Consider the following 57,671-nt stretch of genomic DNA (forward strand, 5'->3'; position numbering starts at 1 on the left):
GTAAGGCAAATATTGGGAAAAATCAAAACAATGTAACTACCTAATGTATAAGTGAGAAAACAGGTTGAATGTCTGTGTAATAGTTGTGCAATTGAGTACAGTAATGCACGTAGACATCAAGGTAGAAACAAACAAAGCGAGTAAACCAGATAACCTCGATGACGCAACCCAAGAAAAGGTGAAAGCGATTTTGAAACAATCACAAGCGGGTACACTCACTAAAGAGCAAGTGAAAACACAGCTTCAAGCTCTTGGTATCGATTGGGAGTTTGATTTCAATGGAGCTAAGGACATCAAAGTAGAAACAAATAAAGCGAGTAAAGCAGAATAAGAGTTAAGAAAGAATTTACTAAATAAACCCCGTGAGATTGCTATATTCAGCAACCTCACGGGGTTTATATTGTAGTCCGATAACTTAGCCTACTCCTTAATAACAACACAGTGGCAGCCCTGAACACGATAACAAAAAGATTGGTAGAACAATTAGGTGGGGAAATCCATCTTCATAGTAAACCTTTTGAAAAGACAATCTTTACCGTACAACTTCCACAAGAAACATATTGATTACTGAAGTAGTCCGAGGGCAACAGCAATCGTAAGATTTTCTTAAGAATTAAGAAATGAAAAAGAAAAGGTTATGCTCTAATCTATAGATACTCACAGTTGAAGGAGTCAAATAAGTGAGTATTATCATGAGTACGAGCCATTTAAACTATATAGTTTATCATAATAGTTTATTACGTAGGGTAAATAACAGGAAAAACCGAATAACGGAGCACGTAATCTTCTACATTCTTCCCAGAGTAGACGATAGGGTGTTTTTAGTGTGGAATAACCCTTAACTTGCAACATTTATCGAGAATATCTTGTCATATGACATTTTGGCACTAGCCGATTTTACATCACAAGCACTAGCATAAGTGGTATAGATTAAGAGATTTCTAGGAATGGGGAGAAGTACGGTCCTTACGATAGTTCTATTCAACCTAAAATGAGAGTGGGAAGAGATCATGGCAGCGTCACTTATGAAAACATCTGTACAGTCCATTTGGATGATGTGGGAGAACGTGTTTGACTTCATAACTAGATTTCGAAGCGAGTCTGTGTGGAGATACGGCATATGTAAATTGGTGGTAAGGCAGCATCATGGAAAGAGTATTACCTGTCAAGATGGGCATCAAATATTTGCCGGAGATTGGGTGGGCGAACTTCATCTGGATAATCGGCAGGTGCTGCGGCTTGCACGTACGTACGGTGCAGATCGGGCCGGGTTGAGGACTACACGCATGTTTCGCGATGCAATGAAACAAATTAGCCGGGATCTGGATAACAATCCGGAACTGGTGAAAGTCCAGGCCTTAACCGGAATCACGCTGCTTCATCGGGGGATCATCCACGGAATAGGGTTTGAACAGCACCCCATCGAGTCCAAATGGCAACAACGATTTTATGCGATGTATCTTCGTTTCCTACTTCGTGTGATGCATCCGGAAGGGAAACAAAGAGTCCAACACAGCACCCAGAAATTATCACCCATGATGCTGTTGATAAGTAAGCAGTCTCTGAAAGAACGTTTTACACGACGAAACAATGAATCCAAAACGATCACCGCTTGATAGTTACTAGGATCTGCAGGATTGAAGGAAGAAAGAGGCGGTTTTATGATACATATGTTAATTATTTTATCCATTGATGTGATGATCCTCTATATGATAGTTCCCTTTATTGTTACCCGAATATGTGGGTGGGGCATTTTCTCCAAAGGAAAAAGGGCGAAAGGAATTGCTTTTACTTTCGATGATGGTCCTGATCCACGCTATACACCTGAAGTGCTGGACTTGTTACAAGATTATGGCATAAAGGCCACTTTCTTTGTATTGGGTAGCAAGGCCGAAAAACACCCAGAGTTGATTCAGCGAATGTATCAGGAAGGGCACCAAATCGGTATTCATAACTATACTCACACGTCCAACTGGCTCTTGTCCCCATGGACGAATAGACGGGAGCAAGTAGAGCGTACGGCTGATATTATCGAGCGAATCACAGGTGAGTGGCCTCTATTTTACAGACCGCCATGGGGGCTTCTCAATATAGGCGATCTCTTCTTGATGAGAAAGTCTTATCGGATCGTATTGTGGTCTGTCATGGTGGGAGATTGGAAACCATCGGTCAATCCGGAACATTTGAAGCGTACCTTGTTGAAAAAGATTAAACAGGGTTCTATCATCGTTCTGCACGATAGCGGAGATACACTTGGGGCAGATGAAGAAGCACCACGGCACATGATAACCGGACTGAAGGAAGTTTTGAAAGAGATTCATATGAAGGGATTTGAATGTCTGCGAACGGACGAGCTACTGGATAAGGAAGCTGGGGGTATTGGAAAGGTCGTACCCAGAGCTAAACATCCAGGTCAGGTCCATTCGTAGGCTAGAACATATCTCATGAACAGATTGGAAGGAATTCATACATGAAAAAGAAAAAGACAGTTCGAACTATCGTTATGTCCGTTACTGTAGTGTACATGGTGGTTATTTTTGCAGGTCTATTTAAATTTACATTTTCTAACGTTAACGAAATTATCAGTAGTGAAGTTGAGCAAAAGCTTAACTATAAGGTGGAGCTTAGTTCCGTAAAACTAAACATGCTATTACTGAATAGCAGTGATAAGAAACAAGGACTGGAGAGTAAAGAATTCCATGAGGTTTTGGCAAAAATGAAAGAAAGCGGGGATGAGTATTATTTTATAGTAGATAAAGAAGGCCGATACGCTGTAAGTGAGAACCCTAAGTTCGTCTTAGGTAAAGCAATGATTGAGGATTCGGACACAAAGATACAAAAAGTGGGTCAAGTGATAGCAAAATCTACGGGAACGAATGGTATGTGGGACTCGGAGAACATGTACGCTTTCACCATGATTGGTGATACAGGTTATAAGTTGGTGTTGGCCATGCCTTTAAAACAGGTTCTTGACCCCATGATGGACAATTTTTATTTAATTATAGGCGGTTTTATAATCGCGATGGTTATATTTATTGTCCTGCTCTTTATCATATTAACCCGGAGTGTTGTTCGACCGCTACGCATGATAAACAAGCATGTTGCGGACCTCGTTGAACATGGGGGTGATTTGACGCAGAAGTTGGACATGAAGCGGAATGATGAAATTGGATTGTTAGCTTATTCAATTAATCAATTTCTGGACAACTTACGGGCGATTGTAGGTAATGTCACTATTGAAGCTAACCAGTTGAATGAGAACGCCGGTATGCTGCAAGTTGCAGCAGAGCAGACGAATGAATCATCGAAGCAGATAACAACGATTATCGCTGATATGGCTGATCGTTCGACACAGCAAGCGGAACATGTGCGGCAAGTAGTCACGATGATGGAACGGACGGGGGAGATCTCCGAAGAAATCAAGCTGGAAACGGTAAAAACGGTTCATGATTCCCATCTTTTAATAGAAGCTGTACAAACTGGCCAGAGTGCGAATAGAGCATCTGTCGATAATTTAGAAGAGATGGTTAACTCAATCCAACGCTCAACAGAAACCATTGTAAAGCTGAACAGTCGATCCAACGAAATCGGTGAGATTATTACCGTGATTTCTGAATTAGCCAGTCAGACCAATTTACTCGCTCTTAATGCTGCTATTGAAGCGGCTCGCGCTGGAGAACAAGGGAAAGGTTTTGCTGTAGTTGCAGGAGAGATCCGTAAGCTTGCTGAAGGCTCAGGAAGAGCGGCAGAGCAGATTACGGAGCTTATTCGCAGGATTCAAGTGGAAACGAATGCAGCTGTTAAGACAATGGAAGCGAGTCAGCGGGTGGTCATCGTACAGAACGATTTAGTGATACAGGGTCAAGAATCGCTCGAAGTGATCGTTCAGAAGGTTGACCTGACAGCCGAGAGCACGCTACGAATTCAACATATATTCGGCGAGTTGTCGACAATGTCACATCAATCATTGGAAGCTCTGATGCAATCTTCGAAGCTCATTGATGAGTCGGCATCAGCATCACAGGAAGTGGCAGCTTCCACAGAGGAACAACTCGCGACGGTCGATGAAATGACAACCAGACTGAGAGAGTTGAGTGAATTATCTATAGTAATGAAGCGTGAAGTTGGGATGTTTACGATTTAAAGAAGCTTCCAGACGCAGGAACCTATGGTGTTAAAATGAGGTATTGTTTCTATAATTGGACTGGGGTAATATGGAACTAATATGATTTTGAAGGGAGTGATCGGCATGACACGCCGGACTATAACGACTACTGTTTCTTTTAAGGTGATTATGAACTGAATATTGCAGGCAGACAGAAGTAGTCTGCCACTATAAAGGAATTTGCTGCTCATTTTTTTCTGTTAATAGAGAAGGTCTTTTTATTGTACACTCTTTCTCTTAATCTAGGATTACGTAGACCGCAAGCATAGCCTTGCGGTCTTTTTGCGCGCAAAAATAGAAGAGGAGTTGTATGTCCATGTTGAAGTTGAAATATCTATTCAGTAATGAGAGCTTGGCAGAAATGATTCTGAGCAATTGGGATTTTGATAAAGAATCGATTGAACTGTTTAAGTACTATAGAATATCTTCAAATGCGATTTATCCATTTGAATGTAAAGGGAACAACCAGTTATTAAGATTCGCTCCGACAACAGAGAAGTGCAAAGAAAATATGTTAGCCGAACTCGATTTTATCTCTTACTTGCGGACCAAAGGTTATGGAGTGCTAGAATCGGTGGAATCTCGAAATGGGGAAGAGCTTGTAGAAGCACACACACCATGGGGTGAGTACTATGCTTCTGTATTCAAACGTGTATCAGGTGTACAGATCAACAATACAGATTTCAGTGATGACATTGTGTTCAGCCATGGAAAGGCTTTAGGAAAGCTTCATCAATTATCTAGTGAGTATACACCTACTGATCACAAGAGATGGTCTTACAGTGATGTTTTAGAATGGATTCAGGAAGTTCTAATCGATTTCCCAGAAGAGACTGCCGCTTTGAAAGAAGCGAAACTATTACAAGATTATTTCTCTTCAATCCCTGTTACACGGAATAATTTTGGACTTATTCACTATGATTTTGAATATGATAATGTCTTTTATGATGAAGTAACCAATTCCTGTAACGTGATTGATTTCGATGATGCGATGTATCACTGGTATGCAATGGATGTTGAGCAGGCGCTTGATAGTCTGCAAGACTATATTCCAGCTGAATATTTTAATCACAAAAAACAATGCTTCATGGATGGATATCTTACGGAATATCTTATCTCAGAAGAGTTCTCCGCTATTATACCGGCATGCAGGCGGTTTGCGAATCTATATGGGTATGCTCGTATTCTAATATCCCTAGCAGAACAATGGGATCATGAGCCTGAATGGTTATTGAATCTGAGAGGGAGATTGACTCATTCTATGATGAATAGATCTTCTGGCTTTGGAATGGAAATCTAAGATACACGGGTACCCAAAAAGGCTCGTCCAGTGCATTCATTGCATTGGGCGAGCTTTTTGCAGTATCCAATAAATTGATTTCGCTGCGTGGTAACATTGATGCCAATCTATGCAAATAGCAGGAATTTTAGCACTAATTTTCTAATTATTTAATTAATAAGGACACTGTACAAATTAAATAATACCTGATACAATGATCCCAATCAATAAATTACATTACATAAAGAGGGAATAGGGAGTGGATACATGCAGATACATTTGACGGGTGACCTGAGTGAAAACCTTATTCAGGGGATTCACATTTTACAAGAAGATTTGAACTTTCAGCTTACTGAAAAAGGAATTCATGTACAAGTAAATAAGAGGGTAGGAGTACTAGAAGCCGGATGTGATGGGGAGCAAGGGTTCATTCATTACGAAAACCCCATTCATTTCTATAGAGCATTAGGATTGTTTATAGAAAATTCAATAAATTGCAAGCGCTTCCATGTGACTGAGAAACCTCAGTTTATAAATTCTGGTGCAATGTTTGATGTTTCGCGTAACGGAGTACTAAAGGTGGACAGCATTAAGAAGTTCATTCGAATCATGGCGGTCATGGGTTTAAATACGTTCATGTTGTACACCGAAGATACGTTTACGTTGAGCAATCAACCTTATTTTGGGTATATGCGGGGAAAATATACGGTTGCTGAGTTGAAAGAATGTGATGATTACGCAGACATGTTTGGCATTGAAGTGATTCCATGTATTCAAACCCTAGGTCATTTAACTCAAGCATTAAAATGGGACTATGCCAAACAAATCAAGGATACGGATGATATTTTGCTCGTTGGGGAACCAGCCACCTATGTATTTATTGAAGAAATGATAGCATCAATTACTGAGCCATTTCGAAGCAAACGAATACATATCGGTATGGATGAAGCGCATCAGCTTGGTTTAGGTAAATATTTGGATCATCATGGATATAAGAAACGTTTTGATCTTATGAACGAACATTTAAGACAGGTTCTTGCGATCACTTCGAAATATGACCTTCATCCGATGATCTGGAGTGATATGTACTTCCGGCTTGGTTCGAAAAGTGGACAGTATTATGATCCGAACGTGTTTATTCCGCAAGATGTCATTGATGACATGCCAAGCGATGTTCAATTTGTATATTGGGATTACTACCATGAAGAAGAGTCATTTTATCAAGACTATATTCGTCGGCATAAGAGTTTTGGTTCAGATCCGGTATTTGCTGGAGGTATATGGACTTGGACGGGAATTGTTCCGAATTACGGAAAAACGTTTAGAACGACAAATGCCGGACTGATGGCTTGTAAGCAAGAAGGAATTAAAGAAGCATTCGTAACAATGTGGGGCGATAACGGGTCGGAGGGTAATCCTTTCTCAGGACTCTTAGGGTTACAGTTGTATGCCGAGCATACCTATGCTGCAGAAGTGACAGAGGAGAAGTTGAAGTCGAGATTCCAGATTTGTACTGGCGGGGATTACGAGAGTTTTATGAACGTGAAATATCTAGATGAAACGCCGGGAACAACACTTGATAATTTGAACGAAGCCAATCCATCGCGCTACTTATTATGGCAGGACGTCTTGTTAGGTCTGTTTGATAGCCATGTAGAGCAGCATGATTTGGTGAACCATTACGCACACTGGGAAAAGGAAATTCAGGGATATTCACAAAAGAGCGGTAAATGGTCATTTTTATTTGATGTATACGAGAAGCTTAGTAAAGTACTTCGGATGAAATGCGACTTAGGCGTGAGGATCAAATCAAGCTTTGATCGCCAGGATAAGGATCAATTGAGATTCATTGCAGATCAAGAAATAGAAGAACTAATCAATAGCATTTCTGAACTCCGGGATGCACACCGTGAACAATGGTTTATAACGAATAAAGCTTTCGGATGGGAAGTCATCGATATTCGGTATGGTGGGTTATTAGCTCGAATGGATACGGCCGCCAAAAGGATAAAGAATTACGTAGATGGACGAATTGATGAACTTGAAGAAATGCAAGAATCGAGACTTGCCTTTGAAGCTTTCTATGGTTGGGAAGACGGAGCGCTAGGACATTGTAACTTGCATCATCGCATGGTATCCCCGAGTGCATTTTCTTAATTAACACTATGTATTTAAATATGCGAGATGGAGAGTGAGGGATAGCATGCTAGAGCGGGCCATGAGTACTTCAAGTCAGAAAGTCAGAGTATCGAGAATGAGAGGCATTAAACAGGAACTCGTCAAAAACAAATGGTTATACATCATGTTCTTACCTGTCTTGGTCTGGTTTATTCTCTTTGCTTATTGGCCAATGTACGGGTTAGTTATTGCATTTCAGAAGTATAACGTTGTCAAAGGGATCTCGGGTAGCGAGTGGGTTGGATTTAAGTATTTCAAGCAGTTTTTTGAAGACCCATTTTTCTTTCGATTAATGCGAAATACGCTACTTGTGAATATTTACAGTTTGATATTTGGATTTCCGATCCCGATTATTCTTGCCCTTTGTTTCAATGAGATTAAAAATATGATGTTCAAAAAAGTATCACAAACCATTAGCTATTTGCCTCATTTTATTTCAACAGTCGTTGTTTGTGGGATGGCCTTAAGCTTCCTTTCTCCGAGTGTGGGGATTGTAAATATTATATTGAGCAAATTCGGCATAGATAGTATCTACTTTTTTCAAAATCCAGATTATTTTCGTACCATTTATGTATTTCTTGGCGTTTGGCAAGGAGCTGGGTTTGCCGCGATTATTTATATCTCTGCGCTAGCGGGAATTAGCCCGGAATTATACGAGGCTGCCAAGATTGATGGGGCCAATCGGTGGAAACAACTGTGCTACATAACGCTTCCAAGTCTCTTGCCTACCGTTGTCATCATGCTGTTGTTAAATTTAGGTGGCATGTTGAATACCGACTTTACCAAAATCATTCTACTGTACAATCCAACGATCTATGAAACAGCAGATGTCCTTAATACCTATGTGTATCGAAAAGGATTAATAGACGCCAATTATAGCTATGCGACAGCCGTTGGTTTGTTTCAAGGTGTTATTGGATTCATTCTAGTATACGGTGCGAACTTCTTGAGTCGAAAAGTAAGTAAAACATCTCTGTGGTAAGGAGGGGAAATAGGATGCTATTAGGTAAAAAGAGAATAGAAAAGGGAGACATATTCTTCGCTATATTCATTTATGCATTTGTCATTGGTGTGTGTATTCTAACGCTGTATCCATTTCTGTACATCTTGAGTATTTCATTGAGTGATACGGGAAGTGTGACGCGTAATGAAGTATTTCTTCTGCCGAAAGGATTCAATTTGGCTGCCTTTGAGACGGTTCTAAGCTATAAAGGAATCATGATTGCGTATGGTAATACGATTTTCTATACTGTCGTGGGTACGATAGTAAGCCTACTGTTAACGACACTTGCAGCCTATCCATTGTCACGGCAAGATTGGAAATTTCGAAATATCGCGACGATATTTCTTGTGATTACACTCTGGTTCGGCGGTGGAATCATACCCTTTTATTTAGTTATCAAAAATTTACACCTCTTGGATACTAGGCTTTCAATTCTTCTGTATGCAGCAATTTCTACCTTTTATATTATTATTGTTCGTTCTTATTTTGAAAGCCTTCCTAAGGAGTTGGAGGAATCGGCCAAGATTGATGGCGCCAATGATTTGCGAATCTTTATTCAAATTATTCTACCCTTATCGAAGCCGGTGCTCGCAGCCATTGGACTTTATTATGCAATCGGGAAATGGAACTCATTTTTCTGGGAGATGATTCTCATCAATAATGAGAAATTACTGCCAGTGCAGGCCGTACTTGTCCGAATCATTCGGGACAGCTCTTTTGATAGGGAGATGGAAAAGGCGCTCGTACAAAATGCAGCGGTACTGCCGATCACGATCCAATATGCAGCTATTATTATTACTTCGTTACCGATCATTGCAGTCTATCCATTTCTACAAAAGTACTTTGTTAAGGGGGTGATGATTGGAGCGGTGAAGAGCTAGATTTAGGAATCAAGCTATGGAAGAACTGTATATGCAATGAGCTGTATAATATAAATTTTGTTGGGGGTCTTGCAAATGGCAAAAATGTTAAAATGGAATGTATTGGTTGTGTTTGTGTTAATCTTATCATTAGTGATTTCAGCATGTAGTAGCAATACTGCAAGCAACAAGAACCCCGCATCAACAAAGGATAATAACAGCTCCTCAGAACCGGCAAAGCTTTCTGTTTTTATAGCAAGTAGAGCAACAGATGCGATGTATTCAAGTGAAACATTGATATGGAAAGAACTTGGGAAGAGGCTCAATATTGAATTCCAGTTTATAACAGGTGACACGAAAACCATGACTGAAAAGTTTCCCGTTATGGTATCGTCAGGTGAATACCCAGATATCGTGTCTGGTAAAATTCGTGACTTTAACAAGTTCGGGATGCAAGGAGCTTTTATACCTCTCAATGAACATATAGAGAATGCTCCAAATATTCAAAAATATCTTATGGATGATAAAGATGCAAAAACACAAACCTTAGCTATCGACGGTAATATTTATTCTATTCCTATGTTATCTGCTGTCCGCACATCTGAAGGTCCGCTCGTTCGCAAGGATTGGTTGGATCGACTAGGACTTCAAATGCCAGAGACGATAGATGATTGGTACAATGTGTTAAAGGCATTTAAGGATAAAGATGCAAATGGCAATGGTGATGCAACCGATGAGATTCCATTTTCAACAATCGGAACGCCGGATACGTTTTATCTAGATTTTGCTGACGCATGGGGCATTGATCTGAATGTAGATGGACGCTGGTTCGAGGAAAATGGTAAAATGGTATATTCCCCTATTGATCCAAGAGCAAAAGAGTATTTAACCACAATGAACAAATGGTACAGTGAAGGCCTCATAGATAAAGAGATGTTATCCAGACAGGATAAGGATTATACTGCGATGATCTTTAACGATAAGGTTGGTGCGACTACGCATTGGATCGGTTATGTGGCAGGTTTTAATTCAAGACCTGAGGCTCAAAAAATTAAAGGATTTAACTATCAAGTTACCCCTCCACCAGTATTAAACAAAGGAGATAAAGCACTTACTAGCAGACAACAGCTCATTACGGTGCCTTGGGCATGGGGAATTAGTGCTACTAATAAAAATTTAGAGGCTACCATGAAGTTGTTTGATTATGTGTATAGTGATGAAGGTCAGATTCTCCTGAACTTTGGTGTAGAGGGCGATACGTATACAAAAAATGCTGATGGCCTAATTCAATATACAGAAAAGATTGCTAAGAACGCCGATGGAATCGCGAAAGCTTTATATCGTATTGGCGCGCAACCTCTACTTGGATTCCGTCAAGACGCCCAATATGAAAAAGCTTCATGTGCGAGCGAGGATGCTTGTAAACAGTTGTTCAACTACGTGGATAATAATTATTTTAGAGATCCAGTGCCTTCATTGAAATATACAGATGAGGACGGAGAAAGATTTAATGAACTCTCCACTCAAATCAACACTTATGTGGATGAAATGATGAGTAAGTTTATTATTGGGCAAGAACCATTAAGCAAATTCGATACTTTTGTTTCGACAGTTAAGTCTATGCAATTCGATGAGTTAGAGGAAATTCAGGCTAAAGCGTATGAAAATTATAAAGAATTATTGAAGTAACCATTATTGAAGTAATGGAGGGGATGTTTCTTCGGAAAAAAAATCCCCTCGAAAGGTTGTCTTGTCTCATGAAACATGTAAGAGGTAATTTGTATTTAATGAAAGAAATAAATCGTTCGACGATACTAAGTTTGTTGCACCGAGAGAAGAGTCTTTCCCGAGCAGAAATTGCGCAGAGGACGAAACTGAGCGCAACGACGATATCATCCTTGGTCGATGAGTTGATTAAGGAAGGTTTTATTGTAGAATCAGGCGAAAAGTCTACTCCAGGAGCCGGTCGTAGAGCAATCTCACTTGAAATAAATAGACTGAACGGATTCGTTATTTCTGTGGGACTCGGAAATCGGACGTTTTATTTTACCTTGTCTAATTTCCATGGTGAGGTCATTACGGAGTTAAAGAAACCAGCAACGATAGGGAACACCAACGTTCTTAAATGTGTTAATGCTGGTATTGAAGAACTTGTTAAAAAAGCCGAGTTACAAGACCTTTCGATGATCAAAGGGATGGCTATTGCATCGCCAGGTATCATTGATGAGGACAATGGGATGATTGAGTACTCAAGATATCTAAATTTGAAAGATTTCAATATTGTAGATGAACTGCAAGCATCCTATCCTATACCGATTTATGTGATTAATGATACGAATGCTGCTGCATTTGCTGAATATTATTTGCTATCAAGCCCAGATGTCCGAAATGTACTGTATGTATGGATTTATGACGGAATGGGAGCAGGGCTCATCATTAATGATCAGATTATATCAGGTTATAAAGGTAGAGCCGGAGAAGTAACATACATGAGCGATTACTTATTTAGTGATACGTATGTGTTGCAGCAAGCGCAAAAAAGAGCTGCAAAACATGATGCTAGTGCTGTATTTCATGACATTGGTGATGTCCTAGAGGCATACGAAAGCGGAGTTCCTTGGCTAGAGACTCTGATGAATAGGTCGCTTATGTTGATGAGTAAATCGATTGCTGTCATGATCAATTTGCTGGGTCCGGAGCAAGTTATTTTAGACGGTTGGTTCATGAGTTCACCTAAATGCATGCAGAAAGTTCATAACTTCTTAAGAAGATTAACTTTACATGGGCATTATGAAGCGGATAGAGTGACAACTGCACAATTGGGTGACAAAAACTATGTGATCGGTGCTACAACGCTGATTCTGCATGACCTATTCAAAGAAAAAGTGCTATTAACCTAAGAATCTGGAAGGATTGGTCATAATGGGGCGTAATCTTTTATTGAAAAGAGTTTGTTTAGTACTAGCTACTACTGTTCTTGTGCAAGGTTTACCAGGATTTACGAAGCAATCTGAGGCAGCAACTGCTGTAAATACTCATGCAACGAGTGCTTTAACCTGGTTGAACAAGCAACTGGATCCACCAGGAGTTCAAGTGAGTCTTAACGCGTATCCCAGCGATTATGTAGGGCTCGTTGAGGGAACCGTTCAGATGGCCTCGTTACCGGCGAATACTCCTGTTCAGTCCAATCCTAATATTAAAACCACAGCATACCCTAATAATTATTCCGGAATTGTGAAGGGAACCTTTACTGGAATAACGGATTGGAATGCTTATAGTGTTTACGTATTTGACCACACCGATATCGGTTATAAAAAAACGACGGCAACGCTGAATGCTAACGGTACTTGGTCAGCGGGAAGCGTAACGTTTAACGGTAAGCCCGTGATTGCCCTTGTTAAAGGTGGGACTCAGATTGTTGGATTTGCGAATGATCCTGCGCAATCTCTAAGTGATTATGAGGTCTGGATCTATGCTAAAACAGATACTGCGTATCTGCAGGCAAAAGCTCCGATTCGGTCTGATGGAACGTTTGAAACGAAGAGTATTCCTATATTTACTGGTGGAGATTTGCTAGGTTATACGATTCCTGATACCCAGGGGTTGAAGGAAGCACGAGTTATTAAGAAATCAGAATCGAAGGTTGTTGGCACAACAGAGAAGCCTAAATTAAATCTTATTCGATCTTTCTATGTTCCATTAGATGATCAAATTAATACTACCGCAGGCATTGGTAACAGAAGCTGGATATACGATGATGCACTCGGTGTAATTTCATACGGATTAGCGGGTGATAAGCCGCGTGCATCAACGATTCTAGGGACGTTGGCTAACCTGCAAAATGCAGATGGCTCTTTATATTTTTCTTACAATATAGTAACCGGTGAAATGGATGATAAAAAACGTAGTGGAGCGATCGCTTGGGTCGGCTATGCTGCTACGCAATATGAGAAGAAATTTAATGATACGACTTACAGAACTTTTGCAGTTCGTATAGCAGATTATTTATTAACCCTTCAGGATGCGACTACGGGAAGCGTCAAAGGGGGACCGGATGTTCCTTGGTTCTCTACGGAACATAATGTTGACAGTTATTTCTTCTTAAGAGATTTAGGGAAATTGACAGGTGACGTGAAGTATGTGAATGCTGCGGATCTTGTGAAAAATGCTTTGTTGCAGTCACATTGGAATGTAACGCAACAAAGATTTAATCAGGGGGTTAACGATACAGTAGGAGCTTTGGATGCAAATTCTTGGGGATCAATCTTCCTAGAAGCCATCGGAAGACATGACCTTGCGGTATCGGCAACGGCATACGTGAACAATTTTAAAGTGAATAATGCAAGCATGGCATTAAATACTGATCCTAATGCGTACAATAATACGTATCAAACGACTAAACTGGTCTCGGGATATAAACCATATTTAGTGGATAATGGGGACTTCGTGAATGCACCAAACATCGTGTGGACGGAAGGGACTTGGGGAGTGATTAATTTATTCCTTCGCCAAGGAACAAATGCCCAAAGTCTAATTCAATCGATGTACGATTTACAGGATGCAGACGTAGCAGGGGGACTTGTTTATACAAACACCGGTGCCGCATCTTACGATTTCCATGTATGGCCATCTGTTGCTGCAACAGCTTGGCAGTACATTACTTTAACAAGTCCTACTAGTATCTGGGAGCCATAAGCATTCTCTCGTGGGTTGTAGGAAATAACGAGGCGCCAAGGATTGTTATTATATCCTTGGTGCTTTTTTATGTTCTATGATGTGGAGTCAAATTATTGGTATAAAAGAATAATTAGAGGGAATTTTTGGAATCACCATTGTGTATTGAAACCAAATGATATGAGTGTTCCAGCGCTTCGTGTTTAGAAAAAAATAAAAATAAAAATGTTTGTCACACATTCACGTTTGTATTATCTAACCTTATGAGTGGGTAAATCTTACTCCATAAATAATGATAGGGGAGATAATAATGAGTAAAGTTATTGAGGTAGCAAAATTCAAGCTGAATGAAGGGGTAGATGTTGAAGTATTTTTACAAGCTTCCGAGGAGTTTAATGCTAATTTTGTATCTATACAAAGTGGGTATATTACCAGAAACTTAGTTCAGGAGAATGATGTATGGGCAGATATAGTGGAATGGGAGTCAATGGAAGATGCAGTAAACTGCGGTCGTGCAATGTCAGGTAATGGTCATATTAAAAACTATATGGTATGTATGAAGATGGAATCAGTAGAAGTAAATCGGTTCACAGCAATTAGAACGTATATGAAATAAACTTTTTAATGCTATTATGCAAAAGAAGATTTTTACGATCTTCTTTTGCAATTTTAGATATGTTTGTGGTGAATTAGAGTACATAAAGAATTTGAAATATCTTTTAGGAGTGAGACTATGAGTAATCCTTTTTCAGATGAGTATCATGAAGATGAAGATTTATGGCTTTTAAATGGGGCGTTAAATGGCTCAAAAGAAGCTTTAGAAGAACTGATTAAAAGGCATAAGGATTTTATTTATAATATTGCTTTTAAAATGGTATTGTCTCCCTTTGATGCAGAAGATATTACCCAAGAAGTAATTATTAAGATAATCACAAAAATAGGGCAATTTAAAAGGAATAGCAATATTAGAACATGGATTTACAAAATTACAGTAAATCACTGTTTACAAATGAAGAAAAAGTGGTTGGAAGAGCGATACAATACAATTTCAATGTTCGAAACTGATTTAGATAGTGTGGCGGCAATTCAGCTGTCTAGTCATGAGGAAGTTGAAATGAAAGAGTTGGTAGAAGAAGCAAGACTCTCATGTATGTCTGGGATGTTACTATGTTTATCAAGAGAACAAAGGATGGTTTATATACTGGGAGAGATATTCAATGTTCCCCATGATTTGGGGGCGGAGTTACTTGATATTTCTAAAGAAAACTTTAGGCAAAGATTGTCTAGAGCAAGAAAAGACTTGTATAACTTTATGGATAGAAAGTGTGGATTGTTAAATAAAAACAACCCCTGTCGATGCCAAAAGAAAACAAAAGGATTTATAGAAGCAGGATGGGTTGATCCAGATCAAATGAAATTCAATACATCTTATACAAGAAAAATAAAAGATGTTATAAGCGTTAGGGACGAGGGCTTAAAAAAAATAGAAGAAAACGATTATAAAACGTTGCAACGAGAGCATCCTTTTCAGGAAAAAGAATTTGCGATCAATACAATAAAGAATATTGTAAATGGTAGTGAAATAAAAGGTATTTTTAATTTGTAATATTCCTATATTATTATGGCTCTGCGAAAGTTGAACTATTTATGTTTTATAGACTTGAGAGGTACCCATTTAGGTACCTCTTCTTTGTTATTCTTATAGAGAATTCAATGGAAGATTGCTCGATACCTATCGTGCAACCTTAACCATGTTACCTGTAGGATCAGGTTTAGTAGTAATGGCTCTGTGGTCCTGATCGGGTATCACTTTTCGCTGGTACATATTGTTTCGTATGATTGCAAAGATAATGAGTAGCGTTCCGAAAAATTCATAATTGCTGATTTGGTATCCTTGGAAAGCCATAATAACGAATGTAGTAATAGGAACAAAATTAATAAATAATAAACCGTTAGACGGGGACAACAACTTGAGTCCCGAATTCCAGCATAGCAAAGCTGCTAGCCCTGGCAATAAGACCATAAAGGCCATTTCATATTTAATAGAAAGTATGGTGTCAAAGGTAGGAACTGGAACCAATTGAAAGCTTGAAGCAAGGGTAACGATTACGAAGTTCACTACGCTTCCTAATATGCAGGTTAATGTAGAGTAGCGAAGTATCGACCAATCCTTAAACCGAACGCCACCCATGGAATACAATACCCATCCTACAACGCCTGCAAAAATCAGTAGCAATGGGAAGACATGTTGTCCAGCCATCATGAAAAATTCCATATTTCCGTTGGTGATGACTAGTAAAGCGCCGACAAGCGCAATTGCAACACTTGTGATCATGAATTTCTTCGGGGCTTTTTTTGTCGTAATCCACAAGACCACAATGGATATCATAGGCATAAGTACTTCCATAATGGAGGCTGCGACGGTACCTGGTTCGCCCATGAGATGCTGTCCTAGAAATACGCACATGTTATAGACCGAAAAGGCTACCGTTCCAAAAAACAATAACGATTTGCCTCTTCCCTCGAAGCGAAATGCTGATTTCCCCTCTTTTATCAAAAGCATCACGCTGAGAATAACAGCAACGATTGCATAACGGATAAACGAGAAATAAAATGAATCTATTTTCTGTAATGCGATGTGTGCAACGGGAAACATAGCTCCCCAAGACATACTAGCAATGAGGCACAGAATGGACCCGATGACGATTTGTTTCTTTAGCATGTGTTGTCTCTCCCTAGCATAAATCTGCCGATGTATTGTGTATTACCAATGATAGGGAGACTAAGGGTGATAGTAAAATGATTGATAATAACATTTATCATCATTTATAATGATATCAGGAAGAAGACGTGTACGCATCGGAGACTAGAGGAGGGTCACATTGGAATTTAACGATTTAAAAATATTTCAGAGCGTGGCTACACATGGCAGTGTCAGCAAAGCAGCATTGGAGCTCAACTATGTTCAATCCAATGTGACAGCAAGAATTAAGCTACTTGAGAAAGAACTTCAGACGCCGTTATTTTATCGTCATAAGCGAGGGATGATCTTAAACACGGAGGGCAAACGGTTGTTGAAACATTCGAGAGAGATCTTGTCCAGAATGGATGAGATGAAGCTTGCTTTTCAAGATAAATCGAACCCTTCCGGAGTCCTCAAGATCGGTATCGTAGAGACCGTGATTGCTCTTCCAGATATTTTATCCTCATACCATAGCAAGTATCCAAATGTTGAATTATCACTAAAGGCTGGGGTAACGGATCTTCTACTACAAAAGGTCATTGATATGAAGCTGGATGGCGCGTTTGTGACAGGGCCTATCAGGCATCCATTACTCGAACAGGTTGAGGTTATTCAAGAAAAGCTCGTTCTGGTGACCAAGGGAGATACCTTTTCTATGGAGGATATAACGACAAGACCGTTGTTGTTATACAACAAGGGTTGCGGTTATCGCGGAAGATTGGAAAGTTGGATGAAAGTGGAGGGGATTGTCCCGAAACAGATTATGGAATTCGGCACATTTGGGACGATTATTGGCAGTGTTGCCGCAGGTATCGGAATAACGATTATTCCGGAGTCAGCAGTTACCGATTTGGTTGCCAATGATACCGTGTATTGTCATGATCTACCTGAACCTTATCGTGAAATCACGACTATTTTTATACGACGTAAAGATTCGTATTTAACAAGCACACTACAGTGTTTCATCGATGAGATTGTTGCTCGAACTGAGCTAGAACAGGTGCAGGAACCATAGTAATAAATATAGAAAAAGCTCCAGTACCTATTGGTATGGGGCTTTTGGCTGTTCAGATAAGGGTAATCTCTCTTCTAGGCTTTGACTGTCTTGACTGCAAGATTGATTTGATTATTATTGATTGTCAGTGTTGCATCATAATAACCCCGACCACAACCAGAGGAGGTACATTTACATTTGTATGCACCTGAGCATCCACACACATAGAATTTTGTCTTTGTGAATCCTGGATAAATATTATTTAGGTTTTCATAAAATGTATGGGCATGGTGAGTGAAAATACCCACGACGTTGTTTCGCACATTAGCAGGAATGGCTTTGAAGAAATTAGCTGTTTCCTGTGAACTTAGAACATGGGTGGGATCTACGGTAATGCCTTTAACCTTCAAAGGCCAATGAAAATCGATAATGTAGTAATAATTAGGACTCAACGATTTGAGCAGACTTATACTTGCAGTGCTGAATTTACCAGGTGCATTATCTAGCCAGACATATTTCACTTTACCCTTCGTTCCTGGGAAATTCATTTGTCCTTGAACTGGACCTAAATACTTGGTGAATAAGACCCTCGTGTTATCTTCCCAATTTCCTATAGAAGCTTTATATGGTATCTTCTTTGGTCTCAAATTTCGTGTGACGGTATCTTTGAATGCTCTATAATCACTCTCGGCTACTGTACCCTTGGAACCGTGCTTATTATCGCCTCCAAAGATAACAAACTTCTTGTTACCAGACGCGACTGCTTTAGGTAGCAAGCCTTTGAATATGTTCAGGCTATTCGCATAACCGACATGACTATCTCCTACAACTGCAAAATTGACTCTCTGAGTTATAGTTGTGGTTGTCTTCCTCTTTAATTTCACTTTCAATAGGGGTCACCCTTTCCATCTTTTTTACGGATATACGATTATGTATATTCAAAGTGGAATGGAGTCTCTTGGGTAGAAGAACATGAACAACTCCAGACCTTATGGTCTGGAGTTTGTAGTTTCTTATCTATAAGAATATTTACAACTTATCGTGCAGAAATTCCTTGATTTTCTCTATCGTTATTGCTGGCTCGATGTTTTGCAGCAGGTAATCCGATTCTTTCTTATATGTCACTTGCTCCGTGTATTTGTGTAAATACTCTTCTACAATTTCTGATGAGGCGCCTTCGCGTTCCAAGCGAAGCCGAATGTCGTCTTTGGTGACGAAAATAAAGATGCGAATGGTTCCATTACCGAATTGTTTTCGAAATGTTTGCATGCCTTCGCGATTTAAGACGACAATGGCAGTTGGATGTATCTCTAAGGCTTGAGATAATTCCTCCTCTAAGATTCCATAGCGTCCCCTCTCAAGATGTACCGTCTGAAAGAAAGACATATTCTCTGCCTTTTCCTGAAATTCGTCATTGGAGATGAAATGATAGTGTTCTCCGTCTCGTTCGTTGGGGCGAATGGCGCGTGTAGTATACGGAATCACATAGGGGATTCCCAGATCAACGCTTAGTTGTTTGGCAATACTCTTACGTCCTGATCCGCTCGTGCCAGTTATTACGATGACCTTGTACTTTGAAGACTCGCCATGATCAATCTCGATAGGTTCGTTTTTCCCCTGATTAATCACTGTTGTTTTTGATGATTTCAGCCAGTCCCACATCGCTTCTCCCGCACGCGTGTCCAAGGTTTGTGTGTCCTTGTCGCAACGGGATTCACCTCCTCCATACGATATTCATACCCAATTCGACATCAATCAGCAAATTCCTGCGTTTGAACCATTTGAGTGGATAGATGAATTGTGAATGGATAGAGTATTGCTATTAAAGAGCCTCTTTAATGACCTTCTTGTAATAAAATACGGATAGTATTCCGAAGATTGAATACAGTGCGGTATATAGGATCATAACCATAATCATCGGTGTCCACAGTTCTGTTCCGAAGAAGAACCATCCGGATTGGACTGCAAAGTAGCTATGACATAACCCAACGATTAATGGGATTCCGAAATTAAAGAGTTGTTTCATTTGAATGCCTTTTAGTAAATCTTCTTGTGTGAAACCTAGCTTTCTTAGAATGGTATAATTGGACTTCTCATCTTCACTTTCATCCATTTGTTTAAAGTAAAGAATACATCCAGATGTAATCAGAAAGGTTAGCCCTAGGAACCCAACGATAAACATGATGAGTCCCATATTTTGTTTCTGATAGTTGCTCATCTCAAGTTGAGAGTCATAGGAACGATTACTAGTGAATCCTAGTTCTTGATAAAGTTCGTTGGCCTCTTTAACATGACTCTTATCCTTGATATCAATTCCGATATATTGGGTAGAGTCTTTTTGAATGGTTGGGTTGATATCCTTCTTCAATCGCTCGAACACCGTTTCGTCCACAATAGCAAGAGGCAAGCCACCGTTCGTGAAATACCCAGAAATGGGGGAAGCCATATTGATACCTTTATATTGTTGCGCAATGACTTCATGTTGACCTTTCAATTCAATAGCTCCCGAGTCCTTCATAGACATGAATTTCTGCATTACGTCTTCAGAATCTGTAAAAAGGGTCTCATCGGCGGACAGTTGGATATCTGCTACGGCTTGTTCACTAATCACTGCCATTTTCATGGCACGTGGATCAAAAATCCGGCCAACCGTATTTATATCCACTATGTTCTCTACATTGACATTTACTTGAATGACATCAATCGTTTTATCGGTATATAAAATATTGTTCGCGGTTAATGCTTCTTTAAACTTGTTTGCATCTTGGATATCGGTAATAGAGAAATCGGCTACGACATACTTTTCTGCTGACTTTTCTGCTGAATAATATGAAATATAACTTAAGGACAATAAACCAATCGCAAGTGCAGATACGGTCGTAATAATGGTTAACAATACGGCATTCGATTTCATTCGAAACATAATGGATGACAGCGACAGTACTTCATTAATATTTAAGTAGCCGTTTTTCCTTTTTCGAATGATATTAAATATGAAACGGACAGATCCTTTATAGAATAAATACGTCCCGATGATGACAGACCCTAAAATAATGATCATCGCAGCAAATAGTTCAGCCAGGGTTGTTAATCTTCCACTAAATAAAATCGATGAAATATAATAGCCTAATATGATCAATGAAATTCCGATAATCCCGATGATCATTTCAAGGAAGGACACCTTTTTTACTTTGCCTTCGGTCATGGAAGTCACTCTAAACAAGGATAGAATAGTCTGTCTTTTGATAAACAAATAATTCATCAACATGATAAAGAGATAGATTACGAAGAATACAATCAGTGTCTGAATGAGTGCTTCATAGGAAAAATGAAGTGTTGCTATACCCTCCACACCGATTGTTTTAAATAGAATCATGATGATTAATTTGGAGACGGAAAACCCTACAAAGATTCCTAGCACTAATGATCCGAAATATAGGATAAAGTTCTCAGCAGTCAGGATACGGAATATTCTGTTCTTGGTCATCCCTATTAATTGAAATAAGCCAATTTCTTTACTGCGTCTTTTTATAAAAATATTATTAGCATATAGAAGGAAAATAGAAACAATCGCAACAAGTAAGACCGATGCTGCCTTAATCGAAGCGCCTCCTTTAATAGACCCTTTTGTCGCATCCATGGAGGGATCATACTGCAACGTGACAAATGCGAAATATAGGGCGGCGCTAAAGATTAAGGCAAATACATAAAGGTAATAATTTTTCAGATTCTTTCGTAAATTGCGAAACATGAGTTGATTAATACTCATTCTGCACCCCGCCTAACACACCTTGGGTCTTCATGATGTCTTTAAAGAAAGTCTGTCTTGTTTCTTCACCCTTATTTAACTGTGTATAGATTTGTCCGTCCTTAATAAAAATCACTCGACTGCAATAACTAGCTGCCACCGGATCATGAGTAACCATAATAATCGTTGCTTTTCGTTTCTGATTGAGTTCGCTTAGTTTGTTCAACAGATCGGATGCGGATTTAGAATCAAGTGCACCCGTCGGTTCATCGGCAAAAATAATGGTTGGTTCATGAATAAAGGCGCGTGCGGCAGAGGTACGCTGTTTTTGTCCCCCGGAAATTTCATTGGGATACTTATTCTTCAGATCAGCAATCCCCAGCTCTGTCGCAAGAGCTTGAAATCTCTTCTCAGCTTCTTTTTTCGGCGTATTTGTAATGGATAACGGTAAAAGGATATTTTCCTTAACTGTCAGCGTATCTAATAAGTTATATTCCTGAAAAATAAAACCTAAATAATTCTTTCGGAATTCAGCCAACTGCTTTTCCTTCATGCTTGAAATTTCTGTTCCTTCGATTGTAATCGAGCCATCGCTAATCTTATCAATCGAGGAAAGGACGTTGAGTAACGTTGTCTTTCCTGAACCGGATGCCCCCATAATACTAACGAATTCACCTTGTTCAATACTCAAATCCAGACCACTTAATACCGATTGTTTGTTGAGTTTGTTGCCATAACTCTTATGGATTTTAGTTGCTTCTAGAATTACCATCTCGATACACTCCCTTTTTCTTTCTCAATAACCTTAGTATAAAAGGGTTTGCCTTAACTTTCCTGCGATTGAGCGAACAAAACAATGAAGCATGTGACATTGTTGTCACACGCTTGTGATACGTACGAATTCATTTTTTTGTGGAAAAGTTAATGTCACGATCGTACCGATTCCTAGTGCTGATTCAACATGGATATGTATGAGCAATGACTGTGCTGCTTTCTTGGCTAAGTATAGCCCCATGCCTGTTGCAGCAGTGTCTTGATGCATGGTTGTGGATGTAAATCCTCTATCGAAAATACGTGATAAATCCTTCGGGTCGATGCCACGTCCACGATCTTTCACTTCAAGGATAGTCTGATCCGCACGCTGATAACTGCTGACCATGATCTCGGATGCTTGACTATATTTCACAGCGTTTGTTAAGAGTTGTCGGAGGATAAAGGCAAGCCATTTTGCATCACTAAGCACTTCGGCTACTTCTAAATCGATATCAAAACCGATTCCTTTTTGGATGCACCATGATTGTAACGTTTTAATCTCATCAAAAATGATCGTCTCTAAATCGGTATGTTCAATATACAAATCATTCTCAATAAAGGGTATTCGCCGTTGATGGAGCTGTTGATCGAGAAGGAGATGAATTCGCAGCCACTCATAAGTTAAATGAGCCTTCATCATTTCGTCGTCTAAGCGGTCGATCATTAAATGCATCGCTGTAAGCGGCGTCTTAACTTCATGAATCCAAGCGAGTAAGTCATCTTTCTCCTGCTCTAGCGTCATAAGATTGTACGAAGCAGTCTGTTTTAGCAGTTCGGTTTGGTTCGTCATACTTGTTTCAATGATTTGTTCAAAGGGACTTTCTGGTCCTGCTATACTCGTTAAATCCAGATTGTTGTCACGCTCTTCTAGACTTCTATAAAATTTCGTCTCTTTACTGTAACGAATAACGAAGAAGATCGAAAAAAGGATCATCGATAAAAAGACTAAATAGAGCATGGACCGGAGGGGGATCGTCGAATCAATAAAAGCGACAAATAGGATCAAGAATTGCTGGACTATAAATAGCATGATCCAGCTGCGTCTTTCCGTTACATACTTTTTAATCATAACCATGTGCCTCTTCGACAGCCATGTAACCTTGTCCAACTTTCGTTTCAATAAAGGTTCCTAAGCCGATCTCATCAAGCTTTTTTCGCAGACGATTGACGTTGACTGTAAGGGTGTTATCACTAACAAAACGTTTGTCATCCCACAAGCTATTGATTAACTCCTCGCGGCTTACGATCTTATTCTTCTGCTCAATGAGCATTTTTAACACGAAAATTTCATTCTTTGTAAGTTCAATGGATCCTGTGTCATTGGTGACTACATTTCGTTCATAATCCACAGTTGCACCACACCATGTTTTGAGCTCGATGACGTCCGTATTGTAATTGTATACGCGTCGAAGAGTCGCCTGAACTTTTGCAATCAACACATCGAAATGAAAAGGCTTCTGGATATAATCATCTGCTCCAAGCTGCATAGCCATGACGATATCTGTTGGGTGATCGCGAGAAGATAAGAATATAATTGGAATGTTGGAATGGGCCCGGATTATTCTACACCAATGAAAGCCATCGAATTTAGGCAACTGAATATCAATAACGACTAAGTCAGGTTTGATATCTGTGAATTCTTGAATCACACTACTGAAATCGGTAATCCCATACACATCATAGGACCATTGCGACAATCTATCTTTGATTTCATGAAATAACGTTGTATCATCTTCAATTAATAAGAGTTTAAACAAGTTGCTTCACCACACTTTTAGGTTCATTTACAATAATTGTATAGGAAAATCTTATTGTATGCTAGTGAGAGTAGTGTAATGAATGAAGATTTAGAGACATGGGTGACAGAAAAGAATAACTATGCTATATTATCTTTAGTTAAAGATTCTTTAATGAATAATTCTTTAATGTATAGTACACAATAATTGTACAACTACGACGTCTATCACTTTTTTTAAATATATTTTATCGTTCTAACTTGAACAAATATGAAGATAACATGGAGGAATTTAGATGAATGGATTAAAAGGAATACATCATGTAACAGCTATTACTAGCAGTGCAGAACGCAATTATGAATTCTTCACGTATGTATTAGGCATGCGTTTAGTAAAGAAAACCGTTAACCAAGACGACATTCAAACGTACCATTTATTTTTTGCAGATGACGGTGGGAATCCAGGTACAGATATGACATTCTTCGATTTCCCTGGTATTCAAAAGGGTGCACATGGGACGAATGAAATATCCAAAACTTCTTTCCGAGTACCGAGTGATGTAGCATTAGATTATTGGGAACAACGCTTTACTCGTCTAGATGTACAACATGAAGGTATTAAGGTGATGTTTGGTAAAAAGGTCCTTTCTTTTGTTGATTTCGATGACCAACAGTACCAGTTGATTTCAGATGAACACAATGAGGGTGTCGCTTCCGGTACGCCGTGGCAAAATGGACCTGTTCCTTTAGAATATGCCATTACCGGTCTAGGACCCATCTTTATTCGGATTGCTAATATAGATTACTTCAAAGAATTGATGGAGAAAGTGATGTTATTTAAAGAAATTGCTCAGGAAGGATCATTCCATTTATTTGAGGTTGGTGAAGGTGGAAATGGCGCACAAGTTGTCGTTGAACATAATGCTAATCTTCCTCAGGGCTATCAAGGTTATGGTACGGTTCACCATGTCGCATTTCGTGTGGAAGACCGTAACGTGTTAGAGGAATGGATTGAACGTCTAGAGAGTTTCAAAATCGCATCATCTGGTTATGTTGATCGTCACTTTTTCGAATCACTGTATGCTAGAGTGGCTCCTCAGATTCTATTCGAATTCGCAACAGATGGTCCAGGGTTCATGGGAGATGAATCCTATGAAACGTTGGGTGAGAAATTATCTCTACCTCCATTCTTAGAACCCAGACGTGAACAAATTGAAAAGTTAGTTCGCCCGATCGACACCATACGCAGTACAAAAGAAATCATAAAAGAATAAATGAAGGGCACCCGCGGGGTGCCCCTTTTTGTGTCTTTGTATATAGGATATCGTGTGTTTGGTTGTGATATGAATCGTTCTTCACAGTAAACATTACTCAGGTATGCGTAGGCATACCTGTTTTAAATAAGCAGAGAGGTTCTCAATGTTCATCTGCATATGTCGGTTGTTACCTTCGAGTTTGCTCATCATGACGCCACCTTCCATGATGGAAAGGGTGAAGGTGGCAAGAGCATCAATATCGAGATCCGCTTTGAATTCTCCGCTTTCTACACCTTCAGATATAATCACTTTCATGGCATCCAGTGTGTTCTTTAGGCCCTGCTGGGCTCTTTGGCGTAAGCCTGGATGAGCGTCGTCGCTTTCAACAGCCGTATTGAGGAGCGGGCATCCTCCAATAAAGGGCGGGTCCTCAACCACATTTTCGTATACGTGTAAATTGGCTAACAGTTTGCCAACGGCTGTTTCCTGCTGATCAATCGCTTGTGTGAAGTGGCTTCCAACTATATTTCCGGCATAGTTATAAGCTTCAAGAGCAATTTCATCTTTACTGGAAAAGTGGCGGTAAATACCGCCTTTTTTAATGCCTGTTATCTCTGTTATATCTGATAGCGATGTACCTGAATATCCCTTTTGGTTAAATAGCTCAGCGGCTTTAGCAATAATAAGTTTGCGGGTATTCTCGCCTTTTTGCATTGTCATCCCCCGTTACAATGAAATCTTAGCGTTATTATATCAAAAGAAGTTGTCATATTGAAAAGTATAGCATATAATCAATAAAAAGATACCGATCGGTATCTTTTGTGATGACGTGGGGAGGTTAAGGGAATGGATACGACATGGTTCAAAGAACCCAAGTATGCTTGGGTTGGATTAGGATCGTTGTGGATTATAGGATTTATTGGGGCATTGACGCGCTTCAGTATGGCTTATTTTCAAGTAAACATATCTGAGGATTTAGGAATCAGCAGGGGATACATTTCGATGGCCTGGTCAACGAATCTATTGATTACAGCCCTATGTGCGCCTTTAGGGGGATGGTTTGTAGATCGTTATGGTGCCAAAAAGGTGTTATTGATAAGCGTAGTTATGGGTACATTGGGTACGGGTATTGTCGTGATAGGGGAACATCCCGCTGTCTTCTTTATTGGATACGCAGTGGTCTCTGGACTGGCTGGTATTGGGACGACGACAACGTATTTATTGATGTTTGAATGGTTCTCGCATCATCGGGCCAAAGCGATAGCGCTACATACGAGCGCTAACTCTGTAGGTTTAGTGATTACTACGCCAATCTTCGTGTCCATGAGCTGGCTGACATGGAAGGATGCCTTTCTGGCCTCTTTTGTCCTGAGTCTTCTAATTGCACTCCCTGTGATTTGGTTGGGTATCAAGAGTCATCATCAGAACAAAGCGGTGACAGCTCAAGGGGAAGGGTTAATAGAAGTGGACAATCACGATCACGATAAACCACATACAGATACAGTCGCTCCATCGCTCAAGAGGGCAGGTCATCTGCCGATCTTTTTTTTAGTCGGGATCGCATTGTTCACCTGTGGCATCAACATGGGTACCGTCGAGATGAACTTGGTAGCCATCCATCAGTTGGCTAATGTTTCTCCAAGCATGATCGCTCTATCGATGAGTATACTTGGCATCCTAGAAATTGTAGGATCGGTTACCTTCGGATTCTTACTGGATCGATTTAATAAGTTGGTCATGATGGCTATGTTGTTTGGCATACGCATTCTGGGCTTTGCAGTCCTCTTTATGCATGTGGGGTGGTCACCGATTCTGTTTGCGATAGCATTCGGCATGACCTATTTAAGCGTAATTCCAGGAGGGATTCTTATCGTCAATGAGCATACGAAAGGTAAAGGGAAACAAACAGGTTTTCTATTCGTCTTCCATCAGGCAGGCAGTATTATGGGTGCATTAATCGGAGGATTATCTTTTGATTATTTTAAAAACTATCAGGTGTTAATCGGATTTGACGTCGTGATCTGTATCCTCGTAACAGTAGGTTTTGTATCCTTATACATCTCTCGAAGACGAAGTCACCGACTTCACGGCGTTCACAATATGAAAGTCTCAGCTTGAGAAATTAAGGTAGATCTAACGCTATTTTCATCTTGCTTATACATAATAACCAATATTTGGAACAAAACTAATCAACCTTGTTGTCGTACCAATAGATGAACTTATCAAACAACGAGGTGATGACAACATGACGATAAAAAAGGGCGCAATGCTACTTCTACTACTTACAGCTATGCTCTATTCAGCCCCAGTGCATGCGGACACGTTGCCGCAGACTTCCGTTACGGACATCTATCTGGATGACCGCAAGGTTCAACTTAAAGTCCAACCGATGCTCATAAACGATACGGTGCTCGTTCCGATGCGCCAGCTATTTGAAGATCAGGGTGCCAAGGTTATCTGGAATAACGATACTCAAACCGTGAAAGCAACCAAGGGAGATATGGTGATAACCTACCGTATCGGAGAGCGGATAGCCTATAAGAATGGACAAGCGCTAAGCTTGAGCGTTCCCGGTCAAATGAGTGGTGGTTATACGATGATGCCGCTGCGCTTTGTAAGTGAAGCTCTCGGTAGCAAAGTGAAGTGGGAGGCTAGTACCCGAACGATCCGGATATTCTCTTCTACTACAGTTGCATTCGATACAAAGATTCTTTATGGGGTCAATCTGCGGAGTCAGCCGAATTCCACAAATGATTCTATCATTAGGGAAATGCTGCCCGTAGGCGAAAAGGTTCATGTTATCCAGGAAGTTGGAGCGTTGTGGTTAGAAGTGCGAACCCGTGACAACAAGACTGGATACATATCGGCGAAGTCCAAATATAGCGATTATACGAGTGCGACACTTGTTGATCGTCAAGCGGACGAGTTGATCGCTTACGGAGAGAAGTTCCTGAATAGACCGTACGAATTTGGCGCCGCAACGGATCAGATGCTTACATTTGACTGTTCTTCTTTTGTCAGTCGCCTGTTTAAGGACAAGCTGTCGATCGATCTTCCGCGTGTCTCTTATAACCAAGCCAAAGAGGGCACCAAAGTAGGGATTAACGAGTTGCGTAAAGGGGATTTGTTGTTCTTCAGTGCACGAGGACTCGACATTGGCCACGTTGCCATCTATGTAGGGAATAATCGGATTTTACATACGTATTCGAAGGAACTTGGCGTTCATTATGAAACGTTAGATGACAAGTGGATGAAACGGTTTGTGACGGCTCGCAGGTTATTTTAGGGTAGGCAGATAGGGATGATACAATAATCTAAAAAGAAGCGTCCAAGGACAACTTAATGTCTTAGACGTTTCTTTTTTTCATGATGTAACAGCCATTCTTTACGTGTTAAGCCACCGCCGTAGCCACCCAAATCGCCATTGGCGTTAATGACACGGTGACAAGGAATCACAATGGCAAGCTGATTGGCACCATTGGCCTGAGCCACAGCGCGAAAAGCGGTTGGTTTACCGAGTGATACGGCAATGTCGGAATAGGAGCGAGTTTCTCCGGGTGGTATTTTCGTTAATTGCTCCCATACGCTTTTTTGAAAAGGAGATCCCAATAAAGAGATGGGCGTTGTGAATACAGTCAGTGTACCGTCAAAATATTCGTTCAGTTCACTTTCAATCGATTGAATCGGCTCGGTGATACCGGGGATAATCGCTGATTTCGTCTTTTGTCTAAGCCGTTCTACTTCGCGCTCTAGACCACGACGATCAACAAATTCTAAGAGATAAATCGTATTCTCATCGCCAATGGCAATCATTGGGCCAAGGCGCGTATCGATCCAAGAAGCTTTTAGAACCTTACTGTTTTCTAGTAAAGTAGGCGCTGCCCCCATGATTCGAGAAAATGCATCTCTGAACCCACTGCTGGATTCATATCCTGTTGATAGTTGCGTATCAATAATCGTTCGACCAGATCTAATGTTCTTCAAGGCAAGTCCCATACGGCGGGCACGTGCGTATTCAACAAATGTCATACCGAATCGCTTTTTAAATTGACGACGTGCCGTTGATTCATCCACCGAGAGATCCCTGAAGTCTTGTTCCTTCCATCGTTTCTCAGGGTTGTTCTCAACGGCTTCAACAAGCAGGCGAACAATCTCTGAGACATGATTCGGATGAGATAACGGACGACATCGTTGACATGGACGATAAGAGGCAAGTAACGCCTGCTGTGCAGTCTCGTAAAATTCACAATTTTCAAACTTAGGCTTTCGTGCAGGGCAAGTCGGGCGACAGAATACACCTGTTGTTTTGACTCCTACATAAAAGACACCTTCATATTCCGTTCTTTTTTCTAATAAAGCCTTGTAATATTCTTCGTAACGTTCGGCAGGTATCATTCTTGCAGCCCCTAAACTTGGATTATGTCCCTAGTATAGACCCTCCTGTAACAAGACGTAGCCGAAAATCAGGCATCTATTTTTATGTTTGAGGGGTGATCCCACAAGAGTAAGTATAAACATGGCGCTCAACCTTCCTGTTGCTATCACGACCAGTGTGATGGATGAGTTAGTGATTGCGGAAGCTTCGTGTCGCTGTTGCCCTTCGCTGCGTTAAGCTGGGATTGAGTCAGAAAGATACTCCCAGTGAGGTCGGCACCGCTGATGTCAGCGTCTCGGAAATCAGCACCGATGAGGTCAGCGAATCTAAGGTCGGCACCTCTGAGGTCTGCGGCAATAAGATAGGCGCCTCTCAAGTTTGCGGCTCTGAGGTTGGCTCCTCTAAGTTTAGCCCCGATGAGGTCAGCTCCTCTTCCATGAGTTTTTTGATGCCCACTGGAGTTCGGTTGCTTGCGTTTTGCTTCTGCTCGCACCAGTTCACTGATTCGTAGCAGTAGTGTATTGATATCGGCTCGGTATGCTATCATGTCTAGCTCCATAAGAGAATCAGGACTAAGTTGAGTGAGTTGTTCCGTCTCGTTGTATGCTTTGCTCACCTCATCGTGAATCGAACGTACTGATTGCAACGTTAATGCTTCGCTTAGATACCAGAGCAACTCATGAAGTTGCCGCATGATCGATAACACCTCGAACATTTGCTTTGCAGATGCTGGGTTTTGCCGCCAGTCTTGTCCGCCGAAGGTAATTTGGGAAACTTTCTGCCCTGCGCCGAAACAGTCAAAAACAGTACAACCTCGAAACCCCTGCTGCCTGAGGGTTGTGTGAATGCCGCAGCGGAAGTCCGATTGCAGGTTGTGGCAGGGCTGCCCCGCGTCTTTGTCTATCGCGAAGTCCACTGAAGCTGCGAATGGTAGCGCGGCACAGCACAAGCCGAAGCAGTTCTCGCAGTCGCCTCGCAGACTGAGGTGACTCCTATCGGGGAATGATCCTGAATATTCGTAATTTTCAGACAAAATGAGTGCTCCTTTTTGTATCATCGTATCGCCATACTTGCATATTTAAATTTAAAGGGCTGTAGGATGTTATTGGGATATATTTAAATGAATTTATGTAGGATATTTTCTTATGTATAATAAATGAATTTCACTCAATTCTTATAGATTATTACTGAATATTTCATCTGTCAATCTTTGTATTTACTATCTAGCAGAGAGTGTTTGCGAAAAAATACAGATATGTAAAAGATCCCTTAAATGAAAGGAGCCACTCCATCATTCAGAGTGGCTGCGTATTTATAGTTCCTTTGATACAATCGTAGTTCTGTGCAATAGAGGTTTGATTGCCAGTGAAATACTGAATACAAGGTAGGTTATAGAGAGTATAGTCAATCCATTCACGGTATCAGGCGCAATCGTTAACTGATAAAGGGAAGGCGTTCCGCTCGCATACGGAATGTACGAATATATGTAATAGAATCCGCCGATTAGCATCAATCCATTCAGCCCCCAACACACGAGGATTATGGGAAGAGTCGGTTTCTTAAAGGAGTATCTTGATTTCCTACCCAGCCATGAGAGTAAGGTAGGTACCCACATGATAAGTATAATGATGGCAAACAAAGTGCTAATCATTAAGATTCCTTTATCAAGAGGAGTGATGGTAGGGAAATTTTGTTTGGATAGATGTGCTGGAGAATTGCCAGCGAGAATTCTAGAAATATTGAAGTTGGTATCATCTGTGATATTTTGTTTGGAGTTGGATAATAGCGCAAATCCGTACGATTTATTTGGAAAAACAATTAAATTTGCAGTAAACCCCGGAAGACCTCCCTTTTTCTCAATGGTATTCGGTGTGACCTCCCAGCCGAATCCATAGCCTGTCGATTGATCGTAAATAGCTGGTGAATGCATTTCAAGCAGGCTTTCTGATCGAAGAACAGAAGAGTTACCCTCTGATGAACTACCCAAAAGAAAAGAAATGTATTTACCGAAATCCTCGGCATTCGTCGTTAATCCAGCTGATCCTAACGTGGCATAGGACAATTGTTCATGAAAGGGTTTAATATCGCCCCAGATGTAGCGATGCCCGGAAGCTGAATTTGGCAACATATCACCAAGAGAATAGACCGTTCGATTCATTCCCAGTGGCATAAAAATATGTTGATTCATATATTCGGGAAAAGATTGTTTTGTAACCTTCTCCAAGAGTAACTGCAGCAAATCATAATTCATGTTGGTATATTCATATGTTGTACCCGGTGAGGCAACAAGTTGTACTTGTTGGAGCTTACGCTTTATTTGGGATGCGATTTGATCAGGATCGGAGCCTTCAACATCATGTGTATTAAGCCGACCAGGTAGTCCGCTTGTATGATTCAGTAAGTCTCGGATGGTGATATGCGAAGAGAGGGAGATTTCTTTAGTTGCAAACCATGGTAGGTATTGTGTGAGCGATGCATCCAATTCCACGAGCCCCTGATCACGAAGTTGCATGATTGCTAATGAAGTAAACACCTTGGAGATCGAGCCGATGTGAAAATTGGTTGTTGGATCAACACTTTCGGTTCCCTCAGATTCATTTCGTCCGTATCCTTTGACGTAAACATTGCCGTTCTCATCCGCAAGCACAAATGCCATGCCAGGAATATTGAAGCGTTGCATGTTCTGGACAATTTCTTTATCTATTTTTTGCATAGTTTCTGCGAGTGGTGTAGTTGATCCATAAGTTGTTGAGGAAGTTAAGAGACAAGAGAGCATAATGAGGGTTAATACAAGCGAGCTTCGAATGGTGCATCCTCCCAACGTTTAATTGATATGTAATGGGAGCATTGTTAACTTCTATTAAATCAAATTTGTATTAAAAAGGAAATCATTAATAAGATATCTGCTACAGGTAGCTTTTGATAATGTTCAAATTCTTTCGTTTCATTAAACTCGTTTTGGTCATGACCGTTCTGTTTGCTATTCAGCATATTGCAGGATTCTTTTTCTTTCCTGAACTCCTGTTCGGAGTTATGTCATATTCATACTGCTCTGATGCAATGACTATTTTTGTAATGGTTCTATGCTCCGAATAATGTTTGAAGACTTCCCCGTCCGCATAGGGATAGGTGATTTTTTTATTATTTCTTGACTCTATCACTGTGTCATACTTCATTCTATATATGAGCTCACAATCTACCGGTAGAAAGGAAACAATATGTTTAGAATAGGTGATTTCTCAAAACTGTCAAGAATTAGCATCCGGATGCTACGACATTATCATGATGTAGGTCTGCTTATTCCAGATCATACGGATGATTTCACAGGCTATCGCTATTACCATGCGGCACAATTAATGGTTGCCAACAGAATTCAGGTTCTAAAGGGTATGGGGTTTGGCATTCCTGCGATTGGGCAGATGCTCACAGAATATGGCGATGAGGAAAGTCTACGGAAGCATCTTGTGATTCAACACGCCCAAATGAAAGAGGAGGAGGAAGTATTACAGAAGAAACTGGCGCTCCTTCAGAACACTATTCTCAGATTGGGAAAGGATCGTGGAAGTATGAACTACGATGTTATTTTGAAAGAAATACCGGAGAGATATGTAGCGAGTCTTAGAGATGTTATTCCTGCCTATGACCAAGAAGTTCAGCTGTGGTCACGATTGGAGAAGGAAACAGGAGACAGTCTGCAACTTGCCAATCCACGCTACAGTCTGGCGGTGTTTCACGATGAAGGGTATAAAGACAGCGACGTGGATATTGAAATCCAGCTTTCCATCACTGGAACCTATAAGGATACGGAGCATGTCCGTTTCAAAAAGGTTGCCCCGATCACAGTAGCTTCTGCCATGCTTACGGGTAGTTATGCCTTGCTTAGCGAGGTCAATGTGTCGTTAGCGAATTGGATTTCAGATCATAACTATGAATTTGACGGTTCAATGTTTAACATCTATCACGTTGGGCCTGCAACGGAGCGGAATCCGGATCACTGGGTTACTGAGGTATGTTATCCCGTGAAGAAGTCTTAATGTGATTCTAATCTAAATAGGATAGTAAAAAGCAAAAGGCCACTACGTGTAAGTGGCCTGTTTGCTATTTTTGTAGCCTTTTTAATATCCATCCGAACAGCTGATAATGTGTTGCTTAAAAACTCATCACACAATATTGTAACAAATAATAAGGAATAACTTCGATTACGTGAGATGAAGTAAACAAAAAGGGTGTCTCATACCACCGGCCAAATATGAGCACATTCATTTTATCTCCTCACAACTCTCATTATGGTAAATTTCTTTTGGGTACTATTAACGTGTAGGGAATATCCTCTTTGTAGGAGGTCGTAGCCTGACATTCTCGTTCTATACTGAGGTAGTATCACGATAAATTGGAAGCTAAGATGGCCATTCTGATTAAGAATACGTAAGAAGTAACCCTGTTTCTCTAGGCTGTTCAGTATACGAGTAAGCTTACTAAAGTTCATTCATGTAAAGATCCGAGCTATTTTCGTGACACATTCGGGGAGAGAATTGAATGACGTTAGTCTCATCGGGAGAACATGTCGGTTTCATCTTCAAATTGCTGTCCTTCGACTGCTTTCGTCCACAATTTCCAATGAAAAAACCTGAATTCATTAATTTAATATATTTTCAATATGATAATACTTTCTGGAATAGTTCCCCTCTATTTTTGTTGACAATTAATAAAGAAGTACTTACTATAAATACTAACTGTGAATGATAATCATTTTCATTTGGAAGTCAAATGATTTTTAATTGGTTTGTTTTGTAGATGAAATTTCTATAGCCGACGAACTCGTAAATCGAGTGAGATTGATATAAAAAAGGGAGGATATTGAAAAATGGCGGTTCTTAATGTAGATCGAATAGCAGCTGGTTATTTAAGCACGCTTATTATTAATGATTTAAGTGTTTCTATTCCTGAAAATAAAATAACGACAATCATTGGCCCGAATGGTTGCGGTAAATCGACTTTGTTGAAAGCTATTTCACGAGTGTTGAAAACGAAGAGTGGTGCGGTTTACCTCGACGGACGTGCAATCCATCAGTTAGAAACGAAAGAAGTCGCAAAGAAGATGGCGATTTTGCCACAAACGGCAGCGGCACCTGAGGGACTAACTGTTTTTGAACTCGTTTCTTATGGTCGTTTTCCCCATCAGAGGGGTTTCGGCTCATTAAAAAAGGAAGATTATAAATATATTTATTGGGCACTTGATGTAACGGGATTAAATGAGTTTAAGGATCGTCCGATTGAAGCGTTATCTGGTGGACAAAGACAGCGCGTGTGGATTGCGATGGCGCTCGCGCAGGGAACCGAAATACTTATTCTTGATGAGCCGACTACTTATTTGGACTTAGCACATCAACTGGATATTTTACTCCTTTTACAACGACTAAAGGAGGAGGAAGGTCGGACAATTGTCATGGTGCTTCACGACTTGAATCACGCCTCACGCTTCTCTGATTATATGATTGCTATGAAGGATGGCACATTAATGATGGAAGGGACACCGGAAGAAGTAATGACTTGTCCTAATTTAGAAAATGTATTTAATATCGATGCCAGCATGGCAACCTGTCCATTTAGTCATAATCCGATATGTCTATCTTATCAACTATTTCAGAAAAACAAATAATTTGCTTTTTATCGTAAACAAAATATGAGATATGAATGCTTAAAAGAGAGAACCGAACTATATAAGAGAAAGTTTGGTATGAAGGAGGAAGTGTATGTCTACTCCAGCAGGAGTTTCTGCCGAAATAGAAGAGTTAATTGAAAAAAACAAAAAATCTCGACCCATTGTGGCAATTATAATTTTATTTGGAGGCATTTTCGCGTTACTTGTTTCCATTGCTCTTTCCATTTCATTTGGGGCTGCGGACATTAACTTAGAAACGGTTTGGACAGCTGTGTTTCATTTTAATCCTGATTTAACACCTCATCAAATTATTCGAGAAATACGTATGCCACGTGTTCTTGGAGCTGCGATGGTGGGCTCATGTTTTGCTGTGGCCGGTGCGCTTATGCAAGGGATGACCCGAAATCCGCTGGCTGACTCGGGTCTATTAGGCCTTAATGCGGGTGCAGCTTTTATGCTGGCACTATGTTTCGCCTTTTTCCCAGGTTTACCGTTTATGTATCTCATTATGTATTCCTTTTTGGGTGCTGGGTTAGGTGCTGGAATTGTGTATGGAATCGGTTCGATGTCACGTGGCGGTTTGACACCTATGCGTCTTGTGCTCGCTGGGGCAGCGGTAAGCGCATTGTTGGGTGCGCTTAGCGAAGGAATCGCTCTTTATTTTCGGATTGGTCAGGATTTGGCGTTTTGGTATGCAGGCGGTGTATCGGGTACAAAATGGATTAACCTTCAAGTGATGTCCCCCTGGGTTATTGCCGCAATGATAGGTGCTATCATTATTTCCCGGTCTATCACCTTATTGAGTCTCGGAGATGAAGTGGCGATTGGGCTTGGCCAAAAAACAAAGACCATCAAAGTGTTTGGGATGATCCTTGTTCTCGTTTTGGCTGGATCCGCTGTTTCCGTTGTAGGTGCGGTTGGTTTTGTAGGATTGATTGTACCGCATCTTACCCGTCTACTTGTCGGCCACGATTATCGCTGGATTATTCCTTGCTCTATCGTCATTGGTGGGCTATTGGTCGTGTTAGCCGATCTCGCAGCTAGAATGATTAATCCTCCATATGAGACGCCTATTGGAGCGTTGATTGCTTTAATTGGGGTTCCATTCTTCCTGTATCTTGCACGAAAAGGAGGTAGAGAGCTGTGAAGGAAACAGCGTTTGTCTCAAAAGATCAAAACCGGGCAAAGACTCGAAACCTTGTTGTCATCGGTATCCTTGGTCTGCTCATTGTCATTGCTTTTATGATCAGTATGAATACGGGATTTATTAGGTTAACGCCCCTTGAAGTGATTCGTACGCTATTTGGATATGGGACTGAGAAGCAACAGCTTATTTTATTTGAATTTCGATTACCGCGGATTGTTATTTCAGTATTAGTAGGAATGGGACTTGCGGTATCTGGTTGCGTTTTGCAAGGGATTTCTCGTAATGCGTTGGCTGATCCCGGAATACTGGGGATTAACGCAGGAGCAGGGCTTGCTGTTATGTTATACATATCCTTTTTCCCAACCACTACAACCGTCCCCGTCTTTTTCTTGCCGGTATTGGCATTCTCCGGTGCAGGTATAACTGCGATTATTATTTATTCGTTAGCTTATAAACGTAATGAAGGAATTTCGCCAATGAGGCTGATACTTACGGGTGTAGCGATAGCAGCTGGGATTAGTTCAGTCATGATTGTTTTAACACTTCGACTCAGTCCGGAGAATTATCAATTTCTTGCTACTTGGTTAGCGGGTAGTATTTGGGGCTCAAATTGGAAATTTGTACTTGCCTTATTACCATGGATACTCGTACTCATTCCATTTGTATTTTCGAAAGCACGTGTATTGAATGTGTTTAATTTAGGTGATTTAACAGCTACTGGACTGGGAGCATCGATTGAGAAAGAGCGGCGTGTACTACTTGCTGCGGCTGTTGGACTAGCAGGAGCAAGTGTATCCATAAGTGGTGGAATTGGTTTTGTAGGATTGATTGGGCCCCATTTGGCACGTCAATTAGTCGGATCCAGGCATCAATATTTAATCCCAGCGGCTGCATTGTCGGGAGGATTATTAGTTCTTATTGCGGATACAATGGGTCGGTGGATTTTACAGCCATCAGAGATTCCAGCTGGAATTGTCGTCGCAGTGATTGGCGCACCATATTTCCTTTACCTGCTTTCGCGTTTGAAAGATTGATCAAATAAAAAATAAATGTAATCATATCTAGTTTTTTTGCACTTTCGCTGGGTATAGCGATAATGGTTACAATGAGATGACTCGGGGTATTATTCCTGGGTCATTTTTTTTTATCATAAAAAATCCGCAAGACCGCCATGTTATCCGTCCAATGGTAGCGAGGAACAAAAGGAGAGCGTACGATAACAATGGACATAAATGATAATTGTTATCAATTGGAGAAGGGAAGATAGATATGTTTATTTTGAAAAACAGGATGTTTAGTTTGTTAGCTGTAATGATGTTGCTGCTAGTTGGCTGTTCAGATGAAAAAGAAATAGAAGGCTCCGTAGAAGTAGCAAAAAATAGTACAGAGGATCATGCGAAGACCAAGGTTGTTAAAGATAAGCTTGGGGAAGTGGAAATCCCAACTAACCCACTGCGAATAGCAGATGTCTCGGGATCGACAGAGGAATTACTTTTTTTCGGGTTTAAGCCCGTTGTTAGTTCAAATACAGATATAGAGAACCCGAATGCATTTTCACCAGTTATTATCAATCAACTGGAACCAGATACCGTGAATGCTGGCTGGTATGCTTCAGAAATTAATATAGAAGCGGTAGCGTCCGCGAATCCTGATTTAATCATTGCAGGGGCAAGACATGAAAAATTAGTTGATCAATTGAAAAAAATTGCCCCTACGGTAATGGTTCCGCATGATTTTAACGCCTTTCAAGATCGTTTTGAATTTATAGCGGGTATTTTTGACAAGGAAACAGAGATGGACGCATGGTTTACAGACTATGAAAAGACAGCAAAGGATTGGTCAGAAAAAATTAGAACAATTACGAAAGATGAAACCTTTGCCATTATTGAGGCAACCCCGAAAGAGATCAGGATTTACGCGGCTACAGGCGTAGCGGATATGATTTTTCATGACATGTTGCTTCCAAAGGCGGAAGGAACACCTGAACCTGATGCGTGGGGGGGAAAGGTGACCAGTGTCGAGACACTAGCATCTTTTGATCCGGACCATATTATTTTAATGGTTGATAGTACGCAGAGCATAGTGGATGACAATAATGTATGGGATAGTATGAAGGCAGTTAAAAATAATCATGTTTATCGAATGACGAGTGCCAAGAACTATAATTATGCCTTTACGGCAATGGGTAAACGAGAACTTATTGATGAGTTAGGTGAATTGATAGTGAAGGAGTAATGGCAAGAATATCTGTGCAATTGACTGAAAGGGGAGTAAGTAATGTTTATTAAAAAGGAACTATCGTGGATATTACATCTAGCAGTCCCTCAACGTCGGAAGTTGTTATTTTCTTGCATCTATGCCGTTATGAGTGCCTTGCTTACTCTTGTTCCTTTTGTGATCATATATCACTTATCGATTCATTGGTTGAATGGGATATTAGATTCATCTACTGTATGGAGACTTGTGATATATGCCTTGATTGCCGTGATTCTTCGATTTGTTTTTCTTGGTCTGTCCTCTTTGCTTGCGCATATTGCTGCTTACAATCTGTTGTACGACATTCGAACGTATTTAACGAATAAGCTGGGACGCTTACCAATGGGGTTTTTCAATCAACAGCAAGTCGGGAAGCTGAAAAAAATAGTCATCGATGATGTAGAAAAGGTAGAACAGCTCATTGCGCATCATTTACCCGATTTCATCGTCTCGATTATTACGCCAATTTGTGTGTTTGTGTATCTGTTGACAGTGGACTGGCGGATGGCACTGATTACTTTATTGCCAATTCCTTGTGCGGTTTTTATACAAGTAAAGCGCGCGCATAGCGGTGCAGGGGAAGATATGGAGAAGTATCATCAGCATTTGGAGAGAATGAATGGCACGATGATTGAATACATCCATACGATGCCAATTATTAAAGCTTTCAATTTGACTGTTCAATCGTTTTCCGGCTATCAAAACTCTGTGGAAGACTATACACAGCTTTGGAAGCGACTATCACGTAAAAAAGTGCCTACGTATGTTTTGTACACGGCATTTATTGAATCAGGGCTTATTTTTATACTGCCAATTAGTTTGTTGTTCTTCCAACGAGGTAGCCTGACGATACCGGAAGTGTTACTTTTTCTAATGCTCGGGGTCGGCTTGACAGCGCCCTTGAAGCAACTATCAACCTTTAGTCATACAGTGCAGAATACGGTGTTGGGTATTAAGAAAATGCATAAAGTTCTAATGGCAAAGGAGCTGAGTGAAGCGGGAACGGATGTGTCGGCTATTCCACAACATTATCCCATTTTTTTTGACAAAGTGAGCTTTTCTTATGGGGATCGTATGATTTTACAAGATGTAACGATGACGATGCAAGCGGGGACGGTGACCGCTCTTGTTGGACCATCAGGGGCAGGAAAGTCAACGATAGCCCAGCTTATTGCCCGTTTTTGGGAAGTGGAAAAAGGCCGATTGCTTATCGGAGGTATTCCCATCAAGGACATTCCTCAAGAGGCATTAATGGACCTTGTTTCATATGTATTTCAAGATGTTTCGATGATGAATGACACGTTGTTCGCTAATATTTGTATGGGGAAACAGGAAGCGAGCTCAGAACAAATCATTCAGGCGGCGAAAACAGCGCAAGCTCACGATTTTATTTCTGCATTGCCAAATGGTTATGATACAAAGATTGGTCATGGCGGCATTCATTTGAGTGGTGGCGAACGACAGAGGATTGCAATTGCACGCGCTATTTTTAAAAATGCACCTGTGCTTATTTTAGATGAGGCAACTGCCTATGCCGATTCTGAAAATGAATCACATATTCAAGCGGGAATTAGTCATCTGCTCCAAGATAAAACCGTAGTAATCATTGCACATCGACTATCGACAATTACAGACGTGGATAACATTATTGTCCTAGATGCAGGACGAGTTGTTGATCAAGGAACACATGATGTATTACTGCAGCATTGTTCACTGTATCAGCAGATGTGGCATGCGTATATGGAAGTGGATCAATGGACGCTAGCGGGGAAGGCGTGAGGAAGAGATGCTGAAAACGATACAAGCCATTTTACGTGTTGACCGATCTTTATGGATAAACAAAGCGTTGTTATATACATGTGTAGAGATGATAAGTTCAGTAGCTCCATATGCGTTATTGTATGGGGTCATTTATTCATTGTTTCATGCATCGATAGGTCTGGAATGGATTGTGCTTTGGACGATAGGTCTCATCGCCTTTTTTGTTTTGCAACTGGTATTTTCGATGCTTGCACAGATGCATGTGCAAAATGAGGGATCGCACTCTATACAGCAGCTTCGTCTGCGATTAGGTGAACACTTACGAAAGTTGCCGATGGGCTTTTTTAAAAAGAGAAATCAAGGCGATATTAGCCAAGCATTATTAACAAATGTAGACGAAGTGGAACTTGTTGTGACGCATATTCTCCCGCAAATGATTGGTTCAATTGTGCTGTGTGTGCTAAACGGTGTGCTGTTAGTATGGATTGACTGGCGTCTAGCTCTCGTTGTCTTGATCTCGGTGCCACTTGCATTGCCACTTTTGTTTTGGTCGCAAAAAGTAATGAGAAAACGAAGTAGAATACGGCATGAATCTTTTATGACAGCTAGCGGTCACCTACAGGAATATATAGAGAATATTCAATTACTGAAAGCCTATCAAGTCACAGGGGCTAAATTCAAAAGGTTAGATCAAGCATTGGCACGATTCCGGGATGGTAGCATTCGAGTGGAGGCACTAGCATCGCCCATTCTCTATCTGTATGCGGCTACAATTGAAATCTGTTTTATAGTGTTATTGCTTGCAGGTAATTATCTACTGCTAGAGGGTCAGCTTGAAGTATCTGTATTTGTTATTGTTTTAATCATTAGTTTGCAATTTTTTAAAGCCTTTCGTTCAGTTGGAACCTATATGGGACAACTGCGTTTTATGGTTCATGCAGGTGAACGTATCAAGGATGTGTTGGAAGAAATGCCACTAGCAGAGCCAGAGCAGCAGATCGTTCCGCTCAATAATTCGATTACCTTTGACCATGTCCATTTTGGCTATGGAAATAAGTCTATTTTAAAAGATGTGAGCTTCCATGTTCCAGAACGAGGACTCGTTGCCTTAGTGGGGCCATCAGGATCAGGTAAGTCTACGATTTTAAGCTTGATTGTCCGCTTTTGGGATGTAAATCAGGGGAGCGTACAGATTGGAAATATAGATATCACAGACATAAGCAGTGATGAATTGTTAAGCAGGATAAGTTTCGTTTTTCAAGACGTGCAATTATTTAATGATACCGTTATTGAGAATATTCTCATGGGTAACCGAAATGCTTCATTTGAACAAGTCGTTGAGGCCGCCCAATTAGCCCAGTGCCATTCTTTTATTGAAAAGCTGCCCCATGGTTATGACACTATTGTCGGAACTGGAGGCATCCATTTATCGGGTGGGGAAAAACAGCGACTTTCGATTGCACGAGCATTTTTGAAAGAGGCCCCCATACTATTGCTAGATGAGGTGACTGCCTCACTTGATTCTGAAAATGAAAAGCTGGTCCAGCGAGCAATTAGTAAGTTGGCACAAAAGAAAACGGTCGTTGTCATCGCTCATCGTTTGAAGACGATTCAGTCAGCCGATAACATTATCGTACTACGTGATGGGGGAATCGAGGAACAAGGTACTCATCAGAAGCTGGTAAATGGCCAAGGGTTGTATCAACATCTTTGGCAGGAGCAGCAGACAGCAGGTGGTTGGAAGGTGAAATAATGGGGGGGAGAAAATGACTAAACAGCCTGATAAAATGAAACAAAACTTTTGGGTGTTTGTTCTGATAGGTATGCTTTTGATTGTTACGACAACGGGTTTTTCAAGAATGTCCTATGGGGTTATATTGCCATTTATGCAGGAAGGTTTGTCTTTGTCTACATCAAAATCAGGGTTATTAGGAACAGTGTTATTCCTAGGTTATTTGCTTACGGTCGGTTTCTCAGGTGTTCTAACGGTGCGCCGAGGAGCGAAAAAAGTACTGCTTTTAGGTGGCTGGCTTGTTGTCGCTGGTTTATGTGGCCTTGTGTTTGTAACGAACTTTTGGTGGGCATCTGTGAGTTTGTTTTTCGCTGGCGCCGGTAGTGCACTTGTGTATACGCCGCTACTATCGATAGCGATTGGCTTATTCCCAGAAAAAAGGGGAGCGGTTATGGGTCTATTAATGAGTGGGGCGGGTATTGGCATGTTATTATCCGGGGCACTTGTACCATTCATGTTGCAACAGTTTCCGGCACTTGGCTGGCGCGGAGCTTGGTTGGTATTTGCGGCTATGACAGTAGTTGTTATGCTACTCGCTTCGTTTATTTTAAAAGATCCACATCCATCATCTGAAAAGAATGGAACGCGGGAGAAGACGAGTGTTTGGCGAAGTAAGGAGCTTTATATGATCGCAGGGCTTTATTTTGCTGTTGGGATTGTCTATTTGATTCCGAATTTGTATCAAACGAGTTATATGATTGATCTTGGGATTTCCAATGCGATGGCAGGAACTGTATATTCTGTTGCGGGTATCTGCTCGATTGGCGGAGCTCCATTATGGGGAATACTCGCCGATCGGATGGGTGTTAAGAAAGCATTGCTTGCAGCATTAATATTGTCTGTCGTTGGAGATATCATTCCGATTGAATGGGGAAGCGTAGCAGGTTTTATCGTATCCTCTGTCATTTGGGGTTCTTCGCTTGGTGGAGTCCTTGTACTGATTCAGATGAAGGCTAGCCAACAAGTATCATCACAATACGTTGCAGCGGCAATTGGTTTTATTTCCGTCTTTTATGCGGTTGGTCAAATGATGGGACCTGGACTAGCTGGCTGGCTGATTGAATATGCTGGTGGCTATGCGACGGCTTATGGCTTCGGCGCTTGTATCTTCTTTCTTTGTGTACTACTTACTATAATGCTCAAATCAGAAGGGGTGAATCTTAAAGAAGTGCATACTGACCTCCTCTAGCAACGAAGTTAGTCCGTCTCGGTCCTTTGTATCATCAATTAAATAGTAAAAACCTCAATTGTTTGCTATACTTTTGGATGATATTGAAAATCATTCTCAGTGTAAATATATGAGGATTTGAGGCGGTGACTAGCATCGAGACAACTAACTTCCATCAGAACTTTAATCAGTTTTTTGATAAATTACAAGTAGCAAGGAAAAAAGAGATGCCGGCAGAACTCATGGCATTCCGATCAGGTATTGGAGAAGGATCGATTAATCGTTTGATTCCACGTTCTGATTTAGAGGTGGTAATATCCGATTATTCTTTTGATCGAGATTATCAAATGAATATGTCTACCATGCGGCCCATGATTGAGCTTAGCTATTGTATGGAAGGGGCTAGAGGGATTCATATATCGGGTTCTGATCATGAGATTGTTTCAGGGACATGCTCTCTTCAGTTTATAGAACAAGTGGGGGCGAACTTTGCATTTAATAAGAATGAATCCTATCAAATGATGGGGATTGGAATTCCTGTTTCAACCTTCAATCATTTTATGCAAGAAGTAGGCGGTGAAGGTGGAAATTCGATGGACTTTTCTCATATCCTTGGGGAAAAGTCGTATCGAATGTTTCAAGATAAAATTGACCCTTCGGCGTCTATCATCGTAAAGCGAATGTTGGATGCAGTGGAAGAGAAGAGCATGACCAATCTGGAGTTAGAATGCAATGCATTACAGCTTTTATCAATGTCATTTCGGTCTTTCCTGTTTGATAAAGATCCAAAGCCGTCGGAATTCTCCAAAAGTGATGTGGCGAAGATCCGACAAGCACGAGCAATTATAATCGAGTGCATGACGGAGCCACCTACGTTGACTGAATTATCTTGTTCAATTGATTTAAACGACTATAAATTGAAAAAGGGCTTCAAAGAGATGTATGGCACAACCGTGTTTGGCTATTTGCGGGAGAAACGACTGGAGAAAGCCCATCTTTTATTGCAAGGCGGCAAGATGAATGTGAATGAAGCTTCCTGTGCTGTTGGCTACTCTAATCCTAGTTATTTTGCTGAAGCGTTCAGGAACAAATTTGGAGTTAATCCTGGAGAATTTGTAAGAGGGCTTACTCGCTAACTAAAAAAACGCTGGGAAATCGATTCTTGGTATTATCCCCTTTAAGTAGACACTCAAAACTGCATGTATCATGTGGAAAAGAGTGAACTTGGAGGGGATATTTAATGATTAAAAAAGGGCAAGTATTTTGACTGAAAACTATCTTTTAAAGTACCGGGATATTGGTGAATAATTAAAGCTCTAACATTTTTCTTATCCCTCTAACCAGTATCCCTAATCCGTCTACTGGTAGATGCCCGATGGAAGGCCTTGTAAGATTATAAATGATAATTCTTATCAATTATAATTATAAGGAGATAAAGGAATGAGAAATAGAAAATGGTTTGGATTGATTTTACTAGTAGGTATTATTTCGTTAGTAGTAGGTTGTGCGGATAATTCAAAAACGAAAGATGCCGTAGAAAAAACTGAAAAGGCACCTGCTCAAGTAAGCGAGGAAGTAGTTAATAAAGCTTCCTTTCCAAGAACGATTAAACATATGGAAGGGGAAACGGTTATTAAAGAAAAACCGCTTAAAATAGCTACCCCGTACATTTCATTTGTCGATTATCTAGCTGTTTTAGATGAATATCCTATAGCTGGACAAGGGATTGAAATAATTGAAAGAAACTTTCCCTATTTAAGCAAGATGATTGAAGGGAAAGATATTATCGATCTTGGACAAGAAGTGAGTTTGGAAAGACTGTTGGCATCAGAACCTGATTTGATCATCGCAGCAAATGATATGGCGGATAAATATGAACAATTATCACAAATTGCACCGACCGTCATTTTCCCGGAGGCTGCGGATTGGCGCACGACATTGATTGAAATTGCTAAAGTAATCGGTAAAGAGGATAAAGCGGATACTGTACTTGCAGAATTTGACCGCAAATCAGCAGAATACAAGGAACAATTAGCCTTTAGAAGTGGCGAGTCTGTCATGTTTGCAATGTACAGTGGAAAAGAGCAATTTGTCCTCTGGGAAGAGAAACGATTCGATGCCTTTTATATCGGGTTAGGTTTAAAGCCGACAGAGGGTGCTGAAATAGGTGGGCGATTGACGTTAGAAGGAGTGGTAGATTTAAACCCGGATCACTTGTTTATAGTTAACAATTGGCAAGAACCCATTGAAGGGGGAGTGAAGGAAGACTTAAAAGATAATAAAGTATGGCAGAGTTTGAGTGCAGTCCAAAAAGACCAAGTCTATTATTTGGAAGACCCTTCACTGCCAGGACCGTTGGCACTTGCCAAAATTAAGGGAATTGAAGAAGTAATGGAAGCGATGGGAAAGAAATAGAGTCGAGCTGAAATGATAGGGAATAACCGAGCGAGAGATATACTGCTTGGTTATTCTCTATGTAGAGAGAGCAGTTATAAACGTTACTAACGAGTAAGTCTAGAGCGTCTAAGCATGGGATACAACTAATGTGTATTATATTTGTATTGACCCCCTAAAATAAATCTGATAGCATAAATGAGAATGAAAATCATTATCAATTTAACAAAAGGGAATTCTAATGCTTAAAAATAAATCTATCATCTTTTGTCTGCTACTAGTTATGTTAGCGATGACGATTACCGCTTGTAGTAAGGGCGATCAATCATCTGAAAGTAAAAAAAGTAACGGAGAAACGAAGAAAGAAACGGTTGTAAGCGAACAACCCAAAACGAGAACAGTAAAAACGGTCAACGGAGATATTGAAATACCAGCAAATCCAAAAAGAATTGTGGTTGGGGATTATTTACCTACACTGCTTGTACTAGGGGAAAAGCCGGTGGGTGCAGGAGAACAAGATCTTGCTAATGTACATATACAGGATCAAATCACCGGGATTGAAAGTACAGGGGAGAGTTCTATGGAGAAAATATTGGAACTACAGCCAGATTTAATTATTAGCGCTGATTCTGAACCGAGTACATTTGACAAGCTGTCCAAGATCGCTCCGACAGTGATTATTCCTTACAGTACCTATAGTGATACCTATGAGGAAGTAAGGGCCATTGGCGAGATGCTAGGTAAAGACAAGGAAGCGGAGAATGGCTGGCTACTTTTGATGAAAAAATACAACAACAGAGAGAGAAAGTTCAGGCGGTAATGGCTGAAGGAGAAACAGTCTCTATCTTTGGCGCTTTTAAAAAGGAATCCTACATCTAAGGAGATGGTATTTACCGGGGCGGGCAAGCCATCTATAAGCTTCTTCAACTAACTCCGCCAGAGCGTATTAAAAAGGAGTTAATCGATGCGGGGGAGTCTTACAAACAAGTATCTTTCGAAGTGTTAACTGATTATGCTGGTGATTATATCTTTTTCGATCAATCACATGGTGGTAAGTTAGACAAAGAGGATGCTGTTTGGAAATCAGTAGATGCGGTTAAAAAGGATAATGTTTTCTATCTCGATGGAAAACGGTTTTGGCCATATGATCCGATTGCTGTGCTAGCTCAAGCGGAAGAAGTGGCTGATATGCTTGTTGCTAAGAAAAAGAGTGAGAAATAAGACTAGAACACACGTTTCATATAAGTTCAGTTTGTCCAAAAAAGTTTATAAGTTTGTCCATTTCTTCAGAGTAAGGTGATAGGCTATACTCAATTAGTGAGAATGATTATTAATATCGGAAATTTATATATGGATAGTTAATCAAATGCTGGAGTGTGATACATATTGTTAAAACGTTTCTTTTCTTACTATAAACCTTATCGAAGGCTATTCATCTTGGACTTTTCCTGTGCGGTCATAGCTGCATTATTAGAACTTGCCTTTCCGCTAGCTGTCCATCGTGTAGTGGATAATTTATTACCTAGCTCGAACTGGAGTTGGATCTTATGGGGATGTGCTTTGTTATTAGGAATTTATATTATTAGTTCGGCTCTCCATTATGTTGTCACCTACTGGGGACATAAACTAGGCATTAATATAGAGTCCGATATGCGAAAAGATCTTTTCACTCATGTACAGAAGTTATCGTTCCGCTTTTTTGATAATAATAAAACAGGTCATTTAGTCTCAAGAATGACAAACGATTTAATGGATATTGGTGAAATCGCGCATCATGGACCTGAGGATTTATTTATCGCAATTATGACGCTCTCAGGCGCATTTGCAATCATGTTTTCGATAAATTGGCAATTAGCTGTACTTACTTTTATTATTGTACCCCTTATTATATGTCTTTCCTTGTATTTCAGTAAAAAAATGTCTATAGCATTCAAACGTTTCTTCGCAGATATCGCTGATTTTAATGCACGTGTAGAAAATAATGTGAGTGGTATGCGTGTTGTTCAAGCATTTGCTAATGAAGAGCATGAAATCGCTCAATTCAATGAAAATAATGGACGCTTTCGAGATTCGAAATTGATTGCCTACCGAATTATGGCGTGGAATTCATCCATTAGTTATATTCTTATGAAATTCGTCACGTTGTTTGTTCTGCTATGCGGTACATGGTTTGTTATTAATAAACAAATGACATACGGAGAGTTTCTTGCTTTTGTTCTTCTATCGAACGTATTCTTAGGACCGATTCAACAAATCAATGCGGTTATTGAAATGTATCCCAAAGGAGTTGCTGGATTTAAACGTTATGTAGAGATGCTTGAGACAGAGCCCGATGTAGCCGATGCTCCGAACGCGATAGCTGTCCGGCATTTAGAAGGGAATATAAAGTTCCAAGACGTGTCGTTTGGTTATGAGGGTAAAGAGAATGTGTTAGTAAATATTAATTTAACGATTCATGCAGGTGAAACAGTAGCACTTGTTGGACCATCAGGTGCTGGGAAAACGACGATCTGTAGTCTGTTACCTCGCTTTTATGATATAAACAGCGGATCTATAATGATCGATGGGATTGAGACCCGACAAATGACTCTTGAATCCCTACGCACTCAGATAGGGATTGTCCAACAAGATGTCTTCCTATTTGATGGAACGATTCGCGAGAATATAGCTTATGGCAAGTTAGGTGCTTCTGATGAGCATATATGGGAAGCTGCTAGAAGAGCGCAGTTGGAAGAAGTCATCCTCTCCCAATCTGAAGGTATGGATACATTGATTGGTGAGCGAGGCGTCAAATTGTCTGGTGGACAAAAACAACGGCTTTCCATTGCTCGAATGTTCCTTAAAAACCCATCTATTCTGATCTTAGATGAAGCAACATCTGCTCTGGATACAGAAACAGAGGTAGCGATTCAACAGGCCCTAACGGAATTATCAGAAGGACGTACTACACTTGTCATTGCACATCGTTTAGCAACGATTAAAAATGCAGACCGCATTGTTGTTGTCACAGAGGATGGCATTGTCGAGCAAGGAAGTCACCATGAGTTATTAGCTGTAGAAGGAGCTTATAACAGACTTCACCAAGCACAATTTGGAGTCTGATTAAGAAAGGAACATGGTGATGGAAGATAGGCTATCAAAGGATCGTATCCCGTATTCTCACACCTATTATTTACCTGTTAGTATATCGAACTGGGAAGAAACCTTAATTACGACAGATGAAGAAATGGCATCGTGTCCTTGTGTTCTTGTTGTTTCAAATGGAAATGGCTTACTCACTCTTAACGAACAGCAATATGCGTTGTCACGTGGTTGTGTAGTACTTTGGCATAATTCCAACGAATTGAAGTTGTCTGCTCAATTGCATACAAGGTTTGAGGGAATTCTGATCAGGTACCGTTGCTTGAACAGTGATGGCGCAGAACCGAATGTATTAAAGTATCCTGAACCTCTTTGGGACTGTTCATTGAACATCATAAGTCTGACGGCAGAGCTAGAAAAAGTTTCGAGAAATCTATCCAACAGTAAGCCGTTTCATTTCCAACAGCTATTTGTTGAGCTACTGTCAGAGCTGTCTGAAGAAATTGAAAGGCGACTTCAGCAAACAGGTTCGTGGATGGAACAAGTACTTCATTACATAGACACGCATTTTCATGAGGATGTGACGCGCGAGCAGATGGCCACATTGGCGCAGGTGAGTCCAGAGCATTTCTCCCGTGCATTCCGCAGACATACGGGTCAAACTTTCAGCGCTTATCTAGCCATGTTACGGATTCGCACCTCTCAGAATAGGCTGCTATTCAATATGCCAAAGTTAGAGAATTTGGCACAGGAAGTGGGCTATAAAGAAGGTAATTATTTAAGTCGAAAATTTAAGCAGTTAGTTGGCTTGTCTCCTACCGCTTATCATCATAAGCAAAAACGGGTGGTTACTCTTAATAGTAATCATACCGCATGCTTACTGGCATTAGGTATCACCCCGGAACTGGGAGTGTACTCCTCTTGGATAGAAAGTGTGAAGCACGTGAACCCCGTGCAAAAGCTCTATGAATGTGGAGGAAGCGCCTCCTCTTTCTATGAGACGGTTGCTGCCGCTCATCCTGATGTAATTATTGACTATAATACGGCAAAGGGGAATAATGTACTGCTACCGTTGGCTCCTGTACTTGGCCTGTCTTTTATGAACATAAGCTGGCGAGAGCAATTCCGCCTCATTGCTGACATTGTAGAAAGACAGTGGCACGTAGAGGAATGGCTTGCTCATTACGATGAACTGATTTGTTCCTTTAATCAGAAACTCGATCAGCGCCTTTGCGAACGGGGAACTGCTGTCGTGTGGGAGATTGGTACAAGCTCGGCTTACTGTATTAACAGTAGCTACGGCAGAGGAAGCCAAATCTTGTATGAAGATATCGGCTTTCGTCCACCAGTCTCTCTGCTTAAGCATGGCATTGACAGATGGGGATATGTAGAGGAGGAGATCGAGGCTATCGTAGACTACCCAGCAGATCATATCTTTATTACTGGGTTACCTTCAAATTTAGCGGCAAAGAAGAGAATGAATCGTCTGTTTAGGTCTGAGCCATGGCTGAAGATGGAGGCTGTCAAAAAAAATCGGGTGTATGTAATTGACAAGCCAGATTTGTTTTATGGCTATGACCCGCTATCCTCTCAGGCGCAGTTGCATGAGCTGATGAGATTGCTAACATTACAAAATTGAAGGAGCCAGATCATTTTAGTGTATAGACATAATTGTCAGAATGCCTTAAAATAATATTGAGAATGATTATCATTATTGCTTGAGGGGGATTCAAGTTGCATTCACGAGAAAAACATCATAGGTCACAGAGATTAGGGTTAGTTGTTCCGTTATTGTTTCTACTGATTGTATTAGTTCTTTCCGCTTGCGGAGCGACAGAGACAAAGACAGCTTCAAACAGCGGCGTAGTGGAGAAACCGAAAACAGAAGAGAACTCAAGTGCTAACACGAGCAGCGCTGTAAAAACTGTTACTACAATAAAAGGTGAGATTGAAATTCCTGCGAAACCGCAACGTATTGTTGCAGAGGAATACCTGGGTAGTCTAATTACCTTGGATGTTATTCCGGTGGGAGCGCCAGAACTGATCATTAAGAACTATTATTTCAAAGATAAGCTTGTGGGCGTGTCGGATATCGGAACGTACGGAAAACCATCTGTCGAAAATATACTTGCTCTAAATCCAGATCTCATTATTACTGGTAATGGAGACAACTACGAAGTATTAAGCAAAATCGCACCTACCATTGTTATTCCTTACGGGGATTTGAAAGGCGTTCATGAGGAGCTAACCTATTTCGGTAAGCTACTTGATAAGCAAGAGGAAGCGAAGACTTGGCTACTCCAATACGATCAGCGCATTGCCGAGGCGAAGGCCAAGGTTGATAAAGCTATTGCTACTGATGCTAGTTTTTCCATTATGGAGGATGGTGGCAAGTCGACGTGGGTATACGGCGATAATTTTGGTCGCGGTGGTCAGCCTATTTATCAGGCGCTTGGACGTAAGCCACCTAGCGGAGTTGCCAATGAAATTATGGATAAGCAATGGGCAGAACTCTCTGAGGAAATGGTAGAGAGTTATGCCGGCGATTATATTATTATGACTTCCAACGGACGAAAGATTGAAGATTTCCAGAAAGATCCGATTTGGGGAAGTGTTCCAGCTGTTAAGAATGGTCATATCTATGTGTGGCCGGAAGAACGCTCTTGGTATTATGATCCGATTGCCGTCCTTGCTCAGATTGAAGAACTAACGACTTGGCTCACCAATCTCGAAAAATAGAAATGGTGCTCCTCAGGTCAGCTTCATGGCATGGGGAGGATTTTACTTTCGGTTATCAAAACTTTTTACATAATGACTAGATGAAAAGGAGCATTCATAATGAATTCAGAACAACTGTATGATGTTACAATTATTGGTGGTGGCCCAGCAGGACTTTTTTCTGCTTTCTATAGTGGTTTAAGGGAAATGAAAACAAAAATAATTGAGTTCCAACCTTTTTTAGGAGGGAAAGTGCATGTCTATCCAGAGAAAATGATTTGGGATATAGGTGGACTCATACCTACTACAGGAGAACGACTGATTGAACAAATGATTCAGCAAGGGTTAACTTTTGAGCCCGAGGTAGTATTAGGTGAAAAAGTGACGTCAATTAACAAAGATGAAGATGGAAACTTTGTTATTCAGACATCTACAAACCAAAAACATTTGTCCAAAACAGTTATTTTAGCTGTTGGTGGAGGAATCTTGAATCCAACAAAACTAGAAATTGAAGGCGCTGAACGTTTTGAGGTTTCCAATTTGCATTATACAGTGAAATCTCTCGCACGTTTCAAAGGGAAAACCGTATTGATTTCCGGAGGTGGAAATACTGCTGTTGACTGGGCAAATGAATTGGAACCGATTGCGAAAAAAGTCTATTTGACTTATCGGAAAGACATGTTGAAGGGACATGAGGCAGAAGTTACGCGCCTATTCAATAGTTCTGTTGAATGCTTATTGAATACATCGATTGAAAAGCTTATTGCCGCAAGTGACCACGAGACCATTGAGAAAGTGGAGTTGCTTAGCGGTGAGAATGGAAATAAGATTCAACTGTCTGTTGATGAAGTGATCATAAATCATGGCTACGAACGTGATAAAGAGTTAACATCGAATAGTGGATTGAACATTGAAATGGCAGATGAGTACGGTATTGCAGGTAGTCCCATGAGTGAAACATCTGTGCCTGGGATCTATGCTGCAGGGGATATTTTGAATCACGAAGGAAAACTCCATTTAATCGCAGGGGCGTTCCAAGATGCGGCAAATGCTGTGAATAAAGCGAAGCAATATATTATGCCAGAAGCTTATGGTCACGGAATGGTCTCTTCACATAATGACCTCTTTAAAGATAAAAACCGTGAATTAGTGAAACATTTGTTTGAAGTGAAAACTAACTTATCGTAATTTTATTTATTCAAACTTCCCAGAGTTGATATTATTACGCATAGCATTACGTTGGTTGCTAACAAAACAATCAAGAACAAGAATCAAAAAGAGTTAAAGGTACAATATTACGATTAGAGCCTTTCCTAGTGAGCCGAGCACATATCGCAGATTGTTAAACCAAGCCATGTCACAGTTGGTTTGACAATCTGTCACTATGTTGAGGCTCTTTTTGTTATGGTATTGGAGTATAATCTAATTAATCGGGTTAAATATTCCGATGATAATAGTCTAGAGACATAAGACATAGGACAAAAGGACTGGGTTGATGAAATGCAACAGTTTGTATTCGAAAAAGAGAATGGTATACTTTATGATTGTTTCATGTATTGTGCTAAGCGCTCTGATGAGCGTCAAATTGTTAATATCGTATTACTCTATTAATAAATCGGCGCAAACCACGCTTGCAAAGCAGTATATAGAAATAGCCAAAGATATTGCAGAAGGATTAGATAAAGAAGTTTATGAAAAGTTTCTATCATCTAAACAGGATGATGAGAATCACAAACAAATAAAACAATATTTAGAACAATATCTCAAGCGAATCAACGCTTTATATGTATATGTTTTAATGCTTGATGATTCGGATATATCTAAAGTCATGGTATCTGCAGTTCCCTCAAATATGAGCGATTTACCAATAGAATCTGCTTGCACAGTTCCTGTTACTCAAGTAAGGCAAGCTAAAAGAGGGCAAAACTATTTTACTAATATTATAAAAGATGAATTTAACGGTTCTTACTTATCGGTCGGAGTACCATTTTACAGTGGTGGTGGAAATATTCTTGGTGTTATTGCCATTGACATTGGTGTTGAGGAGTTAAAGCAAATAAGTGGCCAAGTCCTTAAAAGTAATCTCTTCATCTTTGTCATTGATATTTTATTTGCTGTTGTGTTGTTACTTGTTACGTTCATATTATACCAATGGTATAAACTCCGTTTGAAACAGGATTTGAAAGAATCAGAAAAAATGTATATCTCAGAGCTTAGAAGAGTAACAGATGCTATTAAATCAAGCAGACATGATATGATCAATCATCTTCAGGTTCTAGGCGGATTAATGGACATGCAGTTGCATGATAAAGCGAGAGACTATTTAAAGGAGCTTGCGATTGAATCCAAGATGGTGGATATGTCCTTACGTGTTAAAAATCCGATCCTAATGGTTGTATTTCAAAGCAAGTGGGAATTTGCCCAATCTAAAAATATACAAATGCACTTTGAGACGGATCAGAATGAGTATAGTCGAGTCGAGTCGATGGATTTGGCGAGAATTTACTCTAATCTTTTGGATAATGCGATTGAAGCAACCGAGGCTTATTGGGGTGATCAACCAAAGGAGATTCGTGTCATATGTAAAACAATTGGAGATAAATATGTGTTTGCAGTAGAGAACACGGCTGAACTTACAGCTGTTGAACAAAAGAGCCTATTTCAAAATGGATATACAACAAAAGAAAATAGAGATGCACTCAGCGGTAATGGATTAACGATTATTAAAAGAACGGTTGAGATATACAAGGGCGATATTCAATTTCAGTATGAAAAGGATAAAGTTATTATTCAGATAACCATTTAGAAATCTGCAATGGGTGCTCGGATGGGGAGCGGAGGTTGTAGTATTGGAGCCTGAATCGCTTAGAGATCGGGTTCGTGAAGAAGCTGAGAAAGTGTTTAAACGCTACTGACATACTGTTGTCAGTAGCGTTTTTGTATAGTATGACTATATTGATGAGAAGGAGCTAGTTAAACTTATGAATACAACCGAAGCTTTGGAACGTTTTGAAGGAAGTGCGAATCGTTATCTGCAAGAATTAAATGGACTTCGTTTGGAGCAGTTGGTGCGTCAACCGAGTGAGAACGAGTGGTCAATGGGGCAAATGGTTCTACATCTGATTAACTCTTCTCTTCACATGTCTCTTCGTAATATTGATCATTGCATGACGAATGATAAGACTTCCGTTGTTTCTAAAGGGGAGAAAACAGAAGCGGGGCGGGCGTTATTTGATCAAGGCGGGTTTCCGCCTGTACGTATTCAAGTTCCACCTTCACCGCAATATACGCCTGTACAACCGGAAAGTAAAGAGCAGCTTGTCGAAGGACTGAACACTGTGATCAGACGGATGAAAGAGGTCGAATCCACGATTGAACAAGCATCCCTGCACAATACCGTCGCCCATCCTCGATTCGGTGCGTTAAATGCGAAAGAATGGTTTATGCTCGTTGAGATGCACTTCCGTCACCATTTACTACAATGGGACCGTTTGAAACAAAGTTTGTAACCATACACATATGTCATCGCGAAATATACCCCATTCGATTACGAATGGGGATTTATGTATGTGAAGTACACAAACCTGTAATAGCTGATAGATGTGGCAGCGGTAGCACGAATGTTATACTAAACAAAAGAGTTCTGGAAAGTAAGAATGACCGGAAAACAGGGAGTGATCAACATGGATACAAACATCGAAGAGTTGACCAAGAAGGCGGATGCGTTCATCCGACTTATGTACGCTGAGCTGGATAAGTCAGAAGAAGTGACAGAGAAGCGTCTGATTGCGATACTCGAAGAAATAGATAACTCGGGTAGCTATCATCATACAGAAGAGGAAGTGGTACACGGAGCACGAATGGCTTGGCGCCACAATAGTCGCTGCATCGGCCGTCTGTTCTGGGATAAACTTGAGGTCATCGATGCACGACAGGCAGAGAACGAGGAGCAGGTAGCGGAAGCATTGTTGCAACACATTGAAAGAGCGAATAATGGAGGACGTATTCGTCCAGTACTAACGGTGTTCCGTAGTGGCGAGGACCCTGCTCGCCGTATCCGTGTGTGGAACCATCAATTGATTCGGTATGCCGGGTATCCAAGCGTTGAAGGGTCTGTTCGTTCAGGAGATCCAGCATCGGATGACTTCACTCGTGTTTGTCAGCAACTTGGTTGGCAAGGAACAGGCGGAGATTACGATGTGTTACCGCTCGTTGTCGGTATAGGGGATGAAGACCCTCACTTGTTTCCCATACCAGCACACTTGGTTCAGGAAGTACGCTTAAGTCATCCAGAGATTGAACGATTTCCGGAGCTTCAGCTACGTTGGTATTCTGTACCGATCATTTCGGACATGCAGCTTGAGATCGGTGGGATCTTGTATACAGCTGCTCCGTTTAATGGTTGGTATATGGAGACTGAAATTGGCTCACGTAATTTAGGTGATACCAGTCGTTACAACCTTCTGCCGACAGTTGCTGATCTGATGGGGCTGGACCGTTCCACTAACACGACGTTGTGGAAGGACCGAGCGCTTCTTGAACTGAACCGTGCAGTGCTTCATTCATTCAAGCAAGCGGGTGTTAGCATTGTGGATCATCATACGGCGGCAGATCAATTCGTTCGCTTCCAGCAGCAAGAAGAGGAACGGGGTCGTGAGGTGTCAAGTCGCTGGTCTTGGCTTATTCCGCCTATGTCACCGTCCGCAACGCCAATCTGGCACGATCAATCTTTGAAGGAACTTGATCTGAGTCCCCAATTTCTTTATCAAAATCCAGCCTATCAAGGATGGCTAGGAGAGTTAGATAGTCCAAGTAACGTAGCTGATAGCGAGCATGTGTCACTTTCGAATGAATGTGACAATAAGGAGACAACCGAAGTCTCGTCGGCTGAAATCGCTTGTCCTTTTCACCATAAGGCTTAAGTTATTGGCGAGGATTATGGCTTTACACGAGGATACTGCGCATAAGATCGGACATGTGTACTTTAATTTATCCGAGGGTGGATACACGTCTAAGAAGAAGTTCACGAGTGATGATGGAAGGGTTATTGAAGTCAAGGATATGGTTGCTTTCGCCGAGCATGTAGTTAATAACCGGTGATTCTAATTTCTATAACTCTATAACACAGTCATTTCTAATTCTTCACCTAATAACGTCTTTCTGCTCTTATGCATTGCCAATGTCCGAATGCTGTAGGCCATACAGAATTGAGCGGAGTAATAGGTTGTCATGATGAATACACCGGAGAAAGCAACGTTCGAGACGAATAGGTTCCATGATAGAACAGAATCTGAAATCGTAAACAATATACTTCCGGTAATCGCCCATTTGTGACCGGTCATAATAGCAGACCATGTCATTAAGGAAATGACGCTTATGTAGAGAAGAACAGGTACGATCAAGGATTCATTGTTGTCTCGAATCAATGCGTGAACAATCTCCCAGCCCATGATTGAAGCATATACGGCAATCGGAACAACGCTTGCGAATCGAAGCTTCGAGAAGCGCCACTTTGTGAAGAATCCTATCATATAAAATATGTGCCCAACAAGAAAGGCAGATAATCCAACAACAAACCAACTCAGTAGGCCATCGCCTAACATACAGAAGAACAATCCGATTAATAGCAATCTATGATGGTGTTGTCTAAGTTTAGGAATTTGAAAGTACGCATACGTGATAATGAGCCACATCGGAATTAACTTGAACAGGAGTTTAACGGCGTGTGGATCCGATGGAATTATGAAAATATAGAGTGCACTAGTAAGTAAAATAAGTACAGGTAATAGATACTTTTTCAAAGTGTGGGCTCCTTTTTGTTCAAATGATGGCTATTGTTCAATTACCATAATTCCCGGCGATATTCCCT

Annotated in this window: 49 protein-coding genes and 2 pseudogenes; 39 read left to right on the forward strand and 12 right to left on the reverse strand. The window is 40.6% G+C overall.

Features of this window, described 5'->3' with window-relative positions; genetic code table 11:
* Window positions 1-91: 91 nt before the first annotated feature.
* From PGLA_RS18095 to PGLA_RS18155, 14 genes and pseudogenes are all read left to right on the forward strand, one after another.
* On the forward strand, window positions 92-331 hold the full coding sequence (locus tag PGLA_RS18095; protein WP_161487948.1) for a hypothetical protein: 240 nt from the start codon (window positions 92-94) through the stop codon (window positions 329-331).
* 125 nt (window positions 332-456) lie between these two features.
* Window positions 457-564, forward strand: a pseudogene (locus tag PGLA_RS29125) (sensor histidine kinase); the annotation flags it as partial.
* 446 nt (window positions 565-1,010) lie between these two features.
* Complete coding sequence (locus tag PGLA_RS18100) at window positions 1,011-1,616, forward strand: YkoP family protein (protein ID WP_068535565.1); 606 nt, start codon at window positions 1,011-1,013, stop codon at window positions 1,614-1,616.
* Window positions 1,617-1,661: 45 nt separating this feature from the next.
* Window positions 1,662-2,429, forward strand: coding sequence for a polysaccharide deacetylase family protein (locus PGLA_RS18105; RefSeq protein ID WP_068535567.1), 768 nt, complete (start codon window positions 1,662-1,664; stop codon window positions 2,427-2,429).
* A gap of 41 nt (window positions 2,430-2,470) precedes the next feature.
* On the forward strand, window positions 2,471-4,144 hold the full coding sequence (locus tag PGLA_RS18110) for a methyl-accepting chemotaxis protein (protein WP_068535569.1): 1,674 nt from the start codon (window positions 2,471-2,473) through the stop codon (window positions 4,142-4,144).
* 337 nt (window positions 4,145-4,481) lie between these two features.
* Window positions 4,482-5,465 (forward strand): phosphotransferase enzyme family protein, encoded by a 984-nt coding sequence (locus tag PGLA_RS18115; RefSeq protein ID WP_068535690.1) that lies wholly within the window; start codon window positions 4,482-4,484, stop codon window positions 5,463-5,465.
* Between the two features lie 246 nt (window positions 5,466-5,711).
* The gene (locus PGLA_RS18120) at window positions 5,712-7,601 is read left to right on the forward strand and encodes a beta-N-acetylhexosaminidase (protein ID WP_068535571.1); all 1,890 of its coding nucleotides are present in this window, start codon (window positions 5,712-5,714) and stop codon (window positions 7,599-7,601) included.
* 61 nt (window positions 7,602-7,662) lie between these two features.
* On the forward strand, window positions 7,663-8,604 hold the full coding sequence (locus tag PGLA_RS18125) for an ABC transporter permease (RefSeq protein ID WP_068535692.1): 942 nt from the start codon (window positions 7,663-7,665) through the stop codon (window positions 8,602-8,604).
* Window positions 8,605-8,618: 14 nt separating this feature from the next.
* Window positions 8,619-9,506, forward strand: a complete 888-nt coding sequence (locus PGLA_RS18130; protein ID WP_068535573.1) for a carbohydrate ABC transporter permease — start codon at window positions 8,619-8,621, stop codon at window positions 9,504-9,506.
* 75 nt (window positions 9,507-9,581) lie between these two features.
* Window positions 9,582-11,174, forward strand: coding sequence for an extracellular solute-binding protein (locus PGLA_RS18135; RefSeq protein ID WP_068535575.1), 1,593 nt, complete (start codon window positions 9,582-9,584; stop codon window positions 11,172-11,174).
* Window positions 11,175-11,242: 68 nt separating this feature from the next.
* The gene (locus PGLA_RS18140; RefSeq protein WP_161487949.1) at window positions 11,243-12,385 is read left to right on the forward strand and encodes an ROK family transcriptional regulator; all 1,143 of its coding nucleotides are present in this window, start codon (window positions 11,243-11,245) and stop codon (window positions 12,383-12,385) included.
* A 40-nt stretch (window positions 12,386-12,425) separates the two neighbouring features.
* Window positions 12,426-14,180 (forward strand): hypothetical protein, encoded by a 1,755-nt coding sequence (locus PGLA_RS18145; RefSeq protein ID WP_211269584.1) that lies wholly within the window; start codon window positions 12,426-12,428, stop codon window positions 14,178-14,180.
* 289 nt (window positions 14,181-14,469) lie between these two features.
* The gene (locus PGLA_RS18150) at window positions 14,470-14,775 is read left to right on the forward strand and encodes a hypothetical protein (protein WP_068535581.1); all 306 of its coding nucleotides are present in this window, start codon (window positions 14,470-14,472) and stop codon (window positions 14,773-14,775) included.
* 117 nt (window positions 14,776-14,892) lie between these two features.
* Window positions 14,893-15,765, forward strand: a complete 873-nt coding sequence (locus tag PGLA_RS18155) for an RNA polymerase sigma factor (protein WP_068535583.1) — start codon at window positions 14,893-14,895, stop codon at window positions 15,763-15,765.
* A 126-nt stretch (window positions 15,766-15,891) separates the two neighbouring features.
* Here PGLA_RS18155 and PGLA_RS18160 read toward each other — a convergent pair whose 3' ends face one another.
* Entirely contained in the window at window positions 15,892-16,881 is a 990-nt protein-coding gene (locus PGLA_RS18160) for a DMT family transporter (protein ID WP_068535589.1), read from the reverse strand.
* A gap of 160 nt (window positions 16,882-17,041) precedes the next feature.
* Here PGLA_RS18160 and PGLA_RS18165 point away from each other — a divergent pair, with 160 nt between their 5' ends.
* Window positions 17,042-17,917, forward strand: coding sequence for a LysR family transcriptional regulator (locus PGLA_RS18165; RefSeq protein ID WP_068535591.1), 876 nt, complete (start codon window positions 17,042-17,044; stop codon window positions 17,915-17,917).
* 74 nt (window positions 17,918-17,991) lie between these two features.
* On the opposite strand, the gene PGLA_RS18170 is transcribed toward PGLA_RS18165, so the two are convergent.
* From PGLA_RS18170 to PGLA_RS18195, 6 genes are all read right to left on the reverse strand, one after another.
* On the reverse strand, window positions 17,992-18,780 hold the full coding sequence (locus PGLA_RS18170; protein WP_245700119.1) for a metallophosphoesterase: 789 nt from the start codon (window positions 18,778-18,780) through the stop codon (window positions 17,992-17,994).
* A gap of 145 nt (window positions 18,781-18,925) precedes the next feature.
* The gene (locus PGLA_RS18175) at window positions 18,926-19,582 is read right to left on the reverse strand and encodes a guanylate kinase (protein WP_245700095.1); all 657 of its coding nucleotides are present in this window, start codon (window positions 19,580-19,582) and stop codon (window positions 18,926-18,928) included.
* Between the two features lie 136 nt (window positions 19,583-19,718).
* Window positions 19,719-21,665, reverse strand: coding sequence for an ABC transporter permease (locus PGLA_RS18180; protein WP_068535599.1), 1,947 nt, complete (start codon window positions 21,663-21,665; stop codon window positions 19,719-19,721).
* Window positions 21,655-22,416: an ABC transporter ATP-binding protein gene (locus PGLA_RS18185; RefSeq protein WP_068535601.1), complete on the reverse strand. Its 762-nt coding sequence runs from the start codon at window positions 22,414-22,416 to the stop codon at window positions 21,655-21,657. Before PGLA_RS18185 ends, PGLA_RS18180 begins: the two co-directional genes overlap by 11 nt.
* Before the next feature lie 105 nt (window positions 22,417-22,521).
* Window positions 22,522-23,526, reverse strand: a complete 1,005-nt coding sequence (locus tag PGLA_RS18190) for a sensor histidine kinase (RefSeq protein ID WP_068535603.1) — start codon at window positions 23,524-23,526, stop codon at window positions 22,522-22,524.
* Window positions 23,519-24,214, reverse strand: a complete 696-nt coding sequence (locus PGLA_RS18195; RefSeq protein WP_068535605.1) for a response regulator transcription factor — start codon at window positions 24,212-24,214, stop codon at window positions 23,519-23,521. Before PGLA_RS18195 ends, PGLA_RS18190 begins: the two co-directional genes overlap by 8 nt.
* Window positions 24,215-24,488: 274 nt before the next feature.
* Here PGLA_RS18195 and PGLA_RS18200 point away from each other — a divergent pair, with 274 nt between their 5' ends.
* The gene (locus tag PGLA_RS18200; protein ID WP_068535609.1) at window positions 24,489-25,466 is read left to right on the forward strand and encodes a ring-cleaving dioxygenase; all 978 of its coding nucleotides are present in this window, start codon (window positions 24,489-24,491) and stop codon (window positions 25,464-25,466) included.
* A gap of 93 nt (window positions 25,467-25,559) precedes the next feature.
* On the opposite strand, the gene PGLA_RS18205 is transcribed toward PGLA_RS18200, so the two are convergent.
* Window positions 25,560-26,162 carry a TetR/AcrR family transcriptional regulator gene (locus PGLA_RS18205; protein ID WP_068535612.1) on the reverse strand — a complete coding sequence of 201 codons (603 nt, stop codon included), beginning with the start codon at window positions 26,160-26,162 and terminating at the stop codon, window positions 25,560-25,562.
* Window positions 26,163-26,294: 132 nt separating this feature from the next.
* Between PGLA_RS18205 and PGLA_RS18210 the strand changes: the two genes are divergently transcribed.
* The gene (locus tag PGLA_RS18210; protein WP_068535615.1) at window positions 26,295-27,566 is read left to right on the forward strand and encodes an MFS transporter; all 1,272 of its coding nucleotides are present in this window, start codon (window positions 26,295-26,297) and stop codon (window positions 27,564-27,566) included.
* Window positions 27,567-27,693: 127 nt separating this feature from the next.
* Window positions 27,694-28,734, forward strand: coding sequence for a stalk domain-containing protein (locus PGLA_RS18215; protein ID WP_068535621.1), 1,041 nt, complete (start codon window positions 27,694-27,696; stop codon window positions 28,732-28,734).
* 53 nt (window positions 28,735-28,787) lie between these two features.
* On the opposite strand, the gene PGLA_RS18220 is transcribed toward PGLA_RS18215, so the two are convergent.
* The 3 genes from PGLA_RS18220 to PGLA_RS18230 form a co-directional block, all read right to left on the reverse strand.
* Window positions 28,788-29,843 (reverse strand): bifunctional transcriptional activator/DNA repair enzyme AdaA, encoded by a 1,056-nt coding sequence (locus tag PGLA_RS18220; RefSeq protein WP_068535623.1) that lies wholly within the window; start codon window positions 29,841-29,843, stop codon window positions 28,788-28,790.
* Window positions 29,844-29,989: 146 nt separating this feature from the next.
* On the reverse strand, window positions 29,990-30,856 hold the full coding sequence (locus PGLA_RS18225; RefSeq protein ID WP_068535625.1) for a pentapeptide repeat-containing protein: 867 nt from the start codon (window positions 30,854-30,856) through the stop codon (window positions 29,990-29,992).
* Window positions 30,857-31,135: 279 nt separating this feature from the next.
* The gene (locus PGLA_RS18230; protein WP_211269585.1) at window positions 31,136-32,536 is read right to left on the reverse strand and encodes a serine hydrolase domain-containing protein; all 1,401 of its coding nucleotides are present in this window, start codon (window positions 32,534-32,536) and stop codon (window positions 31,136-31,138) included.
* 505 nt (window positions 32,537-33,041) lie between these two features.
* Here PGLA_RS18230 and PGLA_RS18235 point away from each other — a divergent pair.
* The 21 genes and pseudogenes from PGLA_RS18235 to PGLA_RS28130 all read left to right on the forward strand — a co-directional run bounded on the left by PGLA_RS18235 (window position 33,042) and on the right by PGLA_RS28130 (window position 56,902).
* Window positions 33,042-33,857, forward strand: a complete 816-nt coding sequence (locus tag PGLA_RS18235) for a MerR family transcriptional regulator (protein ID WP_068535629.1) — start codon at window positions 33,042-33,044, stop codon at window positions 33,855-33,857.
* Between the two features lie 830 nt (window positions 33,858-34,687).
* Window positions 34,688-35,482 (forward strand): ABC transporter ATP-binding protein, encoded by a 795-nt coding sequence (locus PGLA_RS18245; RefSeq protein WP_068535633.1) that lies wholly within the window; start codon window positions 34,688-34,690, stop codon window positions 35,480-35,482.
* Window positions 35,483-35,576: 94 nt separating this feature from the next.
* On the forward strand, window positions 35,577-36,632 hold the full coding sequence (locus PGLA_RS18250) for a FecCD family ABC transporter permease (RefSeq protein WP_068535635.1): 1,056 nt from the start codon (window positions 35,577-35,579) through the stop codon (window positions 36,630-36,632).
* A 59-nt stretch (window positions 36,633-36,691) separates the two neighbouring features.
* Complete coding sequence (locus PGLA_RS18255) at window positions 36,692-37,666, forward strand: FecCD family ABC transporter permease (RefSeq protein ID WP_425415405.1); 975 nt, start codon at window positions 36,692-36,694, stop codon at window positions 37,664-37,666.
* A gap of 256 nt (window positions 37,667-37,922) precedes the next feature.
* A complete protein-coding gene (locus tag PGLA_RS18260) occupies window positions 37,923-38,867 on the forward strand; it encodes an ABC transporter substrate-binding protein (protein ID WP_245700099.1) in 945 nt (314 codons plus the stop codon).
* A 42-nt stretch (window positions 38,868-38,909) separates the two neighbouring features.
* Window positions 38,910-40,667 (forward strand): ABC transporter ATP-binding protein, encoded by a 1,758-nt coding sequence (locus tag PGLA_RS18265; protein WP_068535639.1) that lies wholly within the window; start codon window positions 38,910-38,912, stop codon window positions 40,665-40,667.
* A 7-nt stretch (window positions 40,668-40,674) separates the two neighbouring features.
* Entirely contained in the window at window positions 40,675-42,402 is a 1,728-nt protein-coding gene (locus PGLA_RS18270; RefSeq protein WP_084411239.1) for an ABC transporter ATP-binding protein, read from the forward strand.
* Between the two features lie 13 nt (window positions 42,403-42,415).
* The gene (locus PGLA_RS18275; RefSeq protein ID WP_068535641.1) at window positions 42,416-43,630 is read left to right on the forward strand and encodes an MFS transporter; all 1,215 of its coding nucleotides are present in this window, start codon (window positions 42,416-42,418) and stop codon (window positions 43,628-43,630) included.
* 125 nt (window positions 43,631-43,755) lie between these two features.
* Window positions 43,756-44,745: a helix-turn-helix transcriptional regulator gene (locus PGLA_RS18280; RefSeq protein ID WP_342671697.1), complete on the forward strand. Its 990-nt coding sequence runs from the start codon at window positions 43,756-43,758 to the stop codon at window positions 44,743-44,745.
* Window positions 44,746-45,049: 304 nt separating this feature from the next.
* The gene (locus PGLA_RS18285) at window positions 45,050-46,024 is read left to right on the forward strand and encodes an ABC transporter substrate-binding protein (protein ID WP_068535642.1); all 975 of its coding nucleotides are present in this window, start codon (window positions 45,050-45,052) and stop codon (window positions 46,022-46,024) included.
* A 220-nt stretch (window positions 46,025-46,244) separates the two neighbouring features.
* Window positions 46,245-46,823: an ABC transporter substrate-binding protein gene (locus tag PGLA_RS29130; protein WP_245700102.1), complete on the forward strand. Its 579-nt coding sequence runs from the start codon at window positions 46,245-46,247 to the stop codon at window positions 46,821-46,823.
* A 179-nt stretch (window positions 46,824-47,002) separates the two neighbouring features.
* On the forward strand, window positions 47,003-47,224 hold the full coding sequence (locus tag PGLA_RS29135; protein ID WP_245700104.1) for a TroA family protein: 222 nt from the start codon (window positions 47,003-47,005) through the stop codon (window positions 47,222-47,224).
* A 165-nt stretch (window positions 47,225-47,389) separates the two neighbouring features.
* Window positions 47,390-49,105 carry an ABC transporter ATP-binding protein gene (locus PGLA_RS18295; protein WP_068535643.1) on the forward strand — a complete coding sequence of 572 codons (1,716 nt, stop codon included), beginning with the start codon at window positions 47,390-47,392 and terminating at the stop codon, window positions 49,103-49,105.
* Window positions 49,106-49,124: 19 nt separating this feature from the next.
* Window positions 49,125-50,723, forward strand: coding sequence for an ABC transporter substrate-binding protein (locus PGLA_RS18300; protein ID WP_068535702.1), 1,599 nt, complete (start codon window positions 49,125-49,127; stop codon window positions 50,721-50,723).
* Window positions 50,724-50,818: 95 nt separating this feature from the next.
* Window positions 50,819-51,823: an ABC transporter substrate-binding protein gene (locus tag PGLA_RS18305; protein ID WP_084411243.1), complete on the forward strand. Its 1,005-nt coding sequence runs from the start codon at window positions 50,819-50,821 to the stop codon at window positions 51,821-51,823.
* Window positions 51,824-51,922: 99 nt separating this feature from the next.
* On the forward strand, window positions 51,923-52,990 hold the full coding sequence (locus PGLA_RS18310) for an NAD(P)/FAD-dependent oxidoreductase (protein WP_068535644.1): 1,068 nt from the start codon (window positions 51,923-51,925) through the stop codon (window positions 52,988-52,990).
* Between the two features lie 352 nt (window positions 52,991-53,342).
* A complete protein-coding gene (locus tag PGLA_RS18315) occupies window positions 53,343-54,608 on the forward strand; it encodes a GHKL domain-containing protein (protein ID WP_245700107.1) in 1,266 nt (421 codons plus the stop codon).
* Window positions 54,601-54,717: pseudogene (locus tag PGLA_RS27025) on the forward strand (WCX domain-containing protein); the annotation flags it as partial. The gene PGLA_RS18315 and the pseudogene PGLA_RS27025, both read left to right, overlap by 8 nt.
* 66 nt (window positions 54,718-54,783) lie before the next feature.
* Entirely contained in the window at window positions 54,784-55,311 is a 528-nt protein-coding gene (locus PGLA_RS18320; RefSeq protein ID WP_068535649.1) for a DinB family protein, read from the forward strand.
* 174 nt (window positions 55,312-55,485) lie between these two features.
* A complete protein-coding gene (locus PGLA_RS18325; protein WP_068535651.1) occupies window positions 55,486-56,724 on the forward strand; it encodes a nitric oxide synthase oxygenase in 1,239 nt (412 codons plus the stop codon).
* A gap of 16 nt (window positions 56,725-56,740) precedes the next feature.
* Window positions 56,741-56,902: a hypothetical protein gene (locus PGLA_RS28130; protein ID WP_211269586.1), complete on the forward strand. Its 162-nt coding sequence runs from the start codon at window positions 56,741-56,743 to the stop codon at window positions 56,900-56,902.
* Window positions 56,903-56,919: 17 nt separating this feature from the next.
* On the opposite strand, the gene PGLA_RS18330 is transcribed toward PGLA_RS28130, so the two are convergent.
* Window positions 56,920-57,603 (reverse strand): lysoplasmalogenase, encoded by a 684-nt coding sequence (locus PGLA_RS18330; protein ID WP_068535653.1) that lies wholly within the window; start codon window positions 57,601-57,603, stop codon window positions 56,920-56,922.
* Window positions 57,604-57,671: the final 68 nt, after the last annotated feature.

Origin of the sequence: Paenibacillus glacialis (genome assembly GCF_001637205.1) — a bacterium.
Classification (GTDB): domain Bacteria; phylum Bacillota; class Bacilli; order Paenibacillales; family Paenibacillaceae; genus Paenibacillus_AQ; species Paenibacillus_AQ glacialis.

Coding starts and splice junctions, on each gene's coding strand:
- PGLA_RS18270 (WP_084411239.1), top strand. CDS start 40,675: ATGCTGAAAACGATACAAGCCATTTTACGTGTTGACCGATCTTTATGG.
- PGLA_RS18105 (WP_068535567.1), top strand. CDS start 1,662: ATGATACATATGTTAATTATTTTATCCATTGATGTGATGATCCTCTAT.
- PGLA_RS18230 (WP_211269585.1), bottom strand. CDS start 32,536: ATGCAAAAAATAGATAAAGAAATTGTCCAGAACATGCAACGCTTCAAT.
- PGLA_RS18210 (WP_068535615.1), top strand. CDS start 26,295: ATGGATACGACATGGTTCAAAGAACCCAAGTATGCTTGGGTTGGATTA.
- PGLA_RS18235 (WP_068535629.1), top strand. CDS start 33,042: ATGTTTAGAATAGGTGATTTCTCAAAACTGTCAAGAATTAGCATCCGG.
- PGLA_RS18300 (WP_068535702.1), top strand. CDS start 49,125: ATGGAAGATAGGCTATCAAAGGATCGTATCCCGTATTCTCACACCTAT.
- PGLA_RS18205 (WP_068535612.1), bottom strand. CDS start 26,162: ATGCAAAAAGGCGAGAATACCCGCAAACTTATTATTGCTAAAGCCGCT.
- PGLA_RS18220 (WP_068535623.1), bottom strand. CDS start 29,843: ATGATACCTGCCGAACGTTACGAAGAATATTACAAGGCTTTATTAGAA.
- PGLA_RS28130 (WP_211269586.1), top strand. CDS start 56,741: ATGGCTTTACACGAGGATACTGCGCATAAGATCGGACATGTGTACTTT.
- PGLA_RS18215 (WP_068535621.1), top strand. CDS start 27,694: ATGACGATAAAAAAGGGCGCAATGCTACTTCTACTACTTACAGCTATG.
- PGLA_RS18190 (WP_068535603.1), bottom strand. CDS start 23,526: ATGATTAAAAAGTATGTAACGGAAAGACGCAGCTGGATCATGCTATTT.
- PGLA_RS18115 (WP_068535690.1), top strand. CDS start 4,482: ATGTTGAAGTTGAAATATCTATTCAGTAATGAGAGCTTGGCAGAAATG.
- PGLA_RS18285 (WP_068535642.1), top strand. CDS start 45,050: ATGAGAAATAGAAAATGGTTTGGATTGATTTTACTAGTAGGTATTATT.
- PGLA_RS18130 (WP_068535573.1), top strand. CDS start 8,619: ATGCTATTAGGTAAAAAGAGAATAGAAAAGGGAGACATATTCTTCGCT.
- PGLA_RS18160 (WP_068535589.1), bottom strand. CDS start 16,881: ATGCTAAAGAAACAAATCGTCATCGGGTCCATTCTGTGCCTCATTGCT.
- PGLA_RS18150 (WP_068535581.1), top strand. CDS start 14,470: ATGAGTAAAGTTATTGAGGTAGCAAAATTCAAGCTGAATGAAGGGGTA.
- PGLA_RS18140 (WP_161487949.1), top strand. CDS start 11,243: ATGAAACATGTAAGAGGTAATTTGTATTTAATGAAAGAAATAAATCGT.
- PGLA_RS18320 (WP_068535649.1), top strand. CDS start 54,784: ATGAATACAACCGAAGCTTTGGAACGTTTTGAAGGAAGTGCGAATCGT.
- PGLA_RS18155 (WP_068535583.1), top strand. CDS start 14,893: ATGAGTAATCCTTTTTCAGATGAGTATCATGAAGATGAAGATTTATGG.
- PGLA_RS18310 (WP_068535644.1), top strand. CDS start 51,923: ATGAATTCAGAACAACTGTATGATGTTACAATTATTGGTGGTGGCCCA.
- PGLA_RS18275 (WP_068535641.1), top strand. CDS start 42,416: ATGACTAAACAGCCTGATAAAATGAAACAAAACTTTTGGGTGTTTGTT.
- PGLA_RS18110 (WP_068535569.1), top strand. CDS start 2,471: ATGAAAAAGAAAAAGACAGTTCGAACTATCGTTATGTCCGTTACTGTA.
- PGLA_RS18100 (WP_068535565.1), top strand. CDS start 1,011: ATGGCAGCGTCACTTATGAAAACATCTGTACAGTCCATTTGGATGATG.
- PGLA_RS29130 (WP_245700102.1), top strand. CDS start 46,245: ATGCTTAAAAATAAATCTATCATCTTTTGTCTGCTACTAGTTATGTTA.
- PGLA_RS18135 (WP_068535575.1), top strand. CDS start 9,582: ATGGCAAAAATGTTAAAATGGAATGTATTGGTTGTGTTTGTGTTAATC.
- PGLA_RS18245 (WP_068535633.1), top strand. CDS start 34,688: ATGGCGGTTCTTAATGTAGATCGAATAGCAGCTGGTTATTTAAGCACG.
- PGLA_RS18325 (WP_068535651.1), top strand. CDS start 55,486: ATGGATACAAACATCGAAGAGTTGACCAAGAAGGCGGATGCGTTCATC.
- PGLA_RS18250 (WP_068535635.1), top strand. CDS start 35,577: ATGTCTACTCCAGCAGGAGTTTCTGCCGAAATAGAAGAGTTAATTGAA.
- PGLA_RS18265 (WP_068535639.1), top strand. CDS start 38,910: ATGTTTATTAAAAAGGAACTATCGTGGATATTACATCTAGCAGTCCCT.
- PGLA_RS18180 (WP_068535599.1), bottom strand. CDS start 21,665: ATGAGTATTAATCAACTCATGTTTCGCAATTTACGAAAGAATCTGAAA.
- PGLA_RS18200 (WP_068535609.1), top strand. CDS start 24,489: ATGAATGGATTAAAAGGAATACATCATGTAACAGCTATTACTAGCAGT.
- PGLA_RS18125 (WP_068535692.1), top strand. CDS start 7,663: ATGAGTACTTCAAGTCAGAAAGTCAGAGTATCGAGAATGAGAGGCATT.
- PGLA_RS18260 (WP_245700099.1), top strand. CDS start 37,923: ATGTTTAGTTTGTTAGCTGTAATGATGTTGCTGCTAGTTGGCTGTTCA.
- PGLA_RS18315 (WP_245700107.1), top strand. CDS start 53,343: ATGATTGTTTCATGTATTGTGCTAAGCGCTCTGATGAGCGTCAAATTG.
- PGLA_RS18120 (WP_068535571.1), top strand. CDS start 5,712: ATGCAGATACATTTGACGGGTGACCTGAGTGAAAACCTTATTCAGGGG.
- PGLA_RS18185 (WP_068535601.1), bottom strand. CDS start 22,416: ATGGTAATTCTAGAAGCAACTAAAATCCATAAGAGTTATGGCAACAAA.